Source organism: Cellulomonas sp. Y8 (assembly GCF_008033115.1).
GTDB lineage: Bacteria > Actinomycetota > Actinomycetes > Actinomycetales > Cellulomonadaceae > Cellulomonas.
In genome coordinates this window covers 114,075-171,745 of sequence record NZ_CP041203.1, presented here as the reverse complement: position 1 = coordinate 171,745, position 57,671 = coordinate 114,075, and the positions used below count along the sequence as shown (strand labels likewise).

The window sequence follows — 57,671 nt, the reverse complement described above, 5'->3', positions numbered from 1 at the left end:
ACCGACACCACCCAGCCCACCACCGGCACCGACGTCCCCGCGGTGGGCACCGCCCGCGTGAAGCGCGGCATGGCGGAGATGCTCAAGGGCGGCGTGATCATGGACGTGGTCACCGCCGAGCAGGCCAAGATCGCCGAGGACGCCGGCGCGGTCGCCGTCATGGCGCTCGAGCGGGTCCCGGCCGACATCCGCGCCCAGGGCGGCGTCGCGCGGATGAGCGACCCGGACCTCATCGACGGCATCGTCAACACCGTGTCGATCCCGGTCATGGCGAAGGCCCGCATCGGCCACTTCGTCGAGGCGCAGGTGCTGCAGAGCCTCGGCGTGGACTACGTCGACGAGTCCGAGGTACTGACCCCGGCCGACTACGCGCACCACATCGACAAGTGGCAGTTCACCGTGCCGTTCGTCTGCGGCGCGACCAACCTGGGCGAGGCGCTGCGCCGCATCACCGAGGGCGCGGCGATGATCCGCTCCAAGGGCGAGGCCGGCACCGGCGACGTGTCGAACGCGACCACCCACATGCGGACCATCCGCGACGAGATCCGCCGGCTGTCCTCGCTGCCCGAGGACGAGCTGTTCCTCGCCGCCAAGGAGCTGCAGGCGCCGTACGACCTCGTGGTCGAGGTGGCCCGCGCCGGCAAGCTGCCGGTCGTGCTGTTCACCGCGGGCGGCATCGCCACCCCGGCCGACGCGGCGATGATGCGCCAGCTCGGCGCCGAGGGCGTGTTCGTCGGCTCCGGCATCTTCAAGTCGGGCAACCCGGCGCAGCGCGCCGCGGCGATCGTCAAGGCCACCACCTTCTACGACGACCCGGACGTCATCGCGAAGGTGTCCCGCGGCCTCGGCGAGGCGATGGTCGGCATCAACGTGGACGACGTCCCGGTGCCGCACCGCCTGGCCGAGCGCGGCTGGTGACCCACCCCGTGCCGACCGACGGCCCGTCGACCCCCGCGGGGGCCGGCGGGCCGTCGCCGTCGGGGGCGCCGGTGGAGTCCTCGTTGGGCGCCGACTGGGTGCTGGGGGAGGACGGCCTGCGGTTCCGCCGGGCCGCCCGCGTGCTGCTGGTCGACGCCGAGGACCGCCTGCTGCTGGTCCGTGGGCACGACGTCGACCAGCCCGAGCGGTCCTGGTGGTTCACCGTCGGCGGCGGGATCGACCCCGGGGAGTCCGCGCGCGAGGCGGCGGTGCGCGAGGTCCGGGAGGAGACCGGCCTGCTGCTGGACGACGCCGCTCTCGTGGGCCCGGTGCTGACCCGGTCCGCGCTGTTCGACTTCTACGCCGAGCACTGCCGCCAGGACGAGGAGTTCTTCCTGGCGCGGGTCGCCGACGCTGTGGACACCGCCACGATCGCGCGCGACGGCTGGACCGAGGTGGAGCTCGACGTGCTGGACGAGCTGCGCTGGTGGCACCTGGACGAGCTGGCCGCCGAGACGCGCGAGGTGTTCCCCGAGGGGCTGCCGGACCTCGTCCGGCCGCTCCTGGCGGGCTGGGACGGGTCCGTGCGGCACCTCGGTCTGCAGCGCGACGACTGACGTTACCGGGGAGTAACGTCCGGGCCCGGTTCTCGGCTAGGGTCGGCCGGTGCCCATCTCGACCTCGCCCGTGACCCGCATGCACCGCAGCGGCATCCGCACCCTCATGGAGCTCGCCATGCGCGACCCGGAGGCGATCCGCCTGGAGATCGGCGAGCCCGACGTGCCGACGCCCGCGCACGTCGTCGCCGCGGCGGGCCGGGACGCCGCCGCGGGGCACACGGCGTACACGTCGAGCACCGGCACCCCCGAGCTGCGGGCCGCGCTGGCCGAGAAGGTGCGCCGGGTCAACGGCCTCGACGTCACCGCCTCGGACGTGGTCGTCACGCACGGCGCGATGCACGGGCTGGCCATGGCGATCAACGCGCTCGCCGGCCCGGGGGACCAGGTGCTGCTGCCCGACCCCGAGTTCCCGAACTGGCGGATGGCCGCCGTGGCCGCCGGGGTCGACGTCGCGACCTACCCGGCGCACGCCGCGAACGGCTTCGTGCCGACCCTCGAGGACATCGCCGCGTCGATCACGCCCGCCACGCGCGTGATCGTCGTCTGCTCGCCGAACAACCCCACCGGCGCGATGTACCCGCCGGAGCTGCTGGCCGGCGTCGTCGAGCTGGCCCGCGAGCGGGACCTGTGGGTGTTCTCGGACGAGTGCTACGAGGCGATCACCTTCGACCGCCCGCACGCCAGCCCCGCGGCCTTCGACACCGACGGCCGGGTCCTGACGTTCTTCAGCTTCTCCAAGACGTACGCGATGACCGGCTGGCGGCTCGGCTACGTCGTGTCCCGGGACCCAGGAGTCATCGACCTGCTGGGCCAGGTCGCCGAGGCGACCGTCGCCTGCCCGTCGTCGGTCAGCCAGCGGGCCGCGCTCGCCGCGCTGACCGGCCCGCAGGACGACGTGACCGCGGCGGTCGACTCGTACCGGGAGCGGCGCGACGCCGCGGTCGCGCTGCTCGACGCGCGCGGCATCCCGTCGGTGCGGCCGCAGGGCGCGTTCTACCTCATGGTCGACGTGTCGGCCGCGATGCGGGACTCCGAGGCGTTCGCGCTGCGGCTGCTCGCCGACCGGCACGTGTCGGTGTCCCCGGGGTCGGCGTTCGGGCCGGGCGGCGAGGGCATGGTGCGGGTGTCGCTGGCCGCCGAGCGCGGCGCGCTGCTCGAGGGCCTGTCCCGGCTGGCCGACGCGGTGGCCGACTGGTCCCGCGCAGGCGCGGCCGCCGCGGGCGTCGGCGGCGGTGCGCTGGCCGGCGTCGCCGATTCGTAGGATGTGCGGGTGACCGCCACCCCCACCATCGGTGTCCTGGCCCTGCAGGGCGACGTCCGCGAGCACCTCGCCGCGCTGCGCGCGACCGGGGCCGAGGCCGTCCCGGTGCGCCGCGAGTCCGAGCTCGACGCCGTCGACGGCCTGGTGCTGCCCGGCGGCGAGTCGACGACGATCGACAAGCTGCTGCGCGCGTTCGACCTCGACGTGCCCGTGCGCAAGCGGCTCGAGGCGGGCATGCCCGCGTACGGGTCGTGCGCCGGGATGATCCTGCTCGCCGACCGGATCGTCGGCGGCATCGACGGGCAGCGCACCCTGGGCGGGCTCGACGTCACCGTGCGCCGCAACGCGTTCGGGCGCCAGGTCGACTCGTTCGAGACCGACCTGACCATCGACGGCGTCCCGGACAGCGCGGCGGACCCGGTGCACGCCGTGTTCATCCGCGCGCCCTGGGTCGACGAGGTCGGCCCGGCCGCGACCGCGCTCGCCCGCGTGGAGTCGGGGCCCGCCGCCGGTAGGATCGTCGCGGTGCGCCAGGGCTCGTTGCTCGCCACGTCCTTCCACCCGGAGGTGACGGGGGACACGCGGGTGCACCGGCTGTTCGTCGAGATCGTCCGCGACGCCCTGTGAGAGCGGGGGCGCGCTCCGCTGCCGGAGCGCGCCGCACCGCCGGCCCGGGCAGCGCCGGGGCGGCGCGGGAAACGAGAGGGAAGCGATGTCGGGTCACTCCAAGTGGGCCACCACCAAGCACAAGAAGGCCGTGATCGACGCGAAGCGCGGCAAGCTCTTCGCGAAGCTGATCAAGAACATCGAGGTCGCCGCGCGCACCGGCGGTGGTGACCCCGCGGGCAACCCGACGCTGTTCGACGCCATCCAGAAGGCCAAGAAGACCTCGGTCCCCAACGACAACATCGAGCGCGCCGTCAAGCGCGGCTCGGGTGCCGAGGCCGGCGGCGCGGACTACCAGACGATCCTCTACGAGGGCTACGGCCCCGGCGGCGTCGCGTTCCTGGTCGAGTGCCTCACCGACAACCGGAACCGCGCGGCGGCCGACGTGCGCGTCGCGTTCACCCGCAGCGGCGGCCAGATGGCCGACCCGGGCTCGGTGGCGTACCTGTTCTCGCGCAAGGGCGTCGTCATGGTCCCCAAGGAGGGCACCACCGAGGACGACGTCATGCTGACCGTGCTCGACGCGGGCGCCGAGGAGGTCAACGACGCCGGCGAGGCCTTCGAGGTGCTGTCCGAGGCGACCGACCTCGTCAAGGTGCGCACCGCGCTGCAGGAGGCCGGCATCGAGTACGACTCGGCCGACGTCGTGTTCTACCCGGCCACGCAGATCGAGGTGGACGCCGAGGGCGCCCGCAAGATCCTGCGGCTGATCGACGCGCTCGAGGACTCGGACGACGTGCAGAACGTCTACGCGAACTTCGACGCCTCCGACGAGGTCATGGCGGAGCTCGAGGACGACTGAGCCCCGCACGCGCGCGACGCCCCGCCCCGGACCCCCGGGCGCGGGGCGTCGTGCTGTCCGGCGCCGGGTCCCGTCCGCCCGGTCCGCCCGCGCACCTCGACAGTGGAAGGTTGTGACGGACACGCCGTGGGCGTGTCCGTCACAACCTTCCACCGCGGGCGGCTGGGAGGATGGGGGCGTGCGCGTACTCGGTGTGGACCCCGGACTCACCCGCTGCGGGCTGGGCGTGGTCGACGGGCTGCCCGGCCGGAAGGTGCGGATGGTGGCCGTCGGGGTCGCGCAGAGCGCGCCGGCCGCCGACATCGACCAGCGGCTGCTCGTCATCGCCGCGACCATCGACGAGTGGCTCGAGGAGCACGCCCCCGACGCGCTGGCGGTCGAGCGGGTGTTCGCGCAGCACAACGTCAGCACCGTGATGGGCACCGCCCAGGTCGCCGGCATCGCGATGCTCGCGGCGGCGCGCCGGAAGATCCCGGTCGCGATGCACACGCCGTCCGAGGTCAAGGCCGCCGTCACGGGCAGCGGCCGGGCCGAGAAGCCGCAGGTGCAGGCGATGGTGCAGCGGCTGCTGTCCCTCGACGAGCTGCCGCGGCCCGCCGACGCCGCCGACGCGCTCGCCCTGGCGATCTGCCACCTGTGGCGCCCGGCCGGCGCGGTCGGCGCCCCCCAGCGCGCCCCGGGCTCGATGACGGCGGCGCAGCGCGCCTGGGCCCAGGCCGAGCAGGCGGCCCGCCGGGTCCCGTCCCGCTGACCCGCGGCCGCGTGTCGTTCGTACACCTGTTCGCACGCGTGGCAGACTGCACGGCGGGCGCCCGGCCACGCCGGTCCCGCGCCCGCCGCGACTGGGAGGAGCCGGAGTGATCGCCTCGGTGCACGGGACCGTGCAGGCCGTGCGGCTGGACGCCGCCGTCGTGGAGGTCGGCGGCGTCGGCATGCTCGTGCAGGCGACCCCGGCGACGCTCGCGGGCCTGCGGGTCGGGGCGACCGCCACGCTGCACACCTCGCTGGTGGTGCGCGAGGAGTCGCTGACCCTGTTCGGGTTCGCCGACGACGACGAGCGCGAGGTCTTCGAGGTGCTGCAGCAGGTCAGCGGCGTGGGCCCGCGGCTCGCGCTGGCGATGCTCGCGGTGCACACCCCGGACGGGCTGCGCCGCGCGGTCGCCACCGAGGACCTGGCCGCGCTCAAGCGGGTGCCGGGCATCGGGCAGAAGGGCGCGCAGCGGATCGTGCTGGAGCTCGCGGACCGGCTCGGCGCCCCGGCCCCGGTCGCGCTCGCCGGCGGCTCCGCGGCGCCCGCGGGCCGCGCCGACCGCCGCGACCAGGTGGTCGACGCGCTCGTGGGCCTGGGCTGGAACCAGAAGGCCGCCGCCGACGCGGTCGCCGCCGTCCTCGACGGCAGCGACGAGCCGGTGGGGGAGGCCGAGGTCGCGGGCGTGCTGCGCGCGGCGCTGCGCACCCTGGGCGGCGGCCGTGGCTGACGAGGTCGACCTCGGCGTGGACGTCGACCCGGCGGACTCGGTCGTACGCCCCGGCGCCGACGACCTGGAGCGTGCCGCCGAGGCGGCGCTGCGGCCGCGGCACCTCGACGAGTTCGTGGGCCAGAAGGTCGTGCGCGAGCAGCTGTCGCTCGTGCTGCAGGCCGCCCTCGGCCGCGGCCGGGCCCCCGACCACGTCCTGCTGTCCGGCCCGCCCGGGCTCGGCAAGACGACGCTCGCCATGATCATCGCGGCCGAGCTCGGCACCTCGCTGCGCGTCACCAGCGGCCCCGCGATCCAGCACGCCGGCGACCTCGCCGCGATCCTCTCCTCCCTGGAGGAGAACGAGGTGCTGTTCATCGACGAGATCCACCGCCTCGCTCGGCCCGCCGAGGAGCTGCTCTACGTCGCGATGGAGGACTTCCGGGTCGACGTCGTCGTGGGCAAGGGCGCGGGCGCGAGCGCGATCCCGCTGGCGCTGCCGCCGTTCACCGTCGTCGGCGCCACGACCCGCGCCGGCCTGCTCCCGGCGCCGCTGCGCGACCGGTTCGGGTTCACGGGGCACCTCGACTTCTACGCGGACGACGAGCTGGAGCGGGTGCTGGTCCGGTCCGCGGGCCTGCTGGGCGTGCCGCTGGCGCACGAGGCGGCCGCCGAGATCGCCTCCCGGTCCCGCGGCACCCCGCGCATCGCCAACCGGCTGCTGCGCCGGGTGCGGGACTGGGCGCAGGTCCGGGGCGACGGCACGCTGTCGCTCGACGCGGCCCGCGCGGCGCTCGAGGTGTACGAGGTGGACCGCCGCGGCCTCGACCGGCTCGACCGGTCCGTGCTCACGGCGCTGTGCACCCGGTTCGGCGGCGGCCCGGTCGGGCTCACCACGCTGGCGGTCGCGGTGGGCGAGGAGCCGGAGACCGTCGAGACCGTCGCCGAGCCGTTCCTGGTGCGCGAGGGGCTGATCGGGCGGACCCCGCGCGGTCGCGTCGCGACGCCCGAGGCGTGGGCGCACCTGGGGCTGTCCGCCCCGACCCCGGCGGATACGCTGTTCGGCTGAGACCCCCGCGCGCCGCGGCGGCACGAGCAGGTCCCGCACAGGGAACCGGCGCGCGCCCGCGGTCGTTAGGAGCCCGGAGCCGTGGCGCCTAGACTGCGGCCGACGTCGTACGCAGTCAGGAGCTGTTTCTTCGTGGACCCGACCTTCCTCATCATCCTCGTCATCGGCCTCGGGGCGATGTGGCTGCTGTCCAGCCGCCAGCGCAAGGCGCAGCGGGAGCAGCTCAGCTTCCGCGACAACCTGCAGCCCGGCCAGCGGGTGATGACCGGCTCCGGCATGTACGGCACGGTCGTCGAGGTCGACGGCGACGAGGTCACCCTCGAGTCGACGCCCGGCCAGCAGTCCGTGTGGATCAAGGCCGCGATCGCGCGCCTGGTCGAGCCGCCGGTGGCCGACGAGGACGAGGCCGACGAGGTCGACGGCGACGACGCCGAGTGGCGCGACGAGCCGGGCGCCATCCCGCCGGGCCGGATCGACGTCCCGGACGACCTCTCCTCGCTGCAGCCGCCGCGGGACGACGAGGGCCCCGACAGCACCAAGAAGCCCCAGCAGTAGTCGACCGGGCGTCCCACCCCCGCCGCAGGCGGGGGAGGGACGCCCTTCATCCGCACCGCCCGCCGTCCGCGGGCGGTGCGCGCACGAGAGAAGACGGTCCGTTGGCCCCACCCACACGCCGCCGCCACCCGGCGCGCATCCTGCTCACGCTCGCCGTGATCACGGTCGCCGTGTTCGGCGCGATCTTCGCCGGCACCAAGCTGTCGGACGCGACCTGGACGCCCAAGCTCGCCCTCGACCTCGAGGGCGGCACCCAGCTCATCCTGGCGCCGGTCGCCCAGGACGAGTCCCGCGTCACGTCGGAGACCATCGCCCAGGCGATCGAGGTCATCCGCCAGCGCGTCGACTCGTCCGGCGTGGCCGAGGCGGAGATCAGCTCGCAGGGCGGGTCCAACATCGTCGTGGCCCTCCCGGGCCGCCCGAGCGAGGAGACGCTGGACCTCGTCCGCACCTCCGCGCAGATGGAGTTCCGGCCGGTCCTGACCTACGGCGCGGCGACGCCCACGGCGACCCCGTCGGCCAGCCCCACGGACGGCGCCACGGAGCCCTCGGACCAGCCGACGAAGGCGGCCCCGGACTCCGCGAGCGACGCCGAGTACTACATCACCCCCGCCGTGCAGGCGGAGTACGACGCCCTCGACTGCACCGACCCCGCGAACCTCACGGGCGGCAAGCAGGTCGCGGCCGACGCGGCGATGGTCACCTGCGACCCGGACGGCACCGTCAAGTACGTCCTCGGCCCCGTCGAGGTCGAGGGCTCGCACATCGCCAACGCCAGCTCCGGCCTGCAGGTCAGCCAGTCCGGCGCGGTCACCAACAACTGGGCCGTGAACCTGGAGTTCGACCGCACCGGCACCCGCCAGTTCGCGGACGTCACCGAGCGGCTGCAGGGCCTGTCCTCGCCGCAGAACCAGTTCGCGATCGTGCTCGACGGCCTGGTCATCTCGGCCCCGTCGCTCGACCCGGGCGTCATCATCTCGGACGGCAAGGCGGAGATCTCCGGCTCGTTCACCCGGGACTCCGCGACGGCCCTCGCCAACCAGCTCAAGTTCGGCGCGCTGCCGCTGAGCTTCGAGGTGCAGAGCGAGGAGCAGATCTCCGCGACGCTCGGCTCCGAGCAGCTGGAGAAGGGCCTGATCGCCGGCCTCATCGGCCTGATCCTGGTCGTCATCTACTCGCTGTTCCAGTACCGCGCGCTCGGCCTGGTGACGGTCGCGTCCCTGGTCATCGCGGCGGTGCTCACGTACGGCGTGATCACGCTGCTGTCCTGGACGCAGGGCTACCGGCTGTCGCTGCCCGGCGTCGCCGGGTTGATCGTCGCCATCGGCATCACCGCGGACTCGTTCATCGTGTACTTCGAGCGGATCCGCGACGAGCTGCGCGAGGGCCGGACCCTGGTCGCCGCCGTGGACCGGGCCTGGGAGCGCGCGCGCCGCACGATCCTGGCGTCCGACGCGGTGAACTTCCTGGCCGCCGTGGTCCTCTACTTCCTGGCCGTCGGCTCGGTGCGCGGCTTCGCGTTCACCCTCGGCCTGACCACGCTGCTCGACCTGCTCATCGTGTTCACCTTCACCCACCCGGTGATGAAGCTGATCGCGAAGACCCGGTTCTTCGGCAGCGGCCACCCGCTGTCCGGCCTCGACCCGCGCCGGCTGGGCGCGCCCGAGTCGACCCGCTACGTCGGCCGCGGCCGCGTGGTGACGGGCCGCCGGGCGGACGCCGACGCCCCCGCGGAGGAGCCCGCCGACCTCGGCGCCCGGACCTCGACGCTGGTCGCGGCCCCGGTCGGCGCGGGCGGCACGATCGCGGAGCGCCGCGCCGCCGCGCGCGCCGCGCAGACCGAGGCGGAGGCAGGCGCCGACGCGCCCGCCGACGCCGGGACCACCGGCACCACCGACACCGACGAGGAACCCGACGGCAGCACCCCCGCCGCGCGACGCACCGAGGGGAGCGAGTCCTGATGGCCGTCAACTTCGCCCAGTGGGGCAACGACCTGTACACGGGCCGCCGCTCGTACGACATCGTCGGCCGGCGCCGCACCTGGTTCCTGATCTCCGGGATCCTCGTGCTGCTCTCCGTCGTGCTGCTCTTCAAGCCGGGCCTGCACCCGGGCATCGAGTTCCGCGGCGGCTCGCAGTTCACCGTGTCGAACGTGTCGACCACGGACCAGCAGCCCGCCATCGACGCGGTCACCGAGATCGCGCCGGAGGAGGTGCCGCGCGTCAGCAACGTCGGCTCGTCCACGCTGCGGATCCAGACCTCGGAGCTCACCAACGACCAGGTGACCCAGGTCCGCACGGCGCTCGAGGACGCGTACGGCGTGTCCGACGACGACGTGGCGAGCGCGTTCATCGGCCCGACCTGGGGCGCGGACGTGTCGAAGAAGGCCGCGACCTCGCTGATCGTGTTCCTCGTGCTCGTCAGCATCGTCATGACGGTGTACTTCCGGAACTGGCGCATGGCCGTCGCCGCGATCGTCGCGCTGTTCCACGACATCGTCATCACCGCCGGCGTGTACGCCGCGGTCGGCTGGGAGGTCACGCCGGCGACGGTGATCGGCTTCCTCACGATCCTCGGGTACTCGATCTACGACACCGTCGTGGTGTTCGACAAGGTCCGCGAGAACACCGTCGGCATCACCGACCAGACCCGCGCCACCTACGAGGAGCGCGCGAACCTCGCCGTCAACCAGACGCTGGTGCGCTCGATCAACACCTCGGTCGTGGCGCTGCTGCCGGTCGCGGGCATCCTGTTCATCGGGGCGTTCGTCCTCGGCGCCGGCACGCTGCGCGACATCGCGCTCGCGCTGTTCGTCGGCATGATCGTCGGCGCGTTCTCGTCGATCTTCCTGGCGACGCCGCTCGAGGTGGTGCTCCGCCTGCGCGAGCAGCCCATCCGCGAGCACACCGCGAAGGTGCTGGCCGCCCGCGGGCGGCTCGCCGAGGGCGGGCTGGACGAGGACGCGTCCTCGGAGGAGGTCGCGGTCGCGCGGTTCACCGGACAGGTGCGCCCGGGCGGTCACCAGGGAGTCGCGGCGCAGCCGCGCAGGAAGAAGGGCCGGCGATGAGCGGCGTGCAGGACGTGAGCGGGCAGCACCTCGGGCTGACGGGCCAGGCGCTCGTCGACCGGGTCGAGGAGCTCGTGCGCAGCGTGCCCGACTACCCGACGCCGGGCGTGGTGTTCAAGGACATCACCCCGCTGCTCGCGGACGGCCCGGCGTTCGACGCCGTCGTGCGCGAGATGGCCGCCCGCGTCCCTGGCCCCGTCGACCTGGTCGCCGGCATGGAGGCGCGGGGGTTCATCCTCGCGGCGCCGGTCGCCATGGCGCTGGGCGCCGGCTTCCTGCCGGTGCGCAAGGCCGGCAAGCTGCCCGGGCCCACCGCCCGGCGGGACTACGAGCTCGAGTACGGCGCGGCCTCGGTCGAGCTGCACCCGTTCACGGTCCCGGCCGGCTCGCGCGTGCTGGTGGTCGACGACGTGCTCGCCACGGGCGGCACCGCGCAGGCGACCGTCGAGCTGCTGGAGGAGTGCGGGGCCGAGGTCGTGGGCCTGTCCTTCCTCATGGACCTGACGTTCCTGCCGGGCCGGTCGCGGCTCGCGGGGCGGCACGTGGACGCGCTGCTCGCGGTCTGATCCGCGTCTCCGACGCCGCCGGCACCGCTCCCCGGTGCCGGCGGCGTCGTGCTGCGCGCCCGTGACGCGGTGCACGGCGGCGACGCCGTAGAATCGTGCGGATCGACAGCGCGTCCGGTCCGTCCGGCCGCGCGGTGGCGGACAGCCGGGCTCGACCCGGCACGGCGGGAGGCGCGGATGGCGGAGCCACGGACCTCGGCAGGACCCGATGCACGGCCGGAGGCGCCCGCGACCACGGGCGGCACCAGCCGCGTGCGGTCGCGCCTCGCCCGGTTCGGGCAGATCCGCGGGCCCCAGCAGTCGCCCGTGATCGAGCCGCTGCTCCAGGCCGTCCGGACGAACCACCCCAGGGCCGACCTCAGCCTGATCGAGCGCGCCTACGTCACGGCGGAGGCCGCGCACCGCGGCCAGCTGCGCAAGAGCGGCGACCCGTACATCACGCACCCGGTGGCCGTCGCCACCATCCTCGCCGAGCTCGGGATGACGCCCCCGACGCTCGCCGCGGCGCTGCTGCACGACACCGTCGAGGACACGTCCTACTCGCTGGACCAGCTCCGCACGGAGTACGGCCCCGAGATCGCGATGCTGGTCGACGGCGTCACCAAGCTCGACAAGGTGACCTACGGCGACGCCGCGCAGGCCGAGACCGTGCGCAAGATGGTCGTCGCGATGTCCAAGGACATCCGGGTGCTGGTCATCAAGCTCGCCGACCGGCTGCACAACGCGCGCACCTGGAAGTTCGTCCCCGCGGCGTCGGCCGAGAAGAAGGCCCGCGAGACCCTCGAGATCTACGCGCCGCTGGCGCACCGCCTCGGCATGAACACGATCAAGTGGGAGCTCGAGGACCTGTCGTTCTCGACGCTCTACCCGAAGGTCTACGACGAGATCGTGCACCTGGTCGCCGAGCGCGCGCCGGCCCGCGAGGAGTACCTCGCCGTGGTCCGCGAGCAGGTCGGCGCCGACCTGCGCAGCGCGAAGATCAAGGCGACGGTCACCGGCCGGCCGAAGCACTACTACTCGATCTACCAGAAGATGATCGTGCGGGGTCGCGACTTCGCCGACATCTACGACCTGGTGGGCGTGCGCGTCCTGGTCGACACGGTGCGGGACTGCTACGCGGCGCTGGGTGCGCTGCACGCGCGGTGGAACCCGGTCCCGGGCCGGTTCAAGGACTACATCGCGATGCCCAAGTTCAACCTCTACCAGTCGCTGCACACGACGGTGATCGGCCCGGGCGGCAAGCCGGTCGAGATCCAGATCCGCACGCACGACATGCACCGGCGCGCGGAGTACGGCGTCGCGGCGCACTGGAAGTACAAGGAGAACGCCAAGGGCGCCGGGGGCGACGCCGACGGCAACGACATGGCGTGGCTGCGCCAGCTCGTCGACTGGCAGAAGGAGACCGCGGACCCCTCGGAGTTCCTGGACTCGCTGCGGTTCGAGATCGCCGACGGCGAGGTCTACGTCTTCACGCCCAAGGGCGACGTCATGGCACTGCCCGCGGGCGCCACCCCGGTCGACTTCGCGTACGCGGTGCACACCGAGGTCGGGCACCGCACGATGGGCGCGCGGGTCAACGGCCGGCTCGTCCCGCTCGACTCGACGCTGGAGAACGGCGACGTCATCGAGGTGTTCACCTCGAAGTCCGAGACCGCCGGGCCGTCCCGCGACTGGCTCGGGTTCGTCACCAGCCCCCGCGCGCGCAACAAGATCCGTCAGTGGTTCACCAAGGAGCGGCGCGAGGAGGCGATCGAGCACGGCAAGGACGCCATCGCCAAGGCGATGCGCAAGCAGAACCTGCCGATCCAGCGCCTGCTGTCCCACGAGTCGCTCGTCGCGCTCGCGAACGAGATGCGGTACGCCGACGTCTCGGCCCTGTACGCGGCGATCGGCGAGGGCCAGGTGTCCGCGGCCACCGTCGTGCAGCGGCTCGTGCACGCCATGGGCGGCGAGCCGGGCGCCGAGGAGGACATCGCCGAGGTCGCCCGCCCGGGCCAGACCGCGCGCCGCGTCCGCACCGGCGACCCGGGCGTGGTCGTCAAGGGCGTGGACGACATCTGGGTGAAGCTCGCCAAGTGCTGCACCCCCGTGCCGGGCGACGACATCATCGGGTTCGTCACCCGCGGCCAGGGCGTCAGCGTGCACCGGTCGGACTGCATCAACGTCACCGCGCTGCGGGCCCAGCCCGAGCGCATGGTCGACGTCGAGTGGAGCCAGGGGAGCACCGCGCTGTTCCTCGTGCAGATCCAGGTCGAGGCGCTGGACCGCAGCCGGCTGCTGTCCGACATCACCCGGGTGCTGTCCGACCACCACGTCAACATCCTGTCGGCGTCGGTGTCGACCTCGCGGGACCGCGTCGCGATGTCGCGGTTCGTGTTCGAGATGGCGGAGCCGTCGCACCTCGCGTCCGTGCTGGCGGCCGTGCGCAAGGTGGAGGGCGTGTTCGACGTCTACCGGATCACGGGCGCCAAGGCGGAGCAGCCGGCCGTCGACGCGTAGCGGCACCGGCGGTCCGGTCGGCGCCGGCGACGGCGTCCTCCAGCGCCGGGAGCAGCGCCGCCGCGGCCCGCACCCCGCGCCGCCCGGACGCCGCCGCGACGTCGGCGCGCACCCGCGCCGCGTCGACGCCCGCCGCGCCCAGCCGCGCGACGAGCGGGAGCGCCAGCCCCGGCGGGTCCTGGCTCAGCAGGTCGACGGCCGTGCGGCGCGGCGTCGTCACGCGCACGCCGCCGAGCAGCACGACGTCGGCGTCCGGCAGGCTCGCTGTCGCGCCCGTCCGGCCCGGAGCCGGGTCGGGGACGCGGGCGCCGGGAGGTGCGACGACGTCGACCCTCCCGGGCGGGGTGCCGCCGACGTGCACCCAGACCGCCGCGGCCCGCGCGACGGCGCACCGCGCGGGGACGAGCGGTGCCAGGGCCGCGGCCCGCAGCGCCGGCGTCGGGCGCACGTCGGCGGGCAGGGCGACGTCCTCGCGCAGCGGCACGAGCTGCCCGTCGCGCAGCAGCAGGTGCCAGGCGACCGGACCGACGTCGCCGGGGCGGACGAGGGGGGTGGACGGCAGCCGGGCGGCGGTGCGCGGTGCGGGCGGGGGGTGGCCGGGCGGGGCGTGGCCGGGCTGGGCGTGGTCGGGCGGGGGAGCCGGTCGGGACGTCACCCGCAGCACGATGCCGGTCGACCCCCGCGCGTGGCGAGGGGCGACCGGCACCGGCTGTGGACGGGCGTCAGCCCCGGGACTCGTCCGCGGCCCGCTGCACCTGCTCCAGCCAGGACCGGCGGGCGTCGAGCGCGGCCTGCGCGTCGGCGACCTTGCGGGCGTCGCCCCCGGCCTGGGCCTTCGCCAGGTCGGCCTCGAGCTGCGCGATCGCGTTCTCGAGCTGCGCGAGCGCACCCTCGGCCCGCGCGCGGGTCTCGGGGTTCGTGCGGCGCCACTCGGCCTGGTCGGCGTCGCGGACCTTCGCCTCGACGGCGCGCAGCCGGCCCTCGACGCGCTGGATGTCGCCGCGCGGCACCTTGCCCGCGGCCTCCCAGCGGTCCTGGATCGAGCGCAGCGCGGCCTTGGCCTGGCCGAGCCCCTTCGCCGGGTCGATCGCCTCGGCCTCGACCAGCAGCGCCTCCTTGACCTCCAGGTTCGCGCCGTACTCCCGGTCCGTGGCGGCGTTGAGCTCGTCACGGGCGTGGAAGAACGTGTCCTGCGCGGCGCGGAACCGGGCCCACAGCGCGTCGTCGTCCGACCGGCTCGCGCGGCCGGCGGCCTTCCACCGCGCCATGAGGTCGCGGTACGCGCCGGCGGTCGGGCCCCACTCGGTGCTGGAGGACAGGCGCTCGGCCTCGCGGACGATCTCCTCCTTCGCGGCCTTCGCCCCGGCGTTCCGGGACTCCAGCTCGGCGAAGTAGTGCCGACGCTCGCGGTCGAACGTCGTGCGCGCGTGGCTGAACCGCTTCCAGAGCGCCTCCTCGGAGGTGCGGTCGACGCGCGGGCCGGAGCGCTGCGCCTCCTTCCACTCCTCGAGCAGGGCCCGGAGCTGCTCGCCCGCCGGACGCCACTGCATGCGCGCAGGGTCGGTCGTGGCGATCTTCTCCGCGCGCTCGACGATCTGCGTGCGGGCCTCCAGCGCGGCCTGGCGGGCGGCGGACCGCTCGGCCTCGACCGCCGCGCGACGCTCGGCGGCAGCCGCGCGCAGCCCGTCCAGGCGGGCGCGCAGACCGTCCAGATCGCCGACGGCGGCCGGCTCGGCGGTCTCCTCGGTCAGGCGCGTGAGCGTCTGGTCGATCTCCTTGACCGCGAGGTCCGTCGCGGTGAGCCGCGCCTCGAACAGCGCGACCTTCGCCTGCAGGTCGAGGAACCGGCGCACGTACAGCGCCAGCGCCTCGTCGGCCGACGCGCCGGGGAACTGGCCCACGACGCGCTCGCCCGCGGCCTCGCGGACGTAGACGGTGCCCTCCTCGTCGACCCGGCCGAAGCCGGCCGCGGCGGCCGCCTCCGCCGAGTCGTCGGCCACCGGCACCGGGACCACGGGGGTCGCGGGGGCGGCCGGGGCCTCGCCGGACGCGGCCGCGCCGGCCGGGGCCGACGGGGCGCTCGGGCGCGGGCGGGGGCGCATGGCGCTGGGCTTCGGGGCGCTCGGCCGCGGGGCGGTCGCGGGGGTCGGCGCGGCCGCGGCGGGGGCCGGCTCGGCCGCAGGCTCGGCGTCCTGCGCCTCCGGGGCCTCGGTCTCGGCGGCCTCGGGCTCCACGGCGGCCTCGGCCTCGGCGGCCTCCGGCGCGCCGTCCTCGTCGGCGGGAGCGGCCGGCTCCTCGATCGACCCGGCGTCCTCGTCGGCGGGAGCGGCCTGCTCGGCCGCCGCGGGGGCGTCCTCCGCCGGGTGCTCCTCGGCCGCGGGGGCCTCGGCGTCGTCGGCCGTGGGGACCTCGGTCGCGGGGACCTGCGCGTCGTCGGCCGCGGGGGCCTCGGTCGCGGGGACCTCGGCCTCGCCGACCGCGGGCGTCGCGGCCACGGCGGCCTCGTCGCTGTCCTGGGCGCGCTGCTGCTCGTCGGGCGTCTCGGTCACTGGGTCTCCACTCCCTCGATGGTGACGGGGGTGGCCGGGGTGCCGTCCGAGGCACCGCCGCTCACGCCCGCGTCAGCGACTGCCTGCACGACGTCGAGGCCCGACGTGATGCGGCCGAACACGGTGTAGCCCCCGGCGGCGTCCGCCGGGATGGTCGAGTCCTCGTACACGAGGAAGAACTGGCTGCCCATCGACTCGCCGTTGCCGCCCTGGCGGGCCATCGCGATGGTGCCGGCCGGGTAGACGTCGTCGGCGGGGGCGTTCTCGATCGGGCCGAACGCGTAGCCGGGGCTGCCCGTGCCGGTACCGGTCGGGTCGCCGCACTGCAGCACGTAGATGCCGCTGGTGGTGAGCCGGTGGCAGTCGGTGCCGTCGAAGTAGCCCTCCTGCGCCAGCGTCACGAAGTTCGCGACCGCCTGCGGGGCGGCCGCGCCGTCCAGCTCGACGCCGATCTCGCCCTGGCTGGTCGTGATCGTGCCCGTCCAGGCGCGGCCCTCGGCGAGCGCGGCGTCGGGCAGCACGCCGCCGTTGCCGAGGCGCTCGGCGGCGGTGGTCTGCGTGGCCGTGGGGGCGTCGGTGGCGCCGGAGCCCGCGGTGGTGTCGTCGTCCCCGCCGGTGGCGAGGAGCGCGGCGGTGATGCCCACGCCGAGCACGAGCACGCCGACGACCGCGCCGGCGACGATCTGCTGCCGCCGCTTGCGGGCGTGCTTCTGCACCTGGCGCTGCTGCCACTTCTCGTACCGGCGGCGCTCGTACTCGCGCTCGCGCTTGCTGGACGGCACGCACTCTCCTCGGTCTCGGCGTCGGCGGGTCCCCCGAGCGCGGGCACTCAGAGCGCCCGCGCCCGCCGGACAGTCTAGGCAGCCGGTGGTCGCGCGGGTGACGCGCGCGCCGCGCGCGCGCCGCGCGTGCGTGCCGGGGGTCCCGCGGGCGCCGCTAGCGTGGCCGGGTGCGCATCCTCGGACTGACCGCCCCCGTCTTCGCCGCGGCCTGCTACGTGGTGGCGGCCGACGACGGGGACTGCGTGGTCGTGGACCCCGGCGGCGGCGTGGCGGACGCGGTGCGGCGCACGGTCGCCGAGCACGGGCTGCGCGTCGCCGGGGTCGTCGCGACGCACGGGCACGCGGACCACGTGGCGGACGCCGGCGTGCTCGCCGCCGAGGCGGGCGTGCCGCTCCGGCTGCACGCCCGGGACGCGTACCGGCTGGCCGACCCGCTCGGCACGCTGGGTCTCGGCGCGGCGGCCGACCCCGGCGTGGCGGGCGCGCTGCGGTCGGCGGCCGCGGCGGCGGGGCTGGACCCGGCGACCTTCGGCAGGGTCGACCCGGCGCTGGTGGCGCCGTTCGGGGGAGCGGGTGACGACGCCGGCGGTTCCGGTGGCGGCACCGGCCGGACCCCGGACGTCGAGCTCCACCTCGGTTCGGTGAGCCTGGTCGCCCGGCACGCCCCCGGCCACACCGAGGGCTCGACCCTCTACCTGCTCGCCGCGGGCGACGACCGGGTCGCGTTCACCGGCGACGTGCTGTTCGCGGGGTCGGTCGGCCGCACCGACCTCCCCGGGGGCGACCCGGTCGCGATGGCGGCCACCCTGCGCGACGTCGTCGGCGCCCTGCCGGCGGAGACGCACGTCCTGCCCGGCCACGGGCCCGCCACGCGGGTGGACGCGGAGCTGGCCACCAACCCGTACCTGGCAAACTGACCCGCATGGCACGACCGACTCCTCTCTCCGGCTTCCCCGAGTGGCTCCCCGACGGCCGCGTGGTCGAGCAGCACGTGCTCGACACGCTGCGGCGCACCTTCGAGCTGCACGGGTTCGCCGGGATCGAGACCCGGGCGGTCGAGCCGCTCGACCAGCTGCTGCGCAAGGGCGAGACCTCCAAGGAGGTGTACGTCCTGCGCCGGCTGCAGGAGGACGCCGACGCCGAGCAGGACCGCTCCGGGCAGCTCGGCCTGCACTTCGACCTCACGGTGCCGTTCGCGCGCTACGTGCTGGAGAACGCCGGGCACCTCGCGTTCCCGTTCCAGCGCTACCAGATCCAGAAGGTGTGGCGCGGCGAGCGCCCCCAGGACGGCCGGTTCCGCGAGTTCGTGCAGGCGGACATCGACGTCGTCGGCGCGGGCGACCTCCCGTACCACTACGAGGTCGACCTGCCGCTGGTCATGGCGGAGGCGCTCGGCGCGCTGCGTGACATCGGCGTGCCGCCGGTGCGCATCCTCGTCAACAACCGCCGGGTGGCCGAGGGCTTCTACCGCGGGCTCGGTCTCGACGACGTCGAGGGCGTGCTGCGCAGCATCGACAAGCTCGACAAGATCGGCCCGGAGAAGGTCGCCGGGCTGCTGGTCGCCGAGACCGGCGCGACGCCCGAGCAGGCGCAGGCGTGCCTCGACCTCGCGGCGATCTCCGGCGGCGACGCCGGCGTCGTCGACCGGGTGCGCGTGCTGGCCGCGCAGCACGGGATCGTGTCGGAGCTCATGGAGCAGGGCCTGGGCGAGCTGCGGCAGCTGATCGAGGCCGCCGCCGTGCGCGCCCCGGGCGTCGTCGTCGCCGACCTCAAGATCGCCCGCGGGCTGGACTACTACACCGGGTCGGTCTACGAGACGGTGCTGGTCGGCCACGAGCAGCTCGGCTCGATCTGCTCCGGCGGGCGGTACGACACGCTCGCCTCGGACGGCAAGCAGACCTACCCGGGCGTCGGGCTGTCGATCGGCGTGTCGCGGTTGGTGTCCCGGCTGCTGTCGGGCGGCCTGGTCCGCGCGACCCGCGGCGTGCCGGCGGCGGTGCTGGTCGCCGTGACGTCGGAGGAGAGCCGGCCGGCGTCGGACGCGGTCGCCACCGCGCTGCGGGCCCGGGGCGTGCCGGTCGAGGTCGCCCCGACGGCCGCGAAGTTCGGCAAGCAGATCAAGCACGCCGACCGACGGGGGATCCCGTTCGTCTGGTTCCCGGGCGAGGACGGCGCCGCGGACCAGGTGAAGGACATCCGGTCGGGCGAGCAGGTCGACGCCGACGCCGCGGCCTGGGCGCCGCCCATGGAGGACCTGTGGCCGCGGGTGGTCCCCGCGGAGGGCTGACCCCCGGGCGCGGGCCTCATGCCAGGGCGGCGAGGCCCGCGTTCAGCGTCGTGGCGTAGAGCACCCACGTCAGGTACGGACCGAGCAGCCAGGCGACCCACGGGGTCAGGCGGTGGAACGCGACGATCGTCGCGACCAGCGCCACCTCGAGGGCGAGGATGATCGCCAGACCCAGGCCCAGCTGCTCCGCCCCGAAGAACACGGGCGTCCACGCGGCGTTCAGCGCGAGCTGGACGCCGTACAGGACGAGGGCCGTGGTGGCCGCGCGGCCGTGCCGCCGCCAGATCAGCCAGGCGGCCACCGCCATCACCACGTAGAGCACCGTCCAGACCGGGCCGAACACCCAGTTCGGCGGCGTCCACGCGGGCTTGTCGGCGTCGGCGTACCAGCCGTCGACGCCGGACGTCGACGCGAGGCTGCCGCCGAAGGCGACGACGGCGTTGAGCAGCAGCAGGCCGACGAGGACGGGCCAGCCTCGGGTGGCGGGGCCGGCGCCTGCGGCGGTGCCGCCGCCCGCGCCGGCTGCGTCGCGGCGGGCGGGGTGGCTCGGGGCGGGCTGGGCCGGGTTCGCGGAGGTCATGCCTCCACGGTGCGTCGGCGGCGCCGGGTCGGCAACCGGAAGGCCAGCATGCTGAGTTTCCTGCTGCGGTCCGGCATCGCAGGGCCCCGTTCCGGCGTGCCGCTCCCGCCCGTCCCCAGGCCGGTGGACCCGGTGCTTGCGCGGATGTCGAACACGTGTTCGAATCGGTGTCATGCGGTGGGACGGGCAGAGGATCGCGGTGGAGGCGGCGCAGGCGCTGCCCGGCCTCGCGCTGGCGGGTCACCAGCGGTCGGTGCGCACGCCGGAGTTCGCGGGCGTGACCTTCCACGAGGTGCACGCGAAGTCGGCCCTCAACAAGGTGGCCCGAGGCGTCGGCGATGCCGTTCCGGTGGACCGTGAACCCGATGCGCGGCTGTCTGCACGCGTGCACCTACTGCTTCGCCCGTCCGACGCACGAGTACCTCGGCCTCGGCCCCGACGAGGACTTCCAGACCCAGATCGTCGTGAAGACCAACGTGGTCGACGTGCTGACCGCGGAGCTGCGCCGGCCGTCCTGGACGCACGAGCACGTCGCGCTGGGGACCAACACCGACCCGTACCAGCGGGCCGAGGGGCGGTACGCGCTGATGCCCGGGATCATCGGCGCGCTCGCGCACTCGGGCACGCCGATGTCGCTGCTCACCAAGGGCACCCTGCTGCGCCGGGACATCCCGCTGCTGACCGAGGCCGCGGGGGAGGTCGGGGTGAGCGTGGCCGTGTCGCTCGCGATCGGCGACGAGGCGCTGCAGCAGGCGATGGAGCCGGGCACGCCGACGCCGCGCGCCCGGCTCGGGCTGATCCGGGCCGTGCGGGAGGCCGGGCTGGAGTGCGGGGTGCTGGTGGCCCCGGTCATGCCGTGGCTCACCGACTCCACGGCGCACCTCGACGGGCTGTTCCGCGACCTCGCCGACGCCGGCGCGTCCTGGGTGACGACGATCCCGCTGCACCTGCGCGGGCCGGTGCGGCCGCTGATGCTGCAGTGGCTCGCCGAGCACCGGCCGGAGCTGGTGCCGAACTACCGGCGGCTGTACGCGAACGGCGCCTACGTGCCGGAGGAGTACCGCCGGTGGCTGTCGGAGCGGGTGCGGCCGCTGCGCCGCCGGTACGGGCTGCACGGGCCGTCCGCGGCGCCGCTCGAGGGCGCCGGGTCCCCGGCCGGCGCGGGTGCCGGCGCCGGTGCGGGAGCGCGTGCGGGCGGGGGTGCGGGCGCGGGGTCGTCGGCGCGGACCGGCGGCCGGGCGCCGACGCCACCGCCCTGGCGGGTGCGGCCCGCGGGCGGGCGCGGCGCCGAGACGCCCGAGGGCGCGCTGGCGGGGGCGCTGCTCGGGGCGGTGCAGCCCGCGCTGTTCTGACGCCGGTCCGCCGGCGGCCCGGTCACCGGCGGACCAGGGCCGCGACGAGCCGGTCCGCCGGCGGCCCGGCCACGGGCGGGCCGGGGTCGCGACGAGCGCCCGGGAGGACGGCGCCGCGCCCCACGAGGGAGTATCCCCGCGACGGCGCCGGGTCGGTCGGCAGTAGACTCGCCGGGCTGCTCGGACGGGCAGCACCCCGACACCGGAGAGGACTCCTCGTGCTGCGCACCCACACCGCCGGCTCGCTGCGGGCCGAGCACATCGGCACCACCGTCACCCTGACCGGGTGGGTGGATCGCCGGCGCGATCACGGTGGGGTCGCCTTCGTGGACCTCCGGGACGCCTCGGGCATCGCCCAGGTCGTCATCCGGGACGAGGCCGTCGCGCACGGCCTGCGCGCCGAGTACGTGCTCCAGGTGACCGGCACGGTCGGCCGCCGCCCGGAGGGCAACGAGAACGCGCACCTGGCGACGGGCGAGGTCGAGGTGACCGCCGAGGAGGTGGTCGTCCTCAACGAGTCCGCGCCGCTGCCGTTCCAGGTGTCGTCCTCCCTCGACGAGCCGGTGGGCGAGGAGGCGCGCCTGCGCTACCGCTACCTCGACCTGCGCCGGCCCGCCCCCGCGAAGGCCCTGCGGATGCGGTCCCGGGCCAGCCAGGCGGCGCGCCGCGTTCTGGAGGCGCACGAGTTCGTCGAGGTCGAGACCCCGACGCTGACCCACTCGACCCCCGAGGGCGCGCGCGACTTCCTGGTGCCGGCCCGCCTGGCGCCGGGCTCCTGGTACGCCCTGCCGCAGTCGCCGCAGCTGTTCAAGCAGCTGCTCATGGTCGGCGGCATGGAGCGGTACTACCAGATCGCCCGCTGCTACCGGGACGAGGACTTCCGCGCCGACCGGCAGCCGGAGTTCACCCAGCTCGACGTCGAGATGTCGTTCGTCGACCAGGAGGACGTCATCGCGCTCGGCGAGCAGATCCTCGTCGCGCTCTGGGGCCTCATCGACCACGAGATCCCCACCCCGATCGCGCGCATGACCTACGCCGACGCGATGGCGAAGTACGGCACCGACAAGCCGGACCTGCGGTTCGGCCTGGAGCTGGTCGAGCTCACCGAGTACTTCACCGAGACCCCGTTCCGGGTGTTCCAGGCGCCCTACGTCGGTGCGGTCGTCCAGCCCGGCGGCGCCTCGACGCCCCGCCGCGGCTTCGACGCCTGGCAGGAGTGGGCCAAGCAGCGCGGCGCCAAGGGCCTCGCGTACGTCACGGTCGGCGGGGACGGCACCCTCGGCGGGCCGGTCGCCAAGAACATCACCGACGCCGAGCGCGAGGGCCTCGCGGCCGCCGTCGGCGCGCAGCCGGGCGACGCGGTGTTCTTCGCCGCCGGCAAGCCCGCCGAGGCGCGTGCGCTGCTGGGCGCCGCGCGCCTGGAGATCGGCCGCCGCGCCGACCTGATCGACGAGTCGGCCTGGTCGTTCGTGTGGGTGGTCGACGCGCCGCTGTTCAAGCCCACCGGCGAGGACGACGACGTGGCCGTCGGCGAGGGCGCGTGGACCGCCGTGCACCACGCCTTCACGTCGCCGACGCCGGAGTGGGTCGACCGCTTCGAGGAGTCCCCGGGCGAGGCCCTGGCCTACGCCTACGACATCGTCTGCAACGGCAACGAGATCGGCGGCGGTTCGATCCGTATCCACCGCCGGGACGTCCAGGAGCGCGTCTTCGCCGTCATGGGCATCGGCGAGGAGGAGGCCCGCGAGAAGTTCGGCTGGCTGCTCGACGCCTTCCAGTTCGGCGCCCCGCCGCACGGCGGCATCGCGCTCGGCTGGGACCGCGTCGTGGCGCTGCTGACCGGCTCGGAGTCCATCCGCGACGTCATCGCGTTCCCGAAGTCGGGCGGCGGCTACGACCCGCTGACCGGCGCCCCGGCCCCGATCACCCCGCAGCAGCGCAAGGAGGCGGGCGTCGACGCGAAGCCGAAGGCGTCCGACCTCGCGCCCCAGGGCACGCCCGCCGAGACCCCGGTCGCGGACGCCTCGGCGGCCGCGCAGCGGTGACGCGCGTCGGCGACCCGGCCGACGGCACCCCGCAGCACCCTGACGGCCCCGGCGCGCGCACCGCGCCGGGGCTGTCGGCCGTGCCGGGGGCGGCGGGGCTGTCCTCGGGCCCCGCGTCTGCCGGGGCGTCGGCGTCCGCCGGGTGGGCCGGGGCGTCGGCGTCCACGGGGTCGGCCGGGTCGCCCGCGCCCGCCGGATCGGCCGGGTCGCCCGCGTCCGCCGGGGCGGCCGGGCCGCTCGCGCTGCCGGAGCGCTGGGCGCGCGACCCGTTCCTGCTGGACGAGCGCCGCGGCTGGCACCCCGCCGAGGTGCACGCCGACGGCGACGCGATGCTGCTCGTGCGGCGCGCCGCCGCGGACGCGGGCGAGCCGGGTCACGGCCCCGGGGCGACGATGCTGCTGGCGGTCGGCCCGGCCGAGCCCGTCGCGGCGCTGCTGCGCGCCCACGCCCGCACGGGGCACCGGTTCGCCTGGGTGGACACCGAGGCGTTCGGCCTGCTGCACGCCGCCGAGGTGGCCGCGCTCCGCCTCGCCCCGAACCGCACCGGCTGGGAGTGGCTCGTCACGGAGGAGTCGCCCGCGCCCGTCGCCGCCGAGTCCCGGGTGCGCGAGCTCGACCCGCGCGCCGACGCCGCCGCGATCCGCGCCTGCCTCGCGGACGCCAACCCGACGACCGACGCCGACCCCGCCGGCCCGGGCGAGCGCTGGTGGGGTGCGCTGGACGACTCCGGGCGGCTCGGCGGGGTCATCGGCGCCGGACCCCGTGCAGGCCGGGTCGGCGGGCGGGGGTCGGCGCACCTCCACGGGCTCGGCGTCCGGCCGGGGGAGCGCGGCCAGGGGCTCGGGGCGGCGCTGACGGCCGGCGCGGGTGCGGGCGCTCCTCGCCGACGGCGCGGACTGGGTGTCGCTGGGCATGTGGGACGACAACCACGGCGCCCGGCGGATCTACCACCGCCTGGGCCTGCGCACCGTGCACCGCCTGACGACCCTGCGCGCCCGCGGCGCCTGACGCCCCCGCCCCCGCGCGCGGGCCATCGCCGAGCGGGTAACCGACACGTCGAGCGAGTAGTCGTCGGATGCTCGCTCGACGTGCCGGCTACTCGCTCGCGGGCGCGGCGGACCGGGCGCGGCGCGCGCCCGCCGCCGTCAGTGCGTGATCGCCAGGCGGGCGTGCAGGCGGCGCAGCGGCGCCGGGGCCCACCAGTTCAGGTCGCCGAGCACCGTCATCGTCGCGGGCACCAGCAGCAGCCGGACCAGGGTCGCGTCGATCAGCACGGCCACCGCCAGCGAGAAGCCGACCTCCTTGATCACCAGCAGCTCGCCGGCGACGAAGCCCGCGAACACCGCGATGATGATGGCCGCGGCGGAGGTGATGACGCGCCCGGAGCGCTGCAGCCCGAGCCGGACGGCCACGTCGTTGGGCGCGCCGGCGTCGTGCAGCTCCTTGATCCGGGAGAGCAGGAACACCTCGTAGTCCATGGCGAGGCCGAACGCGAACGCGATGACGAGCGCCAGCACGTAGGTCTCGATGCCGCCGGTCGGGTCGAACTGCAGCAGCCCGGACAGGTGCCCGTCCTGGAACACCCAGACCAGGACGCCGAGGGACGCGCACAGCGACACGACGTTGGTCAGCAGCGCCTTGACCGGCACGAGCACCGAGCCGGTCATGAGGAACAGCAGCACCAGGGTCGCGACGGCGACGATGCCGAGCGCCCACGGCGCCCGGTCGACGAGCGCGTCGGTGAAGTCGATCTGGTTCGCCGCCTGGCCGCCGACCCACGTGTCGAACGGCAGGTCGAGGTCGCGCAGCTCGTGGACGACCGCCTGGGCGTCGGCACCGCCGGGGTCGGTGGACTCGGGGCGCACGCCGATCACGACGACCGACCCGCGCGCGACCGGCGCGTCGACGGACGCGACGCCGTCGAGGGCCTCGATCTCCGGCAGGGCCGCCTGCGCGTCGGCGACGGACGTCTGCGCGACCACCGGCACCGCGGCCGACGAGGACGCCGGGTACTGCTCGGCGAGCACCTGGACGTACTCGCGCTGCGGGCTGGACCGGGGGAGCAGCTCGGTCGTCGAGTTGCGCAGCTCGAGGTGCAGGAGCGGGGTCGCGAGGACGAGCAGCACCGCGAGCGAGCCGCCCATCACCCACCACGGGCGCCGCTGCACGCGCGCGGCGAGCCGGGAGAACACGCCCTCCTCGTGCTCGACGTCGGCGGTCCGGGCGAGCACGGCGCGCACGCCGGGCACCCGGGACAGCACGCTGGGCCGCGCGAGCCGCCGCCCGGCCAGCACCAGCAGGGCGGGCACGAGGGTCAGCGCGGTGGCGACCGCGAACACGATGACGGCGACCGAGCCCGCGCCGAACGCCCGGAGGATGTCCTGGCGGAACACCAGCAGGCCCGCGATCGAGATGGCCACCGTGAGGGCGGAGAACGCGACGGTGCGCCCCGCGGTCGACATGGTGGTGAGCAGCGCGCCGACCACCGCGCCGTCACCGCGCCGCCGCCGCGCGGACCGGCCCTCGTCGTCGCCCAGGGTCTTGCCCAGCTCCTCGCGGAACCGGGACACGATCAGCAGGCCGTAGTCGATCGACAGGCCGAGGCCGAGCACGGTGACGACGTTCACGACCGACGACTCGAGGTCGTCCATCACGTACGACAGCGCGACCAACGACCCGAGGCCGCCGGCGATCGAGGCGATGGCGCCGGCCAGCGGCATCGCCGCGGCGAGGAACCCGCCGAACACCAGCACCATGATGAGCAGCGCGACCGGCAGGGCGATGGCCTCGCCGGTGGTGAGGTCCTGCTCCACCTGGTCCGTGATCGCCGACACGATGAGCGAGGTGCCGCCGACCAGGCCGGTCGCGTCCGGGGCGACCCCGTGCAGCGCGTCCGGGACGTCGGCGAGCCGTTCCTGCAGGTCGCGCAGCGCCGCGGACTCCGCGTCGTCGGACAGCTCGGGGTCCAGCTCGGCGACCAGGAGGAACCCGTCGCCGTCCTGCGCGAGCAGCGGCGCCGCCGCCGGGTTGGCGGGTCCGTCGGGCAGCACGAACGGGTCGATGACCGAGATCACCCCGTCGACGGCCGCGACGTCCTCGCGCGCCGGCGCCAGCGCCTCCGCCAGCCCCTCGGTCGCGGGGTCCACGCCCTGCACCACGAGGCTCAGCGAGGCACCGGACGTGCTCGAGGCCGCGAGCAGCTCGCTCGCCCGCGCGCTGTCGGAGCCGGGGACCACGGGCTCGCCGGTGCTCAGCCGGTCGAACAGGTTCTGCCCGCCGACGCCGACGAGCGCCACCGCGAAGCAGCCCGCGGCCACGACGGCCCAGACGAGCACCGTGAGGCGGGGGTGGCGGGCGACCAGGCGGCCGAGGCTCTCGAACACGCGGGCCAGCATCGCAGGCCGGACGCCTCTCGCGCACCACCGGTCCCATCCGTCCCACGGCGCGGCGTGTGGGACGGCGCCCGTAGGCTCGTGGGCATGGATCTGTTCGACGCGGTGACCACCTCGGCGCAGGGCACGCCCGCCCCGTCGGCGGGGGCGCCGCTGGCGGTGCGCATGCGCCCGCGCAGCCTGGCGGAGGTCGCCGGGCAGGAGCACCTGCTGGTGCCGGGCTCGCCGCTCCGGCGGCTGGTCGAGCCCGGCGACGCGACCGCGCGGCGGGCGGCGCCGTCGTCGGTCGTGCTCTGGGGCCCGCCCGGCACGGGCAAGACGACGCTCGCCTACCTGGTCGCCACCACGTCCGGCCGCCGGTTCGTCGAGCTGTCGGCCGTCACGGCGGGCGTGAAGGACGTGCGGCAGGTCGTCGACGACGCCCGGCGCCGGCTGGCGTCGGACGGCTCGGAGACGGTGCTGTTCATCGACGAGGTGCACCGGTTCACCAAGGCCCAGCAGGACGCGCTGCTGCCGAGCGTGGAGAACCGCTGGGTGACGCTCGTCGCGGCGACGACGGAGAACCCGAGCTTCTCGGTGAACTCCCCGCTGCTGTCCCGCTCGCTGCTGCTGACCCTCAAGCCGCTCGAGACCGACGACGTCCGGGCGCTGATCCGACGGGCCGTCGAGGACGAGCGCGGCCTGGGCGGCGCGGTCGTGCTCACCGACGACGCCGAGGACCACCTGCTCCGGCTGTCCGGCGGCGACGCCCGCAAGGCGCTGACGATCCTCGAGGCGGCCGCGGGCGCCGCGCTGGCCGACCGGGAGACCCGGCTGGCGGACCCGGACGTCGACCTCGGCGACGACGCGGACGCCGCGGCGGTCGTCGACCTGGCGACCACCGAGCGCGCGATCGACGTCGCCGCGGTCCGGTACGACCGGGACGGGGACCAGCACTACGACGTCATCAGCGCGTTCATCAAGTCGGTGCGCGGCTCCGACGTCGACGCGTCCCTGCACTACCTGGCCCGGATGATCGCGGCGGGGGAGGACCCGCGGTTCATCGCGCGCCGGATCGTCATCTCGGCGTCCGAGGACGTGGGCATGGCCGACCCGAGCGCGCTGCAGACCGCGGTCGCCGCGGCGCAGGCCGTGCAGCTCATCGGCATGCCCGAGGCGCGGATCATCCTGGCCGAGGCCGTCGTGCACCTGGCGACGGCCCCGAAGTCGAACGCCGCCTACAACGGGATCAACGCCGCCCTCGCCGACGTGCAGGCGGGCCGGCTCGGGTCGGTGCCCGCGCACCTCCGGGACGCGCACTACGCCGGCGCCAAGCAGCTGGGGCACGGGAAGGGCTACCTGTACGCGCACGACCACCCGCACGGGATCGCCGCGCAGCAGTACCTCCCGGACGACCTCGTCGGCACGCGGTACTACAGCCCCACGGAGAACGGGTACGAGCGGCAGGTGGGCGAGCGGCTGGGCCGGATCCGGTCGGTGCTGGACCAGGCACCGCCCCCGCAGGACCGCTGACGGCGCCCCCGACCGCACCGCATTAGGCCCAGCGACCCGCACCCGGTAGAGTTGCACGGTCGTCCGCACCCCGGGTCCTCCCGGTGGGTCAGCCGGACGGCCGCCTGGGGTCCTAGCCGCGTCCGCCTCGTACGGACGCACGGAGGTCGGCCCCACGCCCCGCCCGGGTTCGCCGGGCACGGGTGTGCCGTACGAGAAACGACAGGAAGAACCACATGAGCAACGTGACGCGTGCGCGTCGCCAGGTGCGCCTCTCGCGCGCCCTCGGCCTCGCGCTCACCCCGAAGGCCGTCAAGCACTTCGAGAAGCGCCCCTACCCGCCCGGCGAGCACGGCCGCGCCCGCCGCCGCACCGAGTCGGACTACGCGGTGCGTCTGCGCGAGAAGCAGCGGCTGCGCGCCCAGTACGCGCTGCGCGAGAAGCAGCTCGCCCGTGCGTACGAGGACGCCCGCAAGGCCCCGGGCCTGACCGGTGAGGCCCTGGTCGAGGACCTCGAGACCCGTCTCGACGCGCTGGTGCTCCGCGCCGGCTTCGCCCGCACCATCCTGCAGGCGCGCCAGGTCGTGACCCACCGGCACATCCTGGTCGACGGCAAGATCGTGGACCGTCCGTCCTTCCGCGTGAAGGAGGGCCAGACCCTGCAGATCAAGCCCAAGTCGCAGACCACCGTGCCGTTCCAGGTGGCCGCCGCCGGCGCCCACCGCGACGTGCTGCCGGCCGTCCCGGGCTACCTGGACGTCCAGCTCGAGAAGCTGTCGGCCGTGCTGGTGCGCCGCCCGAAGCGCGCCGAGGTCCCCGTGACCTGCGACGTCCAGCTGGTCGTCGAGTACTACGCCCGCTGAGCCACCCGGCTCGCAGGTCCGCGACGCCCCCGCACCGGCCCCCACGGGTCGGCGCCGGGGCGTCGCGGCGTTCCCGGCCCGCACGCGCGGCCGGTCGCCCGGCGCGACACCGCACGCCGGGTAGGGTTCCGGTGTCGTCGGCGCGGTGCCGGCACGAGCAGAAGGGCTGGCCATGCTGGGAGACATCGCGGGGCTCATCGCGGCCATCGCCTTCGTGCTGCTGGTGGGCGCGCTCGCCGTGCCGCTGGTGAAGCTCGGGCGGGTGCTGGACGAGACCCGGACCTCCGTCAAGGAGATCACCGAGCACACGGTGCCGATCCTGGACGAGGCGGCCACCACGGTGTCGTCCACGAACACCCAGCTCGAGCGGGTGGACGCGATCACGACCTCGGCCGCGCAGATCACGCAGAACGCCTCCGCGCTGACGTCGCTGTTCGCGGCGACCGTCGGCGGCCCGATGATCAAGGTCGCGGCCTTCAGCTACGGCGTGCGGCGCGCGCTGTCCGGCCTGGGCCGCGGGCGGTCCGGGCGATGAGCCGGCTGCTCTGGGTCGCGGTCGGCGCCGCTGCGGCGGTCGCCGGCGCCAAGCGGCTCGGCCTGCTGGACGACCTGACGGGAGCCCCCGCCGGCCACGCCGCGCACGCCGACGGCTCGGCGGCCGGCGCGGCCGGGACCGCCCGGGCCACCGCCGCCACGGCCGCCCGCGCCGCGCGCACCGCGTTCCGCGCGGGCGCCAGCACGGCCGGCGCCGTCCGGTCGCTGTCCGACGCCCGCCGCGAGTTCCGCACCGGCATGGCCGAGCGCGAGGCGCAGCTGCGGCACGACCTCGTCGGCGACGTCGACGTGGACGCGATCCGCGCCGAGCGCGCCGGGCGCCGCGCCGCGGCCCGCGAGGCCGAGCACGACGCGCACGGCGCCGTCCCGCCCGCCTGGCACCGGGACCCCGAGGCCCGGGACGCGGCCCGTGCCGCGCGCGCCCGCAAGGGCTGGGCCGACGAGCCGACGGACGACCCGGCGGACGGCGACGGCGACCTGCCGTACTCGTTCTACTGACCTGCACCTCGCGGCCCCTAGGCTGCACCCCGTCGCCCGCGCGGGAACACACCCGCGGCGCGCGACGCTGAACCACGAGAACGGGCGTGGGCCCGCGACCCCCGCCACCCGACCCAGACGAGGACACCATGCGCACCGCCGAGATCCGCCAGCGTTGGCTCGACTTCTTCGAGGCCCGCGGCCACGCCGTGGTGCCCTCCGCCCCGCTGATCTCGCCCGACCCGTCGACGCTGTTCGTCATCGCGGGCATGGTGCCGTTCATCCCGTACATGCTCGGCGAGCAGACGGCCCCGTGGCCGCGCGCGACGAGCGTGCAGAAGTGCGTGCGCACCCTCGACATCGAGGAGGTCGGCAAGACCACGCGGCACGGCACCTTCTTCCAGATGAACGGCAACTTCTCCTTCGGCGACTACTTCAAGGAGGGGGCGATCACCCACGCGTGGGAGCTGATCACCACTCCGCAGGACCAGGGCGGCTACGGGTTCGACCCGGAGACGATCTGGGTCACGGTCTACGAGACCGACGACGAGGCGGCCGAGCTCTGGAAGAAGATCGCCGGCCTGCCGGACGAGCGCATCCAGCGCCGCGGCATGAAGGACAACTACTGGTCGACCGGCGCGCGCGGCCCCGCGGGCCCGTGCTCGGAGATCTACGTCGACCGCGGCCCGGAGTACGGCGCCGAGGGCGGCCCGGTCGTCGACGAGGACCGGTACATCGAGATCTGGAACCTCGTCTTCATGCAGTACGAGCGCGGCGACGGGGGCGGCAAGGAGAACTTCCCGATCCTCGGCGAGCTCAAGCAGAAGAACATCGACACCGGCATGGGCCTGGAGCGCGTCGCGTTCCTGCTGCAGGGCGTCGACAACATGTACGAGATCGACGAGGTCTTCCCGGTCATCGAGGCCGCGCAGCAGCTGTCCGGCCGCCGCTACGGCGCGGACCACGAGGACGACGTCCGGATGCGCGTCGTCGCCGACCACGTGCGCTCGGGCCTCATGCTCATGGGCGACGGCGTCGTGCCCTCGAACGAGGGCCGTGGCTACGTGCTGCGCCGCCTGCTGCGCCGCGCGGTCCGCGCGATGCGCCTGCTCGGCGTCGAGACCCCGGCGCTGCCGACGCTGCTGCCGGTGTCCCGCGACGCGATGTCGCCGTCGTACCCGGAGCTGGCGCGCGACTTCGACCGGATCGCCAAGGTCGCGTACGCGGAGGAGGAGGCGTTCCTGCGCACCCTGGTCTCGGGCACCTCGATCCTCGACCTCGCGGTCTCCGAGGCGAAGTCCACCGGCACCGGGACGCCGAGCGCGGCCCCGCTGCTGTCGGGCGAGAAGGCGTTCCAGCTGCACGACACCTACGGCTTCCCGATCGACCTCACGCTCGAGATGGCGGCCGAGCAGGGCGTCTCCGTCGACGAGAAGGCGTTCCGGACGCTCATGCAGGCGCAGCGCGACCGCGCCCGGGCGGACGCGCTGGCCAAGCGCGCGGGCCGCACCGACACCGCGGCGTACCAGGACCTGCACGCGACGCTGAGCGGGTCCGGGGCGAAGCCGGTCGAGTTCGTCGGCTACGACCGCAGCACCTCCCGCTCGCGCGTCGTCGGCCTGCTGGTCGACGGGCAGCCCTCGCCCGCGGCCACTGCGCCGGCCGAGGTCGAGGTCGTCCTCGACGTCACGCCGTTCTACGCCGAGATGGGCGGCCAGCTGGCCGACCACGGCACCATCGTGCTCGACGGCGGCGCGACCATCGAGGTCGACGACGTCCAGGCGCCGGTCAAGGGCCTGCCGGTCCACCGCGGCCGCCTGGTCGAGGGCACCGTCACGCTGGACGAGCCGGGCGTCGCGTCGATCGACACCGCGCGCCGCATCGCGATCAGCCGCGCCCACACCGCGACGCACATGGTGCACAAGGCCATCCAGGAGTCCCTCGGCCCGTCGGCGACCCAGGCGGGCTCCGAGAACGCGCCCAGCCGCGTGCGGTTCGACTTCCGCGCCGGCCAGGCCGTGCCGCAGGGCGTGCTGTCCGAGGTCGAGGAGCGGGTCAACACCCGGCTCCAGGAGAACCTCGAGGTGACCGACGCGGTCATGCCGATCGCCGAGGCCCGCGCGCTCGGCGCGATGGCGCTGTTCGGCGAGAAGTACGGCGACCAGGTGCGCGTCGTGTCGATCGGCGGCGACTGGTCGCGCGAGCTCTGCGGCGGCACGCACGTGCGGCAGTCGGGCGAGCTCGGCCTGGTCACCCTGCTCGGCGAGGCCTCGATCGGCTCCGGCGTCCGCCGGGTCGACGCGCTCGTCGGCGACGGCGCGTACGGCTTCCACGCCAAGGAGCGCGCCCTCGTCGGGCAGATCTCCGGCCTGCTCGGGGCGCGCCCCGACGAGCTCGCCGACCGGGTGTCCTCGCTGATGACCCGGCTCAAGGAGTCCGAGAAGGAGCTCGCAGGGCTGCGCGCGGCGCAGGTGCTCGCGATCGCCGGCTCGCTGGCGTCCTCGGCGGCGGAGATCGACGGCACCCGCGTGGTCACCCACGACGCGGGCGAGGTCGCCGCGGACGACCTGCGCACCCTGGTGCTCGACGTCCGGTCCCGCCTCGGCGAGTCCGCGCCGGCCGTCGTCGCGGTCGGCGGCGTGGCCAAGGGCCGCCCGGTGGTCGTCGTCGCGACGAACGCCGCGGCGCGGGAGAAGGGCGTCCGCGCGGGCGCCCTGGTCAAGAAGGCATCCGGCCTGCTCGGCGGCGGTGGCGGCGGCAAGGACGACCTGGCGCAGGGCGGTGGAGCCGACGCCGCCCGGCTGCCCGAGGCGCTCGCCGGCATCCGCGAGGCGATCGGGGCGGGGGCCTGAGCCCGGTGGCCGGCGCCACCCCGGACGAGGCCGACGCGCCCGGCGCGCCGGACCCCGACGCCGTCGTGCGCGGGGCCCGGCTCGCCGTGGACGTCGGCTCCGTCCGGGTCGGCCTCGCGGCCAGCGACCCGGACGGCCTCGTGGCCACGCCGGTCGACACGCTGCCCCGCGACCCCCGCCCTCCGGCCCCGGGCGCGCTGCCGTCGGACGTCGCCACGATCGTCGCCGAGGTGGCCGAGCGGTTCGCCGCGGCGGTGTACGTCGGACTCCCGAAGCACCTCTCCGGGACCGAGGGCTCGGCAGCACAGGCCGCACGCGCGTACGCTGGTGCGCTGGCGCAGGCCGTCGCACCGGTTCCGGTGCGGTTGGTCGACGAGCGGATGAGCACGGTGTCCGCCCATCAGGCGCTGCACGCGTCCGGCCGGTCCGGGCGTCGTCACCGGGCGGTCGTCGACCAGGCGGCCGCGGTGGTGATCCTGCAGACCGCGCTCGACGCGGAGCGCTCCTCGGGCCGCCGGCCCGGCGAGCGGGTCACGGCGACCCGCCCGGAGCCTCCCGCCGAGGAGCGCCCGGGGGGTCAGCAGGACGCTGGACGAGCAGGACACACCGAAGGGACGACCGAGTGAGCGACCTGTTCCTCGGTGCTCCGCAGCAGGAGCACCACGAGGCACCCCCGCCCTCGCGCCGCTCGCGCCGCGACTCGCAGGAGCAGCGCGCGAAGCAGAAGAAGCACCGGCGGCGCCGCAGCGTCGTCGTGCTCCTGCTCGCGCTGGTCCTCGTCGGCGGCGCCGGCTTCGTCGTGTGGAGCGTGTTCGGCGACCTGTTCTCCGGCGGCGGCAGCGCCGACGAGACCGTGCAGGACTACCCGGGCCCCGGCAGCGGCGAGGTCCAGGTGACCGTCGCGTCCGGTGACACCGGCGGCGCCATCGGGCAGACGCTGCACGACGCGGGCGTGGTCGCCACGGTGAGCGCCTTCACGAGCGCCTACGCCGCCAACCCCGCCGCGGTCGGCATCCAGCCCGGCACGTACGGCCTGCAGCTCGAGATGAAGGCCAGCGACGCCGTCGCCGCGCTGCTCGACCCCGCCAACCGCGTGTCGAACCGCGTGACGATCCCCGAGGGCTACACGGCGAAGCAGATCTACCAGCGCGTCTACGAGGTCACCGGCATCACCGTCGAGGACCTCGAGGCGGCCGCTGCAGACCCCGCCGCCATCGGGCTGCCCGCCGAGGCGGGCGGCAACGTCGAGGGCTGGCTGTTCCCGATGACCTACGAGGTCGAGCCCGGGTCGAGCGCCGCCAGCGTGCTGTCCCAGATGGTCGCGCGGACCACGGCGCTGCTCACGAGCAAGGGCGTGGCGCAGGACCAGTGGGAGACGGTGCTCAACAAGGCGTCGATCGTCGAGCGCGAGGGCAAGCTCGACGAGGACCGGCCGAAGATCGCCCGCGCGATCGAGAACCGCCTCGAGCGCGACATGCAGCTCCAGGTCGACGCGACCGTCCTCTACGGCATCGGCGTGACCGGGCGTTCCCCGACGCGCGCGGAGCTCGACGACGCGTCCAACCCCTACAACTCGTACACCTCGGTCGGGCTGCCGCCCACGCCGATCGCCAACCCGGGCGAGGCGTCGATCGACGCCGTCATCAACCCGGCGGACGGCCCGTGGCTGTTCTGGGTCACCGTCAACCCGGAGACCGGCGAGACCAAGTTCGCCGAGACCTACGACGAGCACCAGACGTACGTCGCGGAGCTGCGCGAGTGGGAGGCGGCGAACCTGTGACCGGTGCCGCGCGCCGCGCCGCGGTGCTCGGCCACCCGATCGCGCACTCGCTGTCCCCGGTCCTGCACCGGGCCGCCTACCGGGCCCTCGGGCTCGACGGCTGGGCCTACGACGCGGTCGACGTGACCGAGGAGCAGCTGCCGGCGTTCGTCGGCGACCTCGACGCCGGCTGGGCCGGGCTCAGCCTGACCATGCCGCTCAAGCAGACCGTGCTGCCGCTGCTCGACCACGTCGAGCCGCTGGCGGCGGTCGTCGGAGCGGTGAACACCGTGCTGGTGCAGGCGGGCGGGTCGGGGCGGCCGGTGCTCACCGGCGCCAACACCGACGTGCACGGGATCGTCGCGGCGCTGTCGGAGGGGCTGGGCGCGGCGGACGCGGCGTCGCCGGGGGAGAGCGCCCCGGCCCGCACCGCCGTCGTCCTCGGTGCGGGCGCCACCGCGGCGTCCGCCCTCGCCGCCCTCGCCGAGCTCGGCTGCACCACGCCGGTCGTGCTCGCGCGGTCGCTGGGCCGCACGGGCGCGCTCGCCCGCGCCGCGCACCGCATGGGCGTCGAGCCGGCGTTCCGGACGCTCGACGGCGCGCCCGCTGCGCTGGCCGGGGCCGACCTCGTCGTCTCGACGCTGCCGCCGCGCGCCGCGGACGACCTGGCGGCGGCGCTGCGCGAGGGACCCGCGCTGCGGCCGGGCGCCGTGCTGCTCGACGTCGCCTACGACCCGCGGCCCACCGCGCTGCACGCCGCCTGGCTCGCCGCCGGCGGCGTCGCCGTGCCGGGGGAGCGGATGCTGCTGCACCAGGCCGCCGAGCAGGTGCGGCTCATGACCGGGCGGCCCGGGCCGCTCGCCGCGATGGACGAGGCGCTCGGGTCGGCGCTGGGCGTGGTGCCCGGGTCCCCGGAGGCTCCGGGCGCGCCGGTCGTGCCCGGCGCGACCGCCTGACCGGCTGATTCACCCGGCCCGGGACGGTACCCGCCCGGTCCGGACGCCCTCGGGTCCTCATCTCCCCGCACCGGCGTGCCGATGGGTCCTACGGGGCCGGTGCACCTGCCTGCCCCGGACGAAAGGGCAACGGGGTGAAGCAGCTCGGCGAGATCCTGCTGGACGAGGGCCTGGTCAGCGAGGCGCAGCTCATGGCCGCGCTGGACGAGCAGATGGCCCGGGGGCAGTCCCTCGGCCGCACGCTGGTCGAGATCGGGGTCCTCACCGAGGGGCAGCTCGTGGCCGCGCTGGCGCGGCAGGTCGGGATGGCGTTCGTCGACCTCGACGAGTATCAGGTGGACCGGTCCGCGGTCTCGATGGTGCCCGCCGCCCTGTGCCGGCGGTACACCGTGCTCCCCGTCGGCTTCCAGGACGGCGCGCTCGTGCTCGCCACCGCCGACCCCGGCAACGTGGTCGCCGTCGACGACGTGCGCACCGTGTCCGGCATGGCGGTCCTGCCGATCGTGGCGACCTACGAGAACCTCAGCCGCGCGATCGAGCGGTTCTGCCGCGCCGACGGCGAGATGGAGGACCTGTCCACCGCGTTCGAGGAGGAGCACCAGTCCCAGCAGGCGCAGGTCGACCTGTCGAACATCGGCAACGCCGTCGAGGACGACGCCCCGATCGTCCGGTACGTGAACCTGCTGGTGACCCAGGCGATCTCCGACCGGGCGTCCGACATCCACATCGAGCCCACCGAGCACGACCTGCGCGTGCGGTACCGGATCGACGGCGTGCTGCACGAGATGCAGCGTTCGCCCAAGCAGATCCAGGGCGGCGTCATCTCGCGCGTCAAGATCATGTCGGACATCGACATCGCGGAGCGCCGCAAGCCCCAGGACGGCCGCATGTCCGTCACCCACAACGGCCGCAAGATCGACCTCCGCGTCGCCACCCTGCCGACGGTGTGGGGCGAGAAGATCGTCATGCGGATCCTCGACAACTCGACCGCCTCGCTCGACCTCCGCGACCTCGCGTTCCTCGAGCACAACTACGAGTCGTACAAGGACGCGTACACCAAGCCGTACGGGATGATCCTCGTCACCGGACCGACGGGTTCCGGCAAGTCGACCACCCTGTACGCGACGCTGAACGCGGTCTCCAAGCCCGAGATCAACGTCATCACCGTCGAGGACCCGGTCGAGTACCGCCTCGCCGGCATCAACCAGGTCCAGGTGAACCCCAAGGCCGGCCTGACGTTCGCGGGCGCGCTGCGCTCCATCCTGCGGTCCGACCCCGACGTCGTCCTGCTCGGTGAGATCCGCGACCACGAGACCGCGCAGATCGCCATCGAGGCGGCCCTCACCGGCCACCTCGTGCTCTCGACCCTGCACACCAACGACGCGCCGTCCGCGATCACCCGCCTCACCGAGATGGGCATCGAGCCGTTCCTCGTCGGCTCCGCGCTCGACGCGGTGGTGGCCCAGCGGCTCGCCCGGCGGCTGTGCGCCAAGTGCTGCGAGCCGTACGTCCCGACCGAGACCGAGCTCATCGGGGCGCGGTTCCCGTGGGTGCCGGGGGAGCCGCTGCCCGAGCTGTTCCGGCCCGTCGGCTGCGTGGCGTGCTCCCGCACCGGGTACCGGGGGCGCGTCGCGCTGCACGAGGTCATGCGGGTGACCGAGGACATCGAGCGTCTGGCCGTGGCGCGGGCGTCGGCCGCCGAGATCGGCGCCACCGCGCGGCAGCAGGGCATGATCACGCTCCGCGACGACGGCTGGCAGAAGGTCGCGCTGGGGCAGACGTCGGTGGAGGAGATCCTGCGGGTCGTCGCGTGACCGGGTGGTCCGCGGGGCGACCGCTCAAGAAACCGCTCGCCCCGGCCGATGGGACCGGGCAGGGCGGCGCCGACGTGCGCCGCGACACGATCGGAGAGGTGCCACGGTGACCGAGCCCTACCCCGGCGATGGAACGGTGCCCGTGACGGGCCTCCCGCCGTACGTCCCGCCGCTCACGCCGCCGGTCGGTGCGTCCGTGCCGACGCAGGCCGCGCCGCCGGCCGGGGCCCCCGTCCTGTCCCCGCCGGCGCCCCCCGTGCCGGGCTACCCGGCCACGGCGCACGGGGCAGGTGCGGCGACCTACGCCGCGCCCCCCGCAGCTGCTGCGCCCCCCGCCCCGGCAGCGCCGCCCGCCGCTCCGCCGGCGATCCCCGGGCAGCCCGGCGGCCCCGCGCGCGCAGCCGCCCCCGCCGGCACCCGAGCGGCGATGCGTGCCGGCACGGCGCGCCCCGGCATGGGACTGCAGCGGCAAGAGGGCGACCTCGACCTCGACGAGGCGCTCGCCGCGATGGTCCAGATCGGCGCCTCGGACCTGCACCTGACCATCGGCGCTCCGCCGACGGTCCGCATCTCCGGCTCGCTCCGCCCGCTCGAAGGCTTCCCCGCGCTCGAGGGCGAGGGGCTGCGCCGCGCGCTCTACGCGGTCCTCACCCAGAAGCAGCGGGAGAAGTTCGAGGCCAACCTCGAGCTGGACCTCTCCTACTCGGTGCGAGGGCTCGCGCGGTTCCGCCTGAACCTGTACCAGCAGCGTGAGTCGATCGGTGCGGCGTTCCGCGTGATCCCCTACGAGATCAAGCCGCTCGAGCAGCTCGGCGTGCCGCCGGTCGTGGCGAACTTCGCAGGCCTGCCGCGCGGGCTGGTGCTGGTCACCGGGCCGACCGGTTCGGGCAAGTCGACGACGCTCGCGTCGATCATCGACCTGGCCAACCGCACCCGGCCCGACCACATCATGACGGTCGAGGACCCGATCGAGTTCCTGCACCGGCACAAGAAGGCGCTCATCAACCAGCGCGAGGTGGGGGAGGACACCCACTCGTTCGCGAACGCGCTCAAGCACGTGCTGCGTCAGGACCCCGACATCATCCTCGTCGGCGAGATGCGCGACCTCGAGACGATCTCCGTCGCGCTGACCGCGGCCGAGACCGGCCACCTCGTCTTCGCCACCCTGCACACGCAGGACGCCGCCCAGACGATCGACCGCATCATCGACGTCTTCCCGTCGCACCAGCAGGCCCAGGTCCGCACCCAGCTCGCCGGCGCGATCCAGGGCGTGGTCTGCCAGGCGCTGTGCAAGCGCGCCGACGGCACCGGCCGGACCGTGGCGACCGAGGTGCTGGTCGCGACCCCGGCCGTCCGGAACCTCATCCGCGAGGGCAAGACGCACCAGATCTACTCGGCGATGCAGGCGGGCTCGCAGCAGGGCATGCACACGATGGACCAGCACCTCGCGGACCTGGTCAAGGCCGGGCGCATCTCGTACGAGACCGGCCTCGAGAAGTGCCACCACGCCGAGGACTTCAACCGCCTCACCGGGCGCTTCGGCGCTGCCGCCCCGATGGCGCAGGGCGGCGCGCCGGCGCAGAACGCGCTGTACGAGTCGTCGTCCTACCCGCCGGTCGCGCCGCCGGCCCCCTACGCGCAGCCCGGGAGCACCCACTGATGGCGGACGCCAAGGTCTACGAGTACGCGGTCCGCGACCGCGAGGGCAAGGTCGTCAAGGGCCGGATCGAGGCGGCCAACCAGGCCGCGGTCGCGAACCGGCTGCGCACCATGGGGCTCGCGCCCACCTCGATCACCGAGGTGCAGACCACCGGCCTGCAGCGCGAGATCACCATCCCCGGCTTCGGCGAGAAGATCACGCTCAAGGACCTCGCCGTCATGTCGCGCCAGATGGCGACGATGATCTCGGCCGGCCTGTCCCTGATCCGGACGCTGTCGATCCTCGCCGACCAGACCGAGAGCAAGCCGCTCGCGAAGGTCCTCGGCTCGGTGCGGAGCGACGTCGAGGTCGGGCAGTCGCTGTCCTCCGCGCTGTCCAAGCACAAGGACGCCTTCCCGCCGCTGATGATCAACATCATCCGCGCGGGCGAGGTCGGCGGCTTCCTGGAGAAGTCGCTCGTGTCGGTGGCCGAGAACTACGAGGCCGAGGTCAAGCTCCGGTCCAAGATCAAGTCGGCGATGACCTATCCCGTCATGGTGTTCATCATGGCGATCGTCGCGGTCGCCGCGATGCTCATCTTCATCGTCCCGGTATTCCGGGACATGTACGCCGACCTCGGCGGGACGCTGCCCGTCCCGACATTGATCCTGGTGTATATCTCGAATGTCATGAAGTGGGCGACGGTCCCGCTGGTCGCCGTGATCGTGGTCGCGATCGGGTGGTGGCGGAAGCACAAGAACGACCCCGCCATCCGCGAGAAGGTCGATCCGATCAAGCTCAAGATGCCCGTCTTCGGGCAGCTGATGCGGAAGATCGCGGTCGCCCGGTTCGCCCGGAACTTCGGGACCATGATGGGCGCCGGCGTGCCGCTGCTGCAGGCCCTCGAGATCGTCGGGCAGACCTCCGGCAACTGGGCGATCGAACGCGCCGTCGCCGACGTCCAGGAAGCCGTCCGCCGAGGTGAGACGCTGTCCGGCCCGCTCGGGCAGCACCCGGTCTTCCCGCCGATGGTCGTGCAGATGCTCGCCGTGGGCGAGGACTCGGGCGCGATGGAGACGATGCTCGAGAAGGTCGCGGAGTTCTACGACCAGGAGGTCGAGTCGACCACCGAGCAGCTCACGAGCCTCATCGAGCCCCTCATGATCGCGTTCCTCGGCGTGGTCGTCGGCGGCATGATCGTCGCGCTCTACCTGCCGATCTTCAATGTCTTCAACTTGATCGAGTGACCGCGGCGGGGCGTCCGAACGGGTGAACCAAACGTCACCCGTTCTGACGACTCAAGTCGGGGTGGGTCCCGGACGATGCAATGGGTGCACGACTTCCCCGGCCTTCGCGGGCCGGTGGATCTGGACATTTCACATCGAACTCGGGAGCACAGCGTGATCGCTCGTTACCGCAAGGCCATGGAGAACAAGGAGCAGGGCTTCACGCTCGTCGAGCTCCTCGTGGTCATCATCATCATCATCGGCATCCTCGCCGCCATCGCGGTGCCGGTGTACCTGAACCAGCAGGCGAAGGCCAAGGACTCGGCCGCGAAGTCGGACCTGGGCAACGCGAAGATCGCGGTCGCGTCGGCGCTGGTCGACTCGCCGAACGCCACCACCATCACCTTCGGCAACACCGACACCCCCGGCACCACCTCCGCCACGGCGAAGTTCGCCTGGTCCGCCGGCGTCACCGGCGACTCGTCCGTCACCATCGCGGCCGGCGAGTTCGAGATCGAGGCGACCTCCTCGACGGGCAAGGTCTTCATCGTCGACGAGACCGGCGGCATCACCGAGAAGACCACCACGGGCGGCACCACCAACCCGTGACCTTCGGGCCACACCGCACCACCCGACGGGGCGGGGCACGCGAGCACGCGGCCCCGCCCCATCGGCGCGACACCACCCGGCAGCCACCGGGCCGGCCGGACCCCAGCACCCGCGAGGAGGGCAGCACGTGGCGCAGCAGCACACCGAGGCCGACGGCGCGCACCGGCGCCCCGCCGACGCCGGCGTCGGCATCATCGAGATCCTCGTCGCGATGGCGATCTTCGGGATCGTGATGGCCGCCGCGCTGCCCCTGCTGTTCGCCTCGACCGTGCAGGCCGCCCGCGCCGCCCAGCTGGCGACCGCGAGCCAGATCGCGAACCAGCAGCTCGAGCGCGCCCGGTCCGCCGCCACCTCCTGCACGCAGCTGAAGGCGCACCTCGCCAGCTCCGCCGCGACGGCGGAGGGGGCGGTGCACGACTCGCGCGGCATCGACTTCGAGGTGACCGAGACGGCGGCGTCGTCGATCACCTGCCCGGACGTGGACGGCCTCGTCCCGTACACCGTGACGGTCCGGGCGAACACCAACGCGAGCGCGCGTCCGGTCACCGCGACGGTCACGTCGCGCATCTGGGTCGGGAAGGACTGAGCGCCGTGCACCGACTCCGCCGCGCCGTCGACCTCCGCGCCCTCCGCGCCGCGCGCGCCACCCCCGACGCGGGCATGTCGCTGGCCGAGCTGCTGGCGTACATGGTCCTGTCGGGCATCGTGCTCGCGATCGTGGGCACGCTGATCGTCCGGACCCTCGTCACGCAGCGCGACGTCCGCGCGCAGGCGACCGCCTCGAGCGCCTCGCAGATCGTGCTCACCGACATGCAGGGTGCGCTGCGGAACGCGGTGACGGTGCGCACGCCGTCCGACTTCGGCGGCCGCCTGCTGCTGGTCAAGACGCGCGTCGGCGACGACGACGCCGACCCCGCGTCGTTCGTGTGCCGCGGCTGGTACCTGGACACCGCCTCGGGCGAGCTCCGCACGACGCGAGGTGCGCCCGGCGCCGGCGCGCCGACCGCGGGCCTCACGGCGACGTCCGACCTCAGCGCGTGGTCGGTCGCGCTCGACGGCGTGCACGCCTCGACGAGCGGGGGAGCGGGGCTGCCGGTCTTCACGGCCGAGGGCACCACCGGTGCGCACATCCGGTTCGAGGTCACCGACGGCCAGGACGGGTCGAGCCTCACCATCACGTCGGCCGCCATCCCGCGGCCGCAGGGCACGAGCACAGGCGGGACCACATGCTTCTGATCCGACGTCTCCGGTCCGTCCCGCGCGACGGCGGCAGCGCCCTGGTGACCGTGATCGCCATCGCGGCGGTCGTCGCCATCGTCAGCGTCACCATGGTCGCGACGGTGTCGTTCGCGACCGGCACCAGCGCGCGGGCCCGCGCGCAGGTGCAGGCGCAGGCGTCGGCGGAGGACGCCGTCGACCGGACGCTGTCGCAGATGTCGCTCTACACCAAGGGCGCGGAGACGACCTTCCCCTGCTCGCTGCCGTACAGCGAGGTGACCCCGGCGGGGTCGTCGAGCACCGAGGTCACGCTGCGCTACCGCACCGAGGGCGGCACGGCCTTCAACTGCCCGATCCCGACCTCGATGCCGGTCGTGGAGGCCGAGGTCACGGCGACCTCGGACGTCTCGATCAACACCGCGGACGGCGAGCGCACGGCGACGCGCACCGTGAAGCAGCGCCTGGCGGTCACCGACGTGCCGTCGGGCGGCTCGCTGTTCGGCTACGGCATCTTCTCCGGCTCGTCGTTCACCGCGACGAACACGTTCAACATCCAGGGCGGCGGCCTGCACGCGAACGGCGACTACGGCTGCAACAGCTCCGGCGCGATCATCGGGCCGGTGAGCGCAACGGGCAACGTGTCGATCACGAACGGCTGCATCGCCAACAGCGTCGCCGCCGGTGGGACGTACACGTGCAGCTCGGCCGGCTCCGTCACGGGCGACGTGACCGCGGCCGGCGCCGGGACGTCCAGCCTGACCAACGGGTGCAAGATCGGCGGGACGTTCCGCACCAAGGGCCCGATCCAGCTCACCACGGCGACGCCGCGGGTGGGCGGCAACATGATCTCCGCGGCAGGCGGCATCTCCGCGAGCAACACCGGACCGATCGTCACGGGCTACGGGCGCGCGGGCGGTGCGATCACCGGAGCCGCGACGATGAGCACCGTGTTCCAGGGCGGCTACACGGCCAACAGCCCGAGCGCGGCGCCGGACGCCCCGCCGGCCGAGGTCATGCCCGCGATCACGTGGGAGGACGTCCAGAAGGCCGGCTGGCCGGTCAAGAACGTCAGCACCTGGATCAACGAGAGCGCGGCCGCGAACAACGCGCCGTCCTGGGCGTCGGGGCGCGCCGCGGGCACGTGCAGCGCGGACGCCGCCAACTACGGGATCAACGGCCCCATGACCTCGCCCGCAGTCCCGACCGTCATCGACGCGCGGACCTGCGACGTCAACTTCCAGAACATCGTCCTGAACCTCAAGGACGACCTCACCATCGTGGTGAAGAGCTTCTCCGTGAACAACTCGTTCCGCGTCTCCTCGACGAAGAACGGTGCCAAGCTCCGGATCATCGTCCCGGTCCCGGCGGGCGCCACGACCTGCTCGGCCACGCTGCCCTCGTCCGCGAAGGGCACGCTCGACCTGAAGAACTCGGTCACGTTCGACCCCAACGTCGACGTCCTGCTGTACACGAACGGGAAGACCAGCTTCACCAACACGGTCAACCTGCACGGCTCGGTGTACACCTGTCAGCTGCAGGCCTCGGTCGCGACCACGATCGTGCACTCGGACATGACGCCGCCCGGCATGGAGGGCCCGTCCAGCGCGCTGTACGCGTTCGATCAGACCGCGCGCTACAACCTCGACCCGGGGGACTCGTGACCACCGGGCAGGGACGACCGTGATCCTGCTCGCGGCGCCGGTCGGCCTCCTCGGCCTGGTGCTGGGGTCGTTCCTCAACGTCGTCGTCTGGCGCGTCCCTCGGGGCGAGTCGGTGGTGCACCCGCCGAGCGCGTGCCCCCGGTGCGGACACGCCGTCCGCGCCCGGGACAACGTGCCGGTCCTGTCCTGGCTGCTGCTGCGGGCCCGGTGCCGGGACTGCGGCGAGCCGATCTCCGCGCGGTACCCCGCGGTCGAGGCCGTGACCGCCGTCGCGTTCGTCGAAGTGCTGGTCTGGCAGGGGTTCGGCTGGTCGCTGCCGGCGTTCTGGTACCTGGCGGCGGTGAGCGTCGCGCTGGCGCTCATCGACCTCGACGTCCGCCGGCTGCCGGACGCGATCGTGCTCCCGTCCTACCCGGTCGCGCTCGCGCTCCTCGCGCTGGCGTGCTGGGGGCCCGGGTCGGACGCCGGGGGTGAGGTGTTCCTCCGGGCCGTGCTGGGAGGCCTCGCGGTCGGCGGCGCGTACCTGGTGATCTTCCTGGTCTACCCGGCCGGCATGGGCCTCGGTGACGTGAAGCTCGCCGGCGTGCTCGGTCTCTACCTGGGGTGGATCGGCTGGTCGGCGGTCCTCGTCGGCTGGTTCGCCGGCTTCCTGCTCGGCGGCCTGTTCGCCGTCGTGCTGCTGGCGCGCCGACGGGCGGGGCGCAAGTCCGCGATCCCGTTCGGCCCCTTCCTCATCGCGGGCGCGTGGGTCGGGCTCGTCGCCGGCCCCGCGGTCGGGCAGTGGTACCTGGGCCTCCTGGGCCTGTGAACGGGGCGTGCGGGTGACCTCGCGCGCCAGTCAGGTGGGACGTCTCAAGACCGCGCAGGTCGCGGCCGATGAGTCCCACGAGTCATCCCCCCGTCGGAAGGACCTGAGGTGGGTTCTGCACGCGTGATCGGCCTGGACATCGGCAGCACTGCCGTCCGCGCCGCCGAGCTCGAGTTCGGGAGCGGAGGGCCTGGTGGGAAGAACCCGCCCACGCTCCTGCGCTACGGCCAGGTCGCCCTGCCGGTCGGCACGGTGCGCGACGGCGAGGTGACGGACCAGACGGTCGTGGCCGACGCGCTGAAGCGGCTCTGGCACCAGTCCAAGTTCAGCAGCAAGGACGTCGTCATCGGGGTCGGCAACCAGCGCGTGGTCGTGCGCGAGATGGAGCTGCCCTGGATGCCTCTCGCACAGCTGCGGGCCTCGCTGCCGTACCAGGTCCAGGAGATCCTGCCGGTGTCGGTGGACGACACGCTCCTGGACTTCCTCCCGACGGAGGAGGTCGAGGGCCCGCAGGGCCGGGTCGTCCGCGGGCAGCTCATCGCCGCCCCCCGGGACACGGTGACGGCGAACCTGCTGGCCGTGGAGGCCGCCGGGCTCCGTCCGACGATGGTGGACCACAACGCCTTCGCCCTGGTCCGGGCCCTGGCCCGCGGCGAGCTCGCGGGTCGCATCGCGGCCTACGTCGAGATCGGCGCACGGATCACCACCGTGGTCGTCGCGCAGGGCACGACCCCCCGCCTGGTGCGCGTCCTGCCGATGGGCGGCCAGAACATCACGGATGCGGTCGCGTCGGCGCTGGGCGTGGCTCAGCCCGAGGCGGAGCAGACCAAGCGGGCGACCGGACTGGGCTACCCCGGGGCGGACCCGGCGGTGCAGAGCGCGGTGGGTGACGTGACGCGCGCGCTGGTCGAGGCGATCCGCAACACCTTCGTCTACTACGCCGGCACGCACCCGGGGCAGGGCATCGAGGTCGTCGTCCTCACCGGCGGCGGTGCCCACCTGGACGGGCTCGGGCAGTACCTGTCGAGCGCGAGCCGGCTCCCCGCGGTCCTCGGGGACGCGCTGTCGGGCGTCCGCGTCGGCAAGTCGGTCGCCGCGGGCTCGCTCGACGGCATGGGATCGCTGGTCGCGCTGTCGACCGGCCTGGCCTACGGGGTGGCGGCATGACGGCACTGGCGGAGCGGCAGCAGCAGCGCGGCGGCAAGCAGCCGGGGGAGGCCACCGTGATCAGCCGGGGTCTGCCGCAGGTCAACCTGCTGCCGGACAGCGTCCGCGCCGTGCAGCGGCTGCGCGAGGTCCGGGGGTGGTTCGGGCTGGCGGTGCTCCTCGCGATCGTGCTGGTGGGTGTCGCCTGGTTCGTGGGCACGTTGATCGTGGGCGGCGCCCAGGACGACCTGACCGCCGAGCAGGCGCGCACCGACTCGCTCCTGACGGAGAAGAAGACGTACGCCGAGGTGACCCCGGTGCTCGACGACATCACGCGGATGGGCAAGGCGACCGTGATCGCCTCGTCCGGGGAGATCCTCTGGTCGGACTACCTCGGCGCCGTCTCCGCGGTGCTGCCGCCCGACATGTCGCTGCAGACCCTGGTCACCGCGGCGGATCCGGCGACCACCGGCGTGCCCGACCCGCTCGTGACGCCCGGCGTCGTGCAGCTGACCTTCACCGGCACGTCGGCGACGCCCGTCGACATCGCCGCGCTGCTCGACGCGTTCGACGGCGTCCGCGGCTTCGACGACCCGCGGGTGTCCGTCGTGAAGCGCAACGACGCCTCCGCCTACGACGTCACCGGCACCGTCCAGGTGACCACGTCCGCGTTCTCGCTCCGACTCATGGGGGAGCTGCCCTGATGAACTCCTTCAAGAACTGGGTGATCGGCACCTCGCTGCTGTGCGCGGTGGTGCTGGGCCTCGGCGCGTTCCTGCTGGTGAAGCCGCAGCTGGACGAGGCGGGCGAGCTCGACGCGCAGACCGAGGCGCTCGTCGCCTCGAACGACGACCTGGCGGGTGAGGTCGCAGACCTCAAGGAGCAGTTCTCGCACATCGACGAGTACCGCACCGCGCTGGCGAGCGCGCAGACCCGCGTGCCGCAGCGCGCGGACATCAGCGCGATGCTCCGGGAGATCGACGCCATCGCGACCGCGTCGGGCGTCACGCTGGTCTCCTCGTCGCCCGGTGCGGCGCAGGAGTGGATCGCCCCGGAGCCCGAGACCCCGGCCGCCGACGACGCTGCCGCCGACGGCGAGTCGGAGGGCGACGCCCCGTCGCCCGACGAGGCGACCGCCGAGGAGCAGGCGGCCGCAGACGAGAGGTGGCGGCGGCCGCGGAGGCGAGCGGTGACCCGCTCGCCGACGCGCTCGCGAGCGCGTTCGTCCAGGACGTCATGGACCTGGACGGGTTCTACTCGCTGCCGATCTCGGTCGACGTGGTGGGCCCGTACGAGAACGTGCGGACGTTCATCGACCAGCTGCAGCGCGGCACGCAGCGCTACTTCTTCGCCGGCGACCTGACGCTGACCCGGCTGGAGCCGGCGGATGCCGTCGACGGACGTCCGGCTGTCGTCGAGGGAGACGTGGAGGTCGCCGTCGCGGTCTCGGCGTTCGTGCTCTCGTCCGCGAGCGGGGCCGCCCACCGCCGTCCCCGAGGACCCGACCGCGCCGCTCCCGTCCGGCGACCGGAACCCGTTCACGGGCTCCGGCGCCTCCAGCTGAACGCACCACCCCGCGCCCCGGCCCACGACGTGGACCGGGGCGCGGTCGTGTCCCGGCGACGTGGGAAGATCCCGTCCATGCTCCGTTGGTTGACGTCCGGTGAGTCGCACGGCCCCGCCCTGGTGGGCGTCCTCGAGGGCCTGCCCGCGGGTGTGCAGGTCGAGTCGGCCCACATCCGCGACGCCCTGGCGCGGCGCCGGCTCGGCTACGGCCGCGGCGCGCGCATGAAGTTCGAGCAGGACGAGGTGCGGATCCTCGGCGGCGTGCGCCTGGGCGAGTCGCAGGGTGGTCCGGTCGCGATCGAGATCGGCAACACCGAGTGGCCCAAGTGGGTCGACGTGATGTCGTCCGACCCGGTCGACGACCCCGAGAAGCTGAACCGCGCGCGCAACGCCCCGCTGACCCGACCGCGGCCGGGCCACGCCGACCTCGTCGGCATGCGGAAGTACGCGTTCGACGACGCCCGTCCGGTGCTGGAGCGCGCCTCGGCGCGCGAGACCGCCGCCCGCGTGGCGCTCGGTACCGTCGCGGCGCGGTTCCTCGAGCAGGCCGCCGGCATCCGGCTGGTGTCGCACGTGGTCGGCATCGGCCCGGTCGCGACCCCGGACGGCGCGGCGCTGCCGACCCCCGACGACGTCGCGGCGCTGGACGCCGACCCGGTGCGCTGCTTCGACGCGCCGACCTCGGCGGCGATGGTCGCGGAGATCGACGAGTGCCACAAGGACGGCGACACGCTCGGCGGCGTCGTGGAGGTGCTGGTCTACGGCCTGCCGTCCGGGCTCGGCTCGTACGTGCACGCGGACCGGCGGCTCGACGCCCGCCTCGCGGGCGCGCTGATGGGCATCCAGGCGATCAAGGGCGTCGAGGTCGGCGACGGCTTCCGCACCGCGACCCGGCGCGGCTCGCAGGCGCACGACGAGATGGAGCGGGACGCCGACGGCGTCATCCGCCGGCGCAGCAACCGCGCGGGTGGCCTCGAGGGCGGCATGACGAACGGCGAGATCCTGCGCGTGCGCGCCGCGATGAAGCCGATCTCCACGGTGCCGCGCGCGCTCGACACGGTCGACACGTCGAGCGCCGAGCCCGCGAAGGCGCAGCACCAGCGCTCCGACGTGTGCCGCGGTGCCGCCGGCGGCGGTCGTGGCGGAGGCGATGGTGGCGCTCGTCGTCGCCGACGCGCTGCTGGAGAAGACCGGCGGCGACTCGGTGGGCGAGGTGCGCCGGAACCTCGACGCGTACGTCACGTCCGTCCCCGACCTGCTGCGATGACCCGCCCGCCCGCGGGTCGTCCTGGTCGGCCCGCCCGGGTCGGGCAAGTCGACGGTCGCGCACGCGCTGGCCGGCCGCTGGCAGCTCGCGGAGCGGGACACCGACAGCGACGTCGAGGCGGTGGCCGGCAAGCCGGTGACGGACATCTTCGTCGAGGACGGCGAGCCCCGGTTCCGCGAGCTCGAGCACGAGGCGGTCCGCGTCGCGCTCGACGAGCACGACGGCGTGCTGGCGCTCGGCGGCGGCGCTGTGCTGCACCCGGCGACCCAGGAGGCGCTGGCGGCGTACCGGGAGGCCGGCGGCGTCGTGGTGTTCCTCGACGTCAGCCTGCGGCACGCCGCGCCGCGTGTCGGGTTCAACCAGTCGCGCCCGCTGCTGCTCGGCAACCCCCGGGCGAAGTGGCAGGCGCTGATGGCGGAGCGGCGGCCGGTGTACCAGGCGGTCGCGACGGTGGTCGTCTCGACGGACGGCATCACGCCGGCGGCCGTGGCGGAGCGGATCGAGGCGGCGTTGGCCGACCTGCGGGCGGGCGAGCCCGGGGACGACGGCACGACGGGCGAGGACGGGAGCGGGGCATGAGCACGCGCACGGTGCAGGTCACGGGCGACCAGCCGTACGAGGTGGTGATCGGGCGCAACCTGCTGGGCGAGCTGCCCCGGCTGCTGGGCGACGGCGTCCGCAAGGTGCTGGTCATCCACCCGACCGCGCTGGCGGCGACCGCCGACGCGGTGCGCGAGGACCTGACGGCGCAGGGCTACGAGGCGCTGCTCGCCGAGGTGCCGGACGCCGAGCCGGCCAAGTCGGCGCAGGTGGCGTCGTTCTGCTGGCAGGTGCTGGGGCAGGCGGACTTCACGCGCAGCGACGCGGTGATCGGCCTCGGCGGCGGTGCGACCACCGATCTGGCGGGCTTCGTCGCGTCGACCTGGCTCCGCGGCGTCAAGGTCGTGCACGTCCCGACGACGCTGCTGGCGATGGTCGACGCGGCCGTCGGCGGCAAGACCGGGATCAACACGGTCGAGGGCAAGAACCTGGTCGGCACGTTCTACCCGCCGGCCGGCGTGCTGTGCGACCTCGCGGCGCTGGCGAGCATGCCGAAGCACGACTACGTGGCCGGGCTGGGCGAGGTCGTGAAGTGCGGCTTCATCGCCGACCCGCGGATCCTCGAGCTGGTCGAGGCGCACGGCGCGGAGATCACCGACCCCGCACGCGCCGCGTCGTCGGACGTGCTCGCGGAGCTGGTCGAGCGGTCGGTCGCCGTGAAGGCCCGCGTCGTGGGGGAGGACCTCAAGGAGGCCGGCCTGCGCGAGATCCTCAACTACGGCCACACGCTGGGCCACGCGATCGAGCACGTCGAGCGGTACTCCTGGCGGCACGGCGCGGCCGTGTCGGTCGGCATGGTGTACGCCGCCGAGCTGGCGCGGCTCGCCGGTCGGCTGGACGAGGCGGTCGTCGCCCGGCACCGGTCGATCCTCACGGGCCTCGGGCTGCCGACCGCGTACCGCGGGGACCGGTGGGACCAGCTGCACGCCGCCATGCGCCGGGACAAGAAGACCCGGGGCGACCTGCTGCGGTTCGTGGTGCTCGACGACGTGGCGCGGCCGTCCCGGCTCGAGGGGCCTGACCCGTCGCTGCTCGTGGCCGCGTACGCGGAGATCTCCGAGGGCGTGGCCCCGGTGCGGGGCATCTCGCTGGGCTGACCCGATACAACCCCGCAGGGTTGTTGGTGCCAGTACAACCCCCAGAGGTTGTAACGAGCCGTACCAGGTCCTAGCCTGGACCCATGTGGACCCTGACCGTGGACCAGGAGGGCAGTCGACGGGTCGGTGACCGCGTCGAGGCGCTGCTCGCCGGGCTGACCACTGCCTCGCCGCTCGTCGACGCGGCGCCCGGGGCGGTCGTGCTGCCGTTCGAGCGCACGGTCGGCGACGAGGTCCAGGCGGTCCTCGCCGACGCCGACCTCGTCGTCGCGCTGGCCCTGCACCTGGTGCGCACCGGGGGGTGGAGCGTCGGCATCGGCGCGGGCGTCGTGGACACCCCGCTCCCGGCGTCGTCCCGCGCCGGGTCCGGCACCGCGTTCATCCACGCGCGCGAAGCCGTCGAGGCGGCGAAGTCGCGGCTGCGCGCCGTGCCGCTGGCCGTGCGCGGCCCGGACCCGGAGCTGGCGGCCGAGGCGGAGGGCGTGCTGACGCTCCTGGGCTCCGTCGTCGCGCGGCGCACCGCCGCGGGGTGGTCGGTCGTCGACCTCGTCGCGCGTCCGGCAGGAGAGCCGCCGGCTCGGCAGGAGGACGTCGCCGCCGCGCTCGGGATCAGCCAGCAGGCGGTGAGCGCCCGGCTGCGGGCCGCGCTGTGGGCCGAGGAGGTCGCTGCCCGGCCCGCGGCGGCGCGCCTGCTGCGGCTCGCGGGCGGGTCCGGCCACGATGGGTCGGCCGACGGGGAGCACGACCCCGCCGCCGACGAGCCGGAGGAGCGCGCGTGACGACGCTGTGGGGGACCGCGCTGGTCGTGGGCGCGCTGGCGGTCAGCGTCGGCCTCGGCTGGGTCGCCGCGGCGGGCGTGCTGCGGCTGGCGGACCGGGGCGGGCGGCGCTCGCCCGGGGCCGCGCGCCCGACGGTCGCGGCGGGCGGGTCGGGTCCCGCGGCGGGTCCCGCCAACGACCACCCGCGCGACTACCGCAAGGGCCGGGTCAACCCCGGCGCGGACGGCGACGCGAACGCCCGCGCGCTCGGCGACGGTCCCGACAGCGACCGCGCCCGCGCGAAGCTGCGCGGCGGCACCTGGATCGGCGTGCTGGAGCGCCTGGCGATCACGGGCACGCTGCTGGCGGGCGAGCCCGGCGGGGTCGCGGTCGTCGTCGCGGTCAAGGGCCTCGGCCGGTACCCGGAGCTGCGCGCGGGCGACGACCCGGCGGTGTCGGAGCGGTTCGTGATCGGCACGCTGGCGTCGCTGGTGTGGGCGGCGGGCATCGGGGTGCTCGGACGCTGGTTGCTCACGAGGTGAGCCGACCCCGTGGTTCCGCACGGCTGATCGGGCGGATCTGGGTGGTCGCCCTCGCCACGTGCGGGTTCCTGCTGCGGCAGCGGACCGCGGGGATCCCGCGGCTCGAGTCGGTGCGGTCCCAGGTGGACGGCGCGTTCGCGAACCATCCGAACGTCGAGCTGCGCCAGGCCCTGCTCGCTCTCCTGGGGCTGGCTGCCGCGCTCTTCAGCGTCGTGCTGCTCGGGATCGGGGTGGTCGCCGGTCTGCTGACGGGGCAGGAGACCTGGTTCACCCTCGGGGAACGGGCATCGGGTGCGTCGCTCGGCGCGGCGCTCGTCGCCGGAGTTCGCTACCTCGTGACGGACCGCGACCGCGCGCGGTGGATCGCGGCGCGCCGCCCCGAGGGCTGGCGGGCGAGCTGGTGGTCGATCCCCGGCAACCGTGACCTGCTCTACTGGCTCGTGGTCGGTGGCTTCCTGGCGTACGCCATGCCGGAGAACGAGATCTGCCGGGGGTCCTCGTGCGCCCTGATCCCGTGACCGGGTGCAGCCGGGGACGAGCGGCGACCGGCTTACGCACCTGCGGACCGGGCTCCGTCCGGGCTCACCGTCGCGCCGGTGCTGTCCTCGGTGCCACCTGCTCGCGCTGGTGACCTCGGGTACGTCGACCTCCCCGCCCGCGTGAGGCCCCCGGGCCGCGTGCCTGGGCGCGCCGCGCCGAGCCGTCGCCGGGCACGTGGCGCACGCCCGGGAGTCACCGCGCCCTGTGCGCCCGTCTTCACCCGATCCAGCGGTCCAGTCACGGGCAACGCCTCCCGATGGAGACGCATGCGCGGAGACCAGGTGGGCCCGGGGGAGGACCGCGACGTCTCCGCGCGCGACCACCTGGCGATCGGGCTCTTCGTCATGGCGGGTCGTGACCGCGCTGGGCGGCATCTGGCCCGCCGACCCGTTCGCCCGCGCAGTGGTGGCTCGTGGTGTCGGCCGTCGACGTGGTCCTGTGCGGGCTCCTGCTCGCGCTGCCGGTGCACCAGCGGAGCACGCAGGTCGTGGTGATCGTGGGTGTCGTCGTGTCCGCGGTCCTCGTGACCTCGTGCCACACCGCGCAGGGCGTCGTGGTGTTCGCACTCGGGTTCGTCGTCGCGGGGCAGTTCGCGGCGTATGCGCTCGAGCGCCGGCGCGCGGCGGTGGTCGCCGGGGTCGTGGTGGCCGCGATCGCCCTGTCCGCGACGTTCGCGCCCGCCTCGGTGCACCCGGTGATCGTGGTGGCGGCGAGCACGATGGCGCTGCTGTCGTCCTGGCTGATGGCGCAGCAGTCCGAGCGGCTGCGGCGCCAGGCCCGCACCGACCACCTCACCGGGGCGCTGAACCGCGGCTCGTTCTACGAGCGCGTGGCCGACCTGGTCCCGCGCGCCCTGCGGAGCGGCGCGCCGCTGAGCGTCGTGGCGTTCGACATCGACGACTTCAAGGTGGTGAACGCCCGGCACGGCCACCTCGGGGCCGACGACCTCATGGCGGCCCTGACCGCGGCGTGGCGCGCGGCGCTCCCGCCCCGGGCGGTCCTCGGGCGCGTCGGCGGCGACGAGTTCCTCGCGGTGCTCCCGGGCGTCGGCGAGGCCGGTGCCCGGCGGTGGGCGGCCACGGCGGCGGCCGGGCAGGCGCTCTCGTCCAGCGCGGGCGTCGCGACGCTCCGGCCCGAGGACGGCGTGCGCAGCCTCCTCGACCGCGCCGACGCCGACCTCTTCGCCGCGAAGGACGCGCGCCGGACGCTCGCCGGGAACCTCTGACGCCGGGTGCGCGGCCCGGCCGGGTGGTGGCCGCGGAGGACCCGGTGCGCCGCGCGCCGGAGCAGCGCGGTCGCCGGGCGGTCCCGCGCGCTAGGATGGTCGGCGGCCCAGCCCCGCCCGCGACCCGCGGGAGCGCGTGGCGGCCCGGCAGACGCACCCAGAACAGGAAGCAGCGACACGTGGCGACGACGAACGACCTGAAGAACGGCACCGTGCTGAGGATCGACGGCCAGCTCTGGACGGTCATCGAGTTCCAGCACGTGAAGCCCGGCAAGGGCGGCGCGTTCGTCCGCACCAAGCTGAAGAATGTCCTCTCGGGCAAGGTCGTCGACCGCACGTTCAACGCCGGCACCAAGGTCGAGACGGCGAACGTCGACAAGCGCGACATGCAGTACCTGTACAAGGACGGCGAGGACTTCGTGTTCATGGACACGGACACCTACGACCAGATCACCGTCCCGGCCGCCACCGTCGGCGACGCCGCGAACTTCATGCTCGAGAGCACCAGCGCGATGGTCGCGACGAACGACGGCGTGCCGCTGTACGTCGAGCTCCCGCCGTCGGTGACCCTCATGGTCACCTACACCGAGCCGGGCCTGCAGGGCGACCGCTCCTCGGCCGGCACCAAGCCCGCGACGCTGGAGACCGGCTACCAGATCCAGGTCCCGCTGTTCCTGGAGTCGGACACCAAGGTCAAGGTCGACACCCGCGACGGCAGCTACCTGGGTCGCGTGAACGACTGAGGTGGGAGCTCGCACCAAGGCCCGCAAGCGGGCCCTCGACGTCCTCTTCGAGGCGGAGCAGCGCCGGCTCGACCCGCTGACCGTGCTCGCGGACCGCATCGCGCAGCCCGGCACCGAGGCGGCCCTGCCGCAGTACTCGGTGGAGCTGGTCGAGGGCGTCCAGGCGCAGCGCGCCCGGATCGACGAGGTCATCGCGACGCACTCGCACGGCTGGACGATCGAGCGGATGCCCGCGGTCGACCGCGAGCTCCTGCGGATCGGCACGTGGGAGATCCTGTTCAACGACGACGTGCCCGACGCGGTCGCCGTGGACGAGGCGGTCGAGCTGGCCCGCAGCCTCTCGACCGACGAGTCCCCGGGCTTCGTCAACGGCCTGCTGGGCCGCCTGGTCGACCTGAAGCCGACCCTGCTGGCCTGACCCGCCCGCGCACGCACGGCCCCCGCCGCCTCTGGGCTGGACGGGGGCCGTCCTGCGTCTCCGCGCTGCGGCCGGTGCCGAGATGGCAACTCTCGGCTGTGCGTGGGCCACCCGACACAGCCGAGAGTTGCCATCTCGGCGGACGTGGCGCGGCGGCGGGTGGGCGCAGGGCTGTGCGCAGCGGGGGCGTGGTGCGGGTCACGCAGGCCGCGGCGTGGACGCGGCGGGCCGCAGCCGCGACCGCTGTGTAAGGTGCCGGGGAACGAGCATTCCTTTAACACCGTCCCGTGAGGCGGGGAAGGAGCGGCCCGGATGACCTCCGGTACCCCCGTGCCCGACGACGCAGCAGCCACCGGCAGCACCGTCGTCCTGGGCGAGCAGGACGTGGCCCGCGCGCTGACGCGCATCGCCCACGAGATCCTCGAGCGCAACAAGGGCGGCGACGACCTCGTCGTCCTCGGCATCCCGACCCGCGGCGTCCCGCTGGCCCACCGCCTCGCGGCGCGGCTCGCGGCCGTGGAGCCCGGCCTGGTGGCCGAGGACCTGGTCGGCAGCCTGGACGTCACGATGTACCGCGACGACCTGGCCCAGCACCCCACCCGCAGCATCGGGGCCACGACGGTCCCCGGGGGTGGCATCGACGGCAAGGTCGTCGTGCTGGTGGACGACGTGCTGTACTCCGGCCGCACGATCCGCGCGGCGCTGGACGCCCTGAACGACCTGGGCCGCCCGCGGGCGGTGCAGCTCGCCGCCCTGGTGGACCGCGGGCACCGCGAGCTGCCGATCCGGGCGGACTTCGTCGGCAAGAACCTCCCGACGTCGACGGCGGAGCGCGTGCGCGTGCTGCTCGCCGAGACGGACGGCCGCACCGAGGTCGTCATCGAGGGGGGCCCGCGATGAGGCACCTGCTGTCCACGGCCGACCTCGACCGCGCCGCCGCGATCCGCGTCCTCGACACGGCCGCGCAGATGGCCGCGACGCAGGGCCGGCAGATCAAGAAGCTGCCGACGCTGCGCGGCCGCACGGTGGTCAACCTGTTCTTCGAGGACTCGACCCGCACGCGCATCTCGTTCGAGACGGCCGCCAAGCGGTTGAGCGCGGACGTCATCAACTTCTCGGCCAAGGGGTCGAGCGTGTCCAAGGGCGAGTCGCTCAAGGACACCGCGCTGACCCTGCAGGCGATGGGCGCGGACGCGATCGTCATCCGGCACCAGGCGTCCGGCGCTCCGCACACGCTCGCGCACGCCGGCTGGACCGAGGCCGCGGTGGTCAACGCCGGCGACGGGATGCACCAGCACCCGACGCAGGCGCTGCTCGACGCGTTCACGATCCGCCGGCACCTGACGGGCAGCGCCACCAACCCCGACGGCGTCGGCAACGACCTCGCCGGCCTGCACGTGGCGGTCGTCGGCGACGTGCTGCACAGCCGGGTCGCCCGGTCGAACGTCGACCTGCTGCACACCCTCGGCGCCCGCGTCACCCTGGTGGCCCCGCCGACGCTGCTGCCCGTCGGCGTCGGCCCCTGGCCGGCCGAGGTGTCCTACCGGCTGGACGACGTCCTCGCCCAGGGCCCCGACGCGGTGATGATGCTGCGCGTGCAGCGCGAGCGGATGTCGACGGCGGGCGGCGGGTTCTTCCCGAGCCCGCTGGAGTACACCCGGCTCTACGGCCTGGACGCGCGCCGCCTCGCCACGCTGCCGGACCACAGCATCGTGCTGCACCCCGGGCCGATGAACCGCGGGCTGGAGATCTCCGCGGACGCGGCGGACTCCCCGCGGGCCGTGATCGTCGAGCAGGTCGCGAACGGCGTGGCCGTGCGCATGGCGGTGCTCTACCTGCTGCTCGCGGGCGACGGCGACACCGCCGGCGCGACCCCCGCGACCGGCGCCGTCCCCGCCCTGACCAGCACCCCCGCCGCCGCCGCCGCGCCCGCCACGACCGCCGGAGCCACCGCATGACCGCGCAGTACCTGCTCAAGGACGTCCGCATCCTCGGCGGCGAGCCCACCGACGTCCTGGTCGCCGGCGGCCTGGTCGCGGCGATCGGCCCGGAGGCCGGCGATGCGGCCGAGAACGCGCCCGACGACCTCGACGTCGTCGACGCGACCGGCATGGTGCTGCTGCCCGGCCTGGTCGACCTGCACACCCACCTGCGCGAGCCCGGCCGGGAGGACGCCGAGACGATCGCGTCCGGCACCCGCGCCGCGGCGGCCGGCGGGTTCACCGCGGTGCACGCGATGGCGAACACCACCCCGACGCAGGACACGGCCGGCGTCGTCGAGCAGGTGTGGCGGCTCGGCGCCCAGGCCGGCTGGACCGACGTGCACCCGGTGGGCGCGGTCAGCGTGGGCCTGGCGGGGGAGCACCTCGCCGAGCTCGGCGCGATGGCCGACTCCGCCGCCCGGGTCCGGGTGTTCAGCGACGACGGCAAGTGCGTGCACGACCCGGTGCTGATGCGCCGCGCGCTGGAGTACGTGAAGGCGTTCGACGGCGTGATCGCCCAGCACGCGCAGGAGCCCCGGCTGACCGAGGGCGCCCAGATGCACGAGGGCGTCGTGTCCGCCGAGATCGGCCTGGCCGGGTGGCCCGCCGTCGCGGAGGAGGCGATCATCGCCCGCGACGTGCTGCTGGCCGAGCACGTCGGCTCGCGGCTGCACGTGTGCCACCTGTCGACGGCCGGCTCGGTGGAGATCGTCCGCTGGGCGAAGTCGCGCGGCATCGACGTCACCGCCGAGGTCACCCCGCACCACCTGGTCCTCACGGACGAGGAGGCCCGCGGCTACGACCCGGTGTTCAAGGTGAACCCGCCGCTGCGCACGCAGGCCGACGTCGACGCGGTCCGCGAGGGCCTGGCGGACGGCACGATCGACATCGTCGCCACGGACCACGCCCCGCACACCCGCGAGGACAAGGACTGCGAGTGGGCGGCGGCCGCGTTCGGCATGACCGGGCTGGAGACCGCGCTGTCGGTCGTGCAGCAGACGATGGTCGACACCGGCCGGATGACCTGGGCGGACGTCGCCCGGGTGCTGTCGACCAACCCCGCGCGGATCGGCCGCGTCGAGGGCCACGGCCGCCCGATCGCGGTGGGGGAGCCGGCCAACCTCGTGCTGGTCGACCCGGAGCAGCGTCGCGTGGTCGAGCCCGAGCGGCAGGCCACCGCGTCCGCGAACTCGCCGCTGCGCGGCCGGGAGCTGCCGGGCCGGGTCGTCGCGACGTTCCTGCGCGGCCGGGCCACGGTGCTCGACGGCGTGCCGCAGGACGACCCGGCCGACCCGCGGTTCGCGGCGGGGCGGGTGACGCCCTGATGCCGCCCTGGCTGTCCGTGACGATCCTCGTCGTGCTCGGCGCCGCGCTGCTGCTCGGCATGGCGAA

Annotated in this window: 53 protein-coding genes and 2 pseudogenes (1 of these 55 only partly in view); 50 read left to right on the top strand and 5 right to left on the bottom strand. The window is 74.5% G+C overall.

Annotated elements, in window-relative coordinates:
* Positions 1-69: 69 nt before the first annotated feature.
* From pdxS to FKM96_RS00740, 13 genes are all read left to right on the top strand, one after another.
* Positions 70-918: a pyridoxal 5'-phosphate synthase lyase subunit PdxS gene (gene pdxS, locus FKM96_RS00800; protein WP_239068540.1), complete on the top strand. Its 849-nt coding sequence runs from the start codon at positions 70-72 to the stop codon at positions 916-918.
* Entirely contained in the window at positions 915-1,535 is a 621-nt protein-coding gene (locus FKM96_RS00795) for an NUDIX hydrolase (protein ID WP_371300469.1), read from the top strand. The genes pdxS and FKM96_RS00795 overlap by 4 nt, the downstream gene beginning before the upstream one ends.
* A gap of 49 nt (positions 1,536-1,584) precedes the next feature.
* Positions 1,585-2,799 (top strand): pyridoxal phosphate-dependent aminotransferase, encoded by a 1,215-nt coding sequence (locus tag FKM96_RS00790; protein ID WP_246855116.1) that lies wholly within the window; start codon positions 1,585-1,587, stop codon positions 2,797-2,799.
* A 9-nt stretch (positions 2,800-2,808) separates the two neighbouring features.
* Complete coding sequence (pdxT, locus tag FKM96_RS00785) at positions 2,809-3,426, top strand: pyridoxal 5'-phosphate synthase glutaminase subunit PdxT (RefSeq protein WP_147793653.1); 618 nt, start codon at positions 2,809-2,811, stop codon at positions 3,424-3,426.
* An 85-nt stretch (positions 3,427-3,511) separates the two neighbouring features.
* Positions 3,512-4,267 (top strand): YebC/PmpR family DNA-binding transcriptional regulator, encoded by a 756-nt coding sequence (locus FKM96_RS00780; RefSeq protein ID WP_147793652.1) that lies wholly within the window; start codon positions 3,512-3,514, stop codon positions 4,265-4,267.
* A gap of 178 nt (positions 4,268-4,445) precedes the next feature.
* Positions 4,446-5,018: a crossover junction endodeoxyribonuclease RuvC gene (gene ruvC / locus FKM96_RS00775; RefSeq protein ID WP_147793651.1), complete on the top strand. Its 573-nt coding sequence runs from the start codon at positions 4,446-4,448 to the stop codon at positions 5,016-5,018.
* A gap of 106 nt (positions 5,019-5,124) precedes the next feature.
* On the top strand, positions 5,125-5,745 hold the full coding sequence (gene ruvA, locus FKM96_RS00770; protein WP_147793650.1) for a Holliday junction branch migration protein RuvA: 621 nt from the start codon (positions 5,125-5,127) through the stop codon (positions 5,743-5,745).
* The gene (gene ruvB / locus FKM96_RS00765) at positions 5,738-6,793 is read left to right on the top strand and encodes a Holliday junction branch migration DNA helicase RuvB (protein WP_371300468.1); all 1,056 of its coding nucleotides are present in this window, start codon (positions 5,738-5,740) and stop codon (positions 6,791-6,793) included. Before ruvA ends, ruvB begins: the two co-directional genes overlap by 8 nt.
* A 132-nt stretch (positions 6,794-6,925) precedes the next feature.
* Positions 6,926-7,348: a preprotein translocase subunit YajC gene (yajC, locus tag FKM96_RS00760; RefSeq protein ID WP_147793649.1), complete on the top strand. Its 423-nt coding sequence runs from the start codon at positions 6,926-6,928 to the stop codon at positions 7,346-7,348.
* A gap of 101 nt (positions 7,349-7,449) precedes the next feature.
* Entirely contained in the window at positions 7,450-9,309 is a 1,860-nt protein-coding gene (secD, locus tag FKM96_RS00755) for a protein translocase subunit SecD (RefSeq protein ID WP_147793648.1), read from the top strand.
* Positions 9,309-10,415 carry a protein translocase subunit SecF gene (secF, locus tag FKM96_RS00750; protein WP_147793647.1) on the top strand — a complete coding sequence of 369 codons (1,107 nt, stop codon included), beginning with the start codon at positions 9,309-9,311 and terminating at the stop codon, positions 10,413-10,415. Before secD ends, secF begins: the two co-directional genes overlap by 1 nt.
* Entirely contained in the window at positions 10,412-10,981 is a 570-nt protein-coding gene (locus tag FKM96_RS00745) for an adenine phosphoribosyltransferase (protein ID WP_147793646.1), read from the top strand. The genes secF and FKM96_RS00745 overlap by 4 nt, the downstream gene beginning before the upstream one ends.
* Positions 10,982-11,158: 177 nt before the next feature.
* Entirely contained in the window at positions 11,159-13,480 is a 2,322-nt protein-coding gene (locus tag FKM96_RS00740) for a bifunctional (p)ppGpp synthetase/guanosine-3',5'-bis(diphosphate) 3'-pyrophosphohydrolase (protein WP_147793645.1), read from the top strand.
* Here FKM96_RS00740 and FKM96_RS00735 read toward each other — a convergent pair.
* The 3 genes from FKM96_RS00735 to FKM96_RS00725 form a co-directional block, all read right to left on the bottom strand.
* Positions 13,440-14,135 carry a hypothetical protein gene (locus FKM96_RS00735; protein ID WP_147793644.1) on the bottom strand — a complete coding sequence of 232 codons (696 nt, stop codon included), beginning with the start codon at positions 14,133-14,135 and terminating at the stop codon, positions 13,440-13,442. The two genes, FKM96_RS00740 and FKM96_RS00735, sit on opposite strands and share 41 nt — an antisense overlap.
* Positions 14,136-14,202: 67 nt before the next feature.
* Positions 14,203-16,029, bottom strand: a complete 1,827-nt coding sequence (locus FKM96_RS00730) for a DUF349 domain-containing protein (protein ID WP_246855115.1) — start codon at positions 16,027-16,029, stop codon at positions 14,203-14,205.
* Complete coding sequence (locus FKM96_RS00725) at positions 16,026-16,811, bottom strand: peptidylprolyl isomerase (RefSeq protein WP_147793643.1); 786 nt, start codon at positions 16,809-16,811, stop codon at positions 16,026-16,028. The genes FKM96_RS00730 and FKM96_RS00725 overlap by 4 nt, the downstream gene beginning before the upstream one ends.
* 167 nt (positions 16,812-16,978) lie before the next feature.
* Here FKM96_RS00725 and FKM96_RS00720 point away from each other — a divergent pair, with 167 nt between their 5' ends.
* Both FKM96_RS00720 and hisS read left to right on the top strand, forming a co-directional pair.
* Positions 16,979-17,728 (top strand): MBL fold metallo-hydrolase, encoded by a 750-nt coding sequence (locus FKM96_RS00720; RefSeq protein WP_147793642.1) that lies wholly within the window; start codon positions 16,979-16,981, stop codon positions 17,726-17,728.
* A 5-nt stretch (positions 17,729-17,733) separates the two neighbouring features.
* Positions 17,734-19,098, top strand: coding sequence for a histidine--tRNA ligase (hisS, locus tag FKM96_RS00715; protein ID WP_147793641.1), 1,365 nt, complete (start codon positions 17,734-17,736; stop codon positions 19,096-19,098).
* A 16-nt stretch (positions 19,099-19,114) separates the two neighbouring features.
* Here hisS and FKM96_RS00710 read toward each other — a convergent pair whose 3' ends face one another.
* The gene (locus FKM96_RS00710) at positions 19,115-19,678 is read right to left on the bottom strand and encodes a TspO/MBR family protein (RefSeq protein WP_147793640.1); all 564 of its coding nucleotides are present in this window, start codon (positions 19,676-19,678) and stop codon (positions 19,115-19,117) included.
* Positions 19,679-19,850: 172 nt separating this feature from the next.
* On the opposite strand from FKM96_RS00710, the pseudogene FKM96_RS00705 reads away from it, so the two are divergent.
* The 3 genes and pseudogenes from FKM96_RS00705 to FKM96_RS20440 all read left to right on the top strand — a co-directional run bounded on the left by FKM96_RS00705 (position 19,851) and on the right by FKM96_RS20440 (position 24,083).
* Positions 19,851-21,030: pseudogene (locus FKM96_RS00705) on the top strand (Rv2578c family radical SAM protein).
* 218 nt (positions 21,031-21,248) lie between these two features.
* Positions 21,249-23,075 carry an aspartate--tRNA ligase gene (aspS, locus tag FKM96_RS00700; RefSeq protein ID WP_147793639.1) on the top strand — a complete coding sequence of 609 codons (1,827 nt, stop codon included), beginning with the start codon at positions 21,249-21,251 and terminating at the stop codon, positions 23,073-23,075.
* 867 nt (positions 23,076-23,942) lie between these two features.
* The gene (locus tag FKM96_RS20440) at positions 23,943-24,083 is read left to right on the top strand and encodes a GNAT family N-acetyltransferase (protein ID WP_168216829.1); all 141 of its coding nucleotides are present in this window, start codon (positions 23,943-23,945) and stop codon (positions 24,081-24,083) included.
* Between the two features lie 137 nt (positions 24,084-24,220).
* Here FKM96_RS20440 and FKM96_RS00695 read toward each other — a convergent pair whose 3' ends face one another.
* On the bottom strand, positions 24,221-26,470 hold the full coding sequence (locus tag FKM96_RS00695; protein WP_168216828.1) for an MMPL family transporter: 2,250 nt from the start codon (positions 26,468-26,470) through the stop codon (positions 24,221-24,223).
* A gap of 84 nt (positions 26,471-26,554) precedes the next feature.
* Here FKM96_RS00695 and FKM96_RS00690 point away from each other — a divergent pair, with 84 nt between their 5' ends.
* The 32 genes and pseudogenes from FKM96_RS00690 to FKM96_RS00530 form a co-directional block, all read left to right on the top strand.
* Positions 26,555-27,979 (top strand): replication-associated recombination protein A, encoded by a 1,425-nt coding sequence (locus FKM96_RS00690; protein ID WP_147793638.1) that lies wholly within the window; start codon positions 26,555-26,557, stop codon positions 27,977-27,979.
* A gap of 215 nt (positions 27,980-28,194) precedes the next feature.
* Positions 28,195-28,821 (top strand): 30S ribosomal protein S4, encoded by a 627-nt coding sequence (rpsD, locus tag FKM96_RS00685; protein ID WP_147793637.1) that lies wholly within the window; start codon positions 28,195-28,197, stop codon positions 28,819-28,821.
* Between the two features lie 172 nt (positions 28,822-28,993).
* Positions 28,994-29,356 carry a DUF948 domain-containing protein gene (locus tag FKM96_RS00680; protein ID WP_147793636.1) on the top strand — a complete coding sequence of 121 codons (363 nt, stop codon included), beginning with the start codon at positions 28,994-28,996 and terminating at the stop codon, positions 29,354-29,356.
* Positions 29,353-29,874 (top strand): hypothetical protein, encoded by a 522-nt coding sequence (locus FKM96_RS00675; protein WP_147793635.1) that lies wholly within the window; start codon positions 29,353-29,355, stop codon positions 29,872-29,874. The genes FKM96_RS00680 and FKM96_RS00675 overlap by 4 nt, the downstream gene beginning before the upstream one ends.
* A 128-nt stretch (positions 29,875-30,002) precedes the next feature.
* Positions 30,003-32,705 (top strand): alanine--tRNA ligase, encoded by a 2,703-nt coding sequence (gene alaS, locus FKM96_RS00670; RefSeq protein ID WP_147793634.1) that lies wholly within the window; start codon positions 30,003-30,005, stop codon positions 32,703-32,705.
* 5 nt (positions 32,706-32,710) lie between these two features.
* Entirely contained in the window at positions 32,711-33,331 is a 621-nt protein-coding gene (gene ruvX, locus FKM96_RS00665; protein ID WP_147793633.1) for a Holliday junction resolvase RuvX, read from the top strand.
* Entirely contained in the window at positions 33,328-34,485 is a 1,158-nt protein-coding gene (mltG, locus tag FKM96_RS00660; protein ID WP_246855114.1) for an endolytic transglycosylase MltG, read from the top strand. Before ruvX ends, mltG begins: the two co-directional genes overlap by 4 nt.
* Positions 34,482-35,420 carry a shikimate dehydrogenase gene (locus tag FKM96_RS00655; protein ID WP_147793632.1) on the top strand — a complete coding sequence of 313 codons (939 nt, stop codon included), beginning with the start codon at positions 34,482-34,484 and terminating at the stop codon, positions 35,418-35,420. Before mltG ends, FKM96_RS00655 begins: the two co-directional genes overlap by 4 nt.
* A gap of 134 nt (positions 35,421-35,554) precedes the next feature.
* Positions 35,555-37,234, top strand: coding sequence for a GspE/PulE family protein (locus tag FKM96_RS00650; RefSeq protein ID WP_147793631.1), 1,680 nt, complete (start codon positions 35,555-35,557; stop codon positions 37,232-37,234).
* 427 nt (positions 37,235-37,661) lie between these two features.
* A complete protein-coding gene (locus FKM96_RS00645; RefSeq protein ID WP_305764241.1) occupies positions 37,662-38,894 on the top strand; it encodes a type IV pilus twitching motility protein PilT in 1,233 nt (410 codons plus the stop codon).
* Positions 38,894-40,120: a type II secretion system F family protein gene (locus FKM96_RS00640; protein ID WP_147793630.1), complete on the top strand. Its 1,227-nt coding sequence runs from the start codon at positions 38,894-38,896 to the stop codon at positions 40,118-40,120. Before FKM96_RS00645 ends, FKM96_RS00640 begins: the two co-directional genes overlap by 1 nt.
* Before the next feature lie 84 nt (positions 40,121-40,204).
* A complete protein-coding gene (locus tag FKM96_RS20925; RefSeq protein ID WP_210417333.1) occupies positions 40,205-40,708 on the top strand; it encodes a prepilin-type cleavage/methylation domain-containing protein in 504 nt (167 codons plus the stop codon).
* A gap of 127 nt (positions 40,709-40,835) precedes the next feature.
* Positions 40,836-41,294 (top strand): prepilin-type N-terminal cleavage/methylation domain-containing protein, encoded by a 459-nt coding sequence (locus FKM96_RS00630; RefSeq protein ID WP_147793629.1) that lies wholly within the window; start codon positions 40,836-40,838, stop codon positions 41,292-41,294.
* 5 nt (positions 41,295-41,299) lie between these two features.
* A complete protein-coding gene (locus FKM96_RS00625) occupies positions 41,300-41,944 on the top strand; it encodes a PilW family protein (RefSeq protein ID WP_147793628.1) in 645 nt (214 codons plus the stop codon).
* Complete coding sequence (locus tag FKM96_RS00620; RefSeq protein ID WP_147793627.1) at positions 41,935-43,587, top strand: hypothetical protein; 1,653 nt, start codon at positions 41,935-41,937, stop codon at positions 43,585-43,587. The genes FKM96_RS00625 and FKM96_RS00620 overlap by 10 nt, the downstream gene beginning before the upstream one ends.
* A 19-nt stretch (positions 43,588-43,606) precedes the next feature.
* Entirely contained in the window at positions 43,607-44,395 is a 789-nt protein-coding gene (locus FKM96_RS00615) for an A24 family peptidase (protein WP_147793626.1), read from the top strand.
* 108 nt (positions 44,396-44,503) lie between these two features.
* The gene (gene pilM, locus FKM96_RS00610; RefSeq protein WP_147793625.1) at positions 44,504-45,562 is read left to right on the top strand and encodes a type IV pilus assembly protein PilM; all 1,059 of its coding nucleotides are present in this window, start codon (positions 44,504-44,506) and stop codon (positions 45,560-45,562) included.
* On the top strand, positions 45,559-46,245 hold the full coding sequence (locus FKM96_RS00605; RefSeq protein ID WP_147793624.1) for a PilN domain-containing protein: 687 nt from the start codon (positions 45,559-45,561) through the stop codon (positions 46,243-46,245). The genes pilM and FKM96_RS00605 overlap by 4 nt, the downstream gene beginning before the upstream one ends.
* Positions 46,245-46,904, top strand: a complete 660-nt coding sequence (locus FKM96_RS20435; RefSeq protein WP_168216827.1) for a hypothetical protein — start codon at positions 46,245-46,247, stop codon at positions 46,902-46,904. Before FKM96_RS00605 ends, FKM96_RS20435 begins: the two co-directional genes overlap by 1 nt.
* A 278-nt stretch (positions 46,905-47,182) precedes the next feature.
* Positions 47,183-48,374 (top strand): annotated as a pseudogene (gene aroC, locus FKM96_RS00590) (chorismate synthase).
* A 21-nt stretch (positions 48,375-48,395) separates the two neighbouring features.
* Complete coding sequence (locus FKM96_RS00585) at positions 48,396-48,953, top strand: shikimate kinase (protein WP_147793621.1); 558 nt, start codon at positions 48,396-48,398, stop codon at positions 48,951-48,953.
* Positions 48,950-50,071 (top strand): 3-dehydroquinate synthase, encoded by a 1,122-nt coding sequence (gene aroB / locus FKM96_RS00580; RefSeq protein WP_147793620.1) that lies wholly within the window; start codon positions 48,950-48,952, stop codon positions 50,069-50,071. Before FKM96_RS00585 ends, aroB begins: the two co-directional genes overlap by 4 nt.
* Positions 50,072-50,154: 83 nt before the next feature.
* On the top strand, positions 50,155-50,850 hold the full coding sequence (locus FKM96_RS00575; RefSeq protein WP_210417332.1) for a hypothetical protein: 696 nt from the start codon (positions 50,155-50,157) through the stop codon (positions 50,848-50,850).
* Entirely contained in the window at positions 50,847-51,371 is a 525-nt protein-coding gene (locus FKM96_RS00570) for a hypothetical protein (RefSeq protein WP_246855113.1), read from the top strand. Before FKM96_RS00575 ends, FKM96_RS00570 begins: the two co-directional genes overlap by 4 nt.
* Positions 51,368-51,889, top strand: coding sequence for a hypothetical protein (locus FKM96_RS00565; RefSeq protein WP_147793619.1), 522 nt, complete (start codon positions 51,368-51,370; stop codon positions 51,887-51,889). The genes FKM96_RS00570 and FKM96_RS00565 overlap by 4 nt, the downstream gene beginning before the upstream one ends.
* A gap of 437 nt (positions 51,890-52,326) precedes the next feature.
* Positions 52,327-53,136 carry a GGDEF domain-containing protein gene (locus tag FKM96_RS00560; RefSeq protein WP_147793618.1) on the top strand — a complete coding sequence of 270 codons (810 nt, stop codon included), beginning with the start codon at positions 52,327-52,329 and terminating at the stop codon, positions 53,134-53,136.
* Positions 53,137-53,315: 179 nt separating this feature from the next.
* Positions 53,316-53,879 carry an elongation factor P gene (gene efp / locus FKM96_RS00555; protein WP_147793617.1) on the top strand — a complete coding sequence of 188 codons (564 nt, stop codon included), beginning with the start codon at positions 53,316-53,318 and terminating at the stop codon, positions 53,877-53,879.
* A gap of 1 nt (position 53,880) precedes the next feature.
* A complete protein-coding gene (gene nusB / locus FKM96_RS00550) occupies positions 53,881-54,297 on the top strand; it encodes a transcription antitermination factor NusB (protein ID WP_147793616.1) in 417 nt (138 codons plus the stop codon).
* Positions 54,298-54,609: 312 nt separating this feature from the next.
* On the top strand, positions 54,610-55,197 hold the full coding sequence (gene pyrR, locus FKM96_RS00545) for a bifunctional pyr operon transcriptional regulator/uracil phosphoribosyltransferase PyrR (protein ID WP_147793615.1): 588 nt from the start codon (positions 54,610-54,612) through the stop codon (positions 55,195-55,197).
* Complete coding sequence (locus FKM96_RS00540; RefSeq protein WP_147793614.1) at positions 55,194-56,255, top strand: aspartate carbamoyltransferase catalytic subunit; 1,062 nt, start codon at positions 55,194-55,196, stop codon at positions 56,253-56,255. The genes pyrR and FKM96_RS00540 overlap by 4 nt, the downstream gene beginning before the upstream one ends.
* On the top strand, positions 56,252-57,604 hold the full coding sequence (locus FKM96_RS00535) for a dihydroorotase (RefSeq protein ID WP_147793613.1): 1,353 nt from the start codon (positions 56,252-56,254) through the stop codon (positions 57,602-57,604). Before FKM96_RS00540 ends, FKM96_RS00535 begins: the two co-directional genes overlap by 4 nt.
* Positions 57,604-57,671, top strand: partial view of a hypothetical protein gene (locus FKM96_RS00530; protein ID WP_147793612.1) — the start only. Its footprint extends 475 nt past the window's final position; only the first 68 of its 543 coding nucleotides appear in the window; its start codon is at positions 57,604-57,606; its stop codon lies off the right edge, out of view. The genes FKM96_RS00535 and FKM96_RS00530 overlap by 1 nt, the downstream gene beginning before the upstream one ends.

What these genes read in the sequence shown, in the direction of transcription:
- pdxS (WP_239068540.1), top strand. Translation starts at nt 70, where the DNA reads ATGGCGGAGATGCTCAAGGGCGGCGTGATCATGGACGTGGTCACCGCC.
- FKM96_RS00780 (WP_147793652.1), top strand. Translation starts at nt 3,512, where the DNA reads ATGTCGGGTCACTCCAAGTGGGCCACCACCAAGCACAAGAAGGCCGTG.
- secF (WP_147793647.1), top strand. Translation starts at nt 9,309, where the DNA reads ATGGCCGTCAACTTCGCCCAGTGGGGCAACGACCTGTACACGGGCCGC.
- FKM96_RS00745 (WP_147793646.1), top strand. Translation starts at nt 10,412, where the DNA reads ATGAGCGGCGTGCAGGACGTGAGCGGGCAGCACCTCGGGCTGACGGGC.
- FKM96_RS00740 (WP_147793645.1), top strand. Translation starts at nt 11,159, where the DNA reads ATGGCGGAGCCACGGACCTCGGCAGGACCCGATGCACGGCCGGAGGCG.
- hisS (WP_147793641.1), top strand. Translation starts at nt 17,734, where the DNA reads ATGGCACGACCGACTCCTCTCTCCGGCTTCCCCGAGTGGCTCCCCGAC.
- FKM96_RS00710 (WP_147793640.1), bottom strand. Translation starts at nt 19,678, where the DNA reads ATGACCTCCGCGAACCCGGCCCAGCCCGCCCCGAGCCACCCCGCCCGC.
- FKM96_RS00695 (WP_168216828.1), bottom strand. Translation starts at nt 26,470, where the DNA reads ATGCTGGCCCGCGTGTTCGAGAGCCTCGGCCGCCTGGTCGCCCGCCAC.
- FKM96_RS00690 (WP_147793638.1), top strand. Translation starts at nt 26,555, where the DNA reads ATGGATCTGTTCGACGCGGTGACCACCTCGGCGCAGGGCACGCCCGCC.
- rpsD (WP_147793637.1), top strand. Translation starts at nt 28,195, where the DNA reads ATGAGCAACGTGACGCGTGCGCGTCGCCAGGTGCGCCTCTCGCGCGCC.
- FKM96_RS00680 (WP_147793636.1), top strand. Translation starts at nt 28,994, where the DNA reads ATGCTGGGAGACATCGCGGGGCTCATCGCGGCCATCGCCTTCGTGCTG.
- FKM96_RS00675 (WP_147793635.1), top strand. Translation starts at nt 29,353, where the DNA reads ATGAGCCGGCTGCTCTGGGTCGCGGTCGGCGCCGCTGCGGCGGTCGCC.
- alaS (WP_147793634.1), top strand. Translation starts at nt 30,003, where the DNA reads ATGCGCACCGCCGAGATCCGCCAGCGTTGGCTCGACTTCTTCGAGGCC.
- FKM96_RS00645 (WP_305764241.1), top strand. Translation starts at nt 37,662, where the DNA reads ATGCGTGCCGGCACGGCGCGCCCCGGCATGGGACTGCAGCGGCAAGAG.
- FKM96_RS00640 (WP_147793630.1), top strand. Translation starts at nt 38,894, where the DNA reads ATGGCGGACGCCAAGGTCTACGAGTACGCGGTCCGCGACCGCGAGGGC.
- FKM96_RS00620 (WP_147793627.1), top strand. Translation starts at nt 41,935, where the DNA reads ATGCTTCTGATCCGACGTCTCCGGTCCGTCCCGCGCGACGGCGGCAGC.
- FKM96_RS00605 (WP_147793624.1), top strand. Translation starts at nt 45,559, where the DNA reads ATGACGGCACTGGCGGAGCGGCAGCAGCAGCGCGGCGGCAAGCAGCCG.
- FKM96_RS20435 (WP_168216827.1), top strand. Translation starts at nt 46,245, where the DNA reads ATGAACTCCTTCAAGAACTGGGTGATCGGCACCTCGCTGCTGTGCGCG.
- aroB (WP_147793620.1), top strand. Translation starts at nt 48,950, where the DNA reads ATGAGCACGCGCACGGTGCAGGTCACGGGCGACCAGCCGTACGAGGTG.
- FKM96_RS00575 (WP_210417332.1), top strand. Translation starts at nt 50,155, where the DNA reads ATGTGGACCCTGACCGTGGACCAGGAGGGCAGTCGACGGGTCGGTGAC.
- pyrR (WP_147793615.1), top strand. Translation starts at nt 54,610, where the DNA reads ATGACCTCCGGTACCCCCGTGCCCGACGACGCAGCAGCCACCGGCAGC.
- FKM96_RS00540 (WP_147793614.1), top strand. Translation starts at nt 55,194, where the DNA reads ATGAGGCACCTGCTGTCCACGGCCGACCTCGACCGCGCCGCCGCGATC.
- FKM96_RS00535 (WP_147793613.1), top strand. Translation starts at nt 56,252, where the DNA reads ATGACCGCGCAGTACCTGCTCAAGGACGTCCGCATCCTCGGCGGCGAG.